The following is a 57,671-nucleotide window of genomic DNA, read 5'->3' as shown; positions in this document are numbered from 1 at the left end:
GTTTTCGTCTGACCGGACTGTTGGCTGGTTCGAATAGCTGAGCCGTAACCGACAGCGCGCGGTCTTGCAGGCGGCTAAAAAATCGTTTCTCCAGATAAAGCCGACTGAACCCGTACACCCCCAGCGAAAACAGCAGGAGCACCACCGTTACCAGCCCCATAAACTGTACCGTCAGGCGGGTGCGGATATTCCCCATCAGGCCATCAGTTTAAGCACGTACCCCATCCCGATCTGCGTGTGCAGCAGTTTCGGCTCGAAGTCGCGGTCGATTTTCTTACGCAGGAAGTTGACGTACACCTCAATCACGTTGGTACCGGTATCAAACGTAACGTCCCAGATTTTTTCGCCCAGCTCCGCCTTCGACACCACCCGCCCCTGGTTACGCAGCAGGTAATCGAGCAGTTGAAATTCTTTAGCCGTCAGTGTGATTTCCTGCCCGGCCCGTGTGACAAGCTTGGTGTCGGGGTTGAGCGTCAGGTCGGCGAGGGTGAGCGTACTACCGGTGTAGGTGGGCTGCGCGGCACTGCGCCGGGTCAGGGCCCGCACCCGCGCCAGCAATTCGCGCAGTTCAAAGGGCTTAGCCAAGTAATCGTCGGCTCCGGCATCCAGCCCGTCGATTTTATCATCGGTTGTCCCCAGCGCGGTCAGCAGCAGGATGGGCGTTGTCACGTCGGCCGCGCGCAATTTCCGGCACAGGTCCAACCCGTTGATGCCGGGCAAAATAATGTCGGAGATGATGAGCGCGTAGTCGTTGCGGGTAGCCAGTTGAAAGCCCATGGCCCCGTCGTAGGCAATGTCGACAGCCCACTGCTCTTCCTCCAGCCCCTGTTTCAGGCTGAGCAGCGTCTTAACTTCATCCTCAATCAACAATAACTTCATAAAAACCACAAACCAGCACGTTGACGGTGCAATTCATTTAGTAAACGGTCTCCGGCGACAAGTTCGCTGCAAAAAGGCAGGATAAGCCGAAAATGGGGTATCGCCATCCGCAAATTCTAACTTAGATTTGACTTTTTCAGCCTTTTGTCCAATTCAAATGAGACAACTCTCCACACTCGTTTGCATCTGTCTATGTTTCGGTGTCTGGATCGCGACAGCTACGGCACAGACCGTGCCTTTCTGCGGGGTCGACGATCGGGTATTGCCCGACAGCGTCATACGGCTTATGGCCCGACTTCCGCAGCTGCGGGCGGGTCAGCAGGCACGCCGGGCGGCTGGTGAGCAACGGGTCTGCCGAATCGCCGTCGATATCGATTCCGATACGTATCTGGCCTACGCTAAAGATACCAACCAAATCCGCAGTTACGTGCTGGCACAGATCGGGCAGGTGTCGACCATCTTCGAACGCGAAATCAATACCAAACTGACCGTGGTGTCTATTCACATCTGGAAAGACACGGAGCCGGACCCGTACCGGGGCGAAACCAACCCACTTACCTTGTTCAATCGAATTCAGACGGCCTGGCCCCAACTACCCAACCGGATCGCGCTGGACAAACGTGTTTACCTGCTGACCAAACAAACCTCCACCGCAGTTCTCGGCGTTGGTGGTGGTGGCTACGTCGTTGCCCGGCTCGATATACCCGTCCTGGCGCACGAATTGGGTCATGCTTTCGACTCCCCCCACACACATAACTGCGCATGGCCGGGTGGCCCCATCGACTACTGCTCGGACATAGAAGGGGGTTGTTATACCGGATCGCTCGAATACGCCCGGGGCACCCTGATGAGTTACTGCGAAATTCGCCAGCAATCGTTTCATCCGTTTTGCCAGACGCTGATGACCAACTATGCGATTACAAACCTGCCGGTATTAAACACACCCGCGCAGGCACCGCTACTGCCCGCACAGCTTACTCTGACTAATACGCCATTTCTTTACTGGGACGGGCAACCAACAGCCAGCCGGTATGACATCGAAGTAAGCCAGACCGCCGATTTCGCGCGCAAACAGCTTAGCGATACAACGGCCACAAACGGCTACAGCCTGACGCAGCTAGTACCGGGGCAGCCGTATTTTATTCGGGTGCGGTCGGTCAATCGGCTGGGCGCGTCGGACTGGTCGGGCGTTTGCCAGCTTCAACTGGCGGGTTCGACAGCCGATGTACCCGTCCTGCTCTCGCCCACCAACGATCAGACAATGGTGCCCTACAGCGACAACAAACTCTTTACGGTGCGACCCGTTGCGGGGGCCGTGTCCTACCAGTTTCAGCTGACGTTCGACAACGATCTGGCGTTTGCGACTCCGCTGACAACGACGATGGTGACGACGCCAACGCTCAGCCTGACCGATTACAACTCGGGAGCCTTCCGGTGGCGGGTGCGGGCACTATTCAGCAACCGGACTGGGCCCTGGTCGACACCGAACCGTTTTTTTTGCAACCCACCCAACTATCGTTTTAACCGGCCATTTGATGAAGTCGCTCCGTTGACTTTCCCATATCTCTACCTCCCAGCCATTCAGTCGGCAGTGGTTCGTGTGGTCGTCAGTACAGATCCGCAGTTTACCAAACCCGTCTATTCCAAGACGTTCCGCGACGCGACGCAGTACACCGACATTCTCCAGGACCTGACGCCCTTCACCACGTACTACGTCCGCTCCGAGGAAATAAATACCCGGCCCGACTACCCGGCGGGTACCCTGGCCGGAATCACCAGTTCGTTTCGCACCGGCGACGAGGCCATCTCATCGGCCTGGACTTTTATCAACGGCGGCACCCGACCCGACTTGCCTCAGGGATACGTGTTTGGATCGTCCAAAGCAGGCAATGGGGCCATGTGGGCGATAAACGACAACGGCCTGGCCCGCCTGGCGGAGGATAGCATACGGACGTTTAGCCGGCAATCGACCCGTGGTAAAATCGGAAATCAACGGGCAGTTATCAGTACCGATGACGACGGGGCCATCTGGCTGATGAACCGGATCAGTGCCAACGTCTTCAAGAACGGAATTCCCGTTCCCTACTTCCAGATGGGCAAGCTGGACGAGGCTACCGGCACCCTCACCAACCGGGTCACGTTTACGTACAGCGGAGCCGACGGCCTTAGTGGATTCGACGCCCGGCAACGGCTGGTTTTTACCAGCTATGCCGTCTATCGCGTGTCGGGCGATAGCCTGACGACGCTGTACAAACTACCCGTCGGCGCTGCGTTGACCCGTTGGGCTACCCGGGCCGGGCTACTCTGGCTGATCCAGGCTAATTACGCCAACACAGCCGTACCCACGTCGCTGGTTCGCATCAACACCGCTACCGGGGCTACGACCCTGTTCAACATGACCAACACCCCCTCGCTGGATAAGTACCTGAATCTGCTGGTCGTCGACAGACGGGGAACGGTGTGGGTGTCGCATTCGGGCGGGACGGCTACTACCGCACCTCTGGTCAGATTCGACGGACAAACCTGGACGAGCTTCCTCCGGAGCAGTACGATGCCAATCTCGTCTCCAATCGATATGACCGTCGACGCAGCAGACAATTTGCTGGTAAACGATTACGGCACGCCATACACGATATACCGCTACGACGGCACGGCCTGGCGTCAGGTGACGAAAGTGACTCCCGGTGCGCTACAGTCAATCAACGTCGACAGCAGGGGGGCCATCTGGCTGAGCGGTCAGTTTCAGCTCGCTCGCTTCAACCCCTGCTCAGATCTAAAGGCCCCCACGCTGACCGTCGACAAACCTACCGTCGAAGCGGGTGGAATCATCACCCTACAGGCGGCCGGTTGCCAGGATGTGCTATGGTCGTGGGCGGCCGGGGCAGATACAGTATCCAACCGCCTGATCCGCTATTCTAATCTGCACGCTATCAAATCCGAAGCCAACACGGTTTATCAGGCCAGTTGCTACCGGGATGGCTGCGTGGGGAAAGCCGCCAGCCTGAGCGTTACGGTAGTGCCCGTACTTGCGCTGACGGCGTCGGCGCAACGGTCGTACTGCCCGGGCGATTCAGTGGGGGTATCCATCACACAGCAGGGGCAGTTCGCAACGGGTAATCAGTTTACACTCAGGCTACGCAATCAGGCGCAGACAACCACCCTCACTACCCGCCAGCAGGGGCAATTGCTGACTACTACGCTCCCCGCCGATTTGACGCCGGGTTCCTACGTGCTGTATGCCCAGAGCACCCAGCCAGTCGTACGTACCCGCGACTCGGTGCAGGTTACGCTAGCGCCCCTGCCAACGGCTGAACTCAGCACCAACAAACAGTTATTTCCCGTCGGCGACAGCAGCCGCGTTACCGTTAGTCTGACCGGAACGCCCCCGTGGCAGCTACTCGACGCGGTAAATCGCCCGGTAACCGTATCGACATCACCTTACACGTTCTATATTAGAGCCACGCAGCCCGCCAACTTTACCGTCGCGCTGAATGATCTGCGCGATGCCAATTGCAAACGGGGAATCATCAAAAACAACCTGGTCGTAAGTTCACTGATTCTGGCCGACGAACCTGCCGCCAGCAGTCAAATTGCAGTATTCCCCAATCCAGTCGCCCGGCAGGTGATTGTCGACGCGGCCATTCCCATCGCCGAACTTAGCTTACGCGATATGCAGGGACGCGAAGTAGCGCGCCAGTCGGTCACGGGCCGACACACGCGATTCGACTGGGCGTTGCCGGATTTGCCAGTCGGACAATACACGCTGCTCGTCCTGACCACCGACGGTAACCGTAGCCACTGGAAGATTATTCGCCACTAAAAAAAGCGGGGTTGCCACAATTGGCAACCCCGGTCAATTTCAGTCCTCACCTTTTACTTCGCCAGTTCCAGCACCAGCGCAGTTTTGGCGGGGGCTTCGATCAGGTTCAGGTCGGTAATCGTCTGGTCGGTCAGGACGTTGCGGGCCGACTTCATTCCGGTCATTCGCTCGGCAAACCGCTTCGTATCGACTTTGATCGCTTTGTCGCTCAGGTTGGTCAGCACCATCACTGTTTTGTCGGCGTCGTAGCGGAAGAAAGTGTAGACGTTGTCCTGCGGCAGAAATTGCATGAGCTTGCCGTGGTGCATCACGGGCGTGTCACGCCGGTAGGTGGCCAGCTTACGGACGAACTGCCACGCGTCGTTTTCGCGGTCGGTGCGACCGGCGGCTTCAAACTTGTTTTCCTTATCACCGTCGAAGCCACCCGGAAAATCACGCCGGACTTCAGCATCCGACGGGTCCCTGACGTTTTTCATCAGAATTTCGGTGCCGTAGTACATACACGGAATCCCGCGCGTGGTCAGCAGCCAGGTCAGGCCGATTTTGTAACGGTCGTAGTCTTCACCAATCACTGAGAGATACCGGTCGGTGTCGTGGTTATCCAGAAACGTCACCAGTTTGGTCGGGTCGACGTAGACGGCATCCTGCGCGAGTGCGGTGTAAAAGCGGTTGGCCCCGTTACTTTCTTTGGGTTTCAGCGCGTCAACGGCAGCACCGAACAGTACAAAATCGAGCGCGCCCGGCTGATTCGACTTGAACGGAAAATCGATCTTGTTCTGCACGTAGTAGGCCTGGTCGATGGCGTTGTTGACAAACGATTCGCCGAAGATGTGAATGGCCGGGTACTCGTCCATGAGCGCCTTATTGCAGCGGTTCATAAACGGCATATCGTTGTAGAGATACGTATCGACCCGCCACGCATCGACGCCGAAGTTTTCGACCGTCCAGAGGGCGTGCTGAATCAGGTAGTTAGCCACGTACGGGTTGTTCTGGTTCAGGTCGGGCAGGAAGGGCACAAACCAGCCGTCGGTCGTGACGCGCCGGTCGGCTTCCGAGCCGTGCGGGTCGGTGATCGACTCGTAGCGGTATGAGGTGTTGGTGTAGGTGGGCCACTGGTGGAGCCAGCTTTTCATCGGCAGGTCTTTCACAAACCAGTGGTTAATACCGACATGGTTATACACGGCGTCCTGCACGACCCGCATCCCTTTGGCGTGGGCCCGCTCGACAAACGTTTTATAAGCCGCGTTACCACCCAGCCGCCGGTCGACGTTATACTGATCGGTGAAGCCGTAGCCGTGATAGGCCGACCGCTGCGATCCACCTTCGTTGGTCATCGGCTGGTCGTTTTCGATGACGGGCGTAAACCAGATAGCCGTTACGCCGAGGTCTTTCAGGTAATCGAGCCGCCGTTGTGCGCCCATCAGATCACCCCCGTGCCGGGCAAACGGATTACTCCGGTCGGCGGTCTGATCGGCCATGTCAGCGAATTTATCGTTAGCCGGGTCGCCGTTGGCGAAGCGGTCGGGCATGGCGAGGTAGATGAAATCAGCGTCGGTTACGCCCTGCCCTTTCGGCGACTTGTCACGGGCTTTCAGCTCGAACGGCTGGGTAACGGTCTGCGCGCCTTTCTTCCCAATCAGCTTTACCGTCCCGGCTTTGGCCGTGGGCGCAATGGTCAGATCAAGGAAAGCGTAGTTGGGGTTCTCGACGGTGTGGGTTTTGGTAAGCGTCACGCCGGGGTAGCTGACCGTGTAAGCCAGCGTTCCGGCGTTCGGGCCGTGAAGCATCAGCTGAATGGTGCGGTACTTCATGCCAACCCACCAGTTGGTCGGGTTCACCCGGTCGATGCTGGGTGCGGTCTGGGCCTGCACGGCGAACGTACCGGTCGTCAGAATAGCCGTCAGCAACAGGCACGACAGCCGATTTATTCGGTTCATCATAGGTTTAGGAAACTAACAGTAACGGGTATTCGATCGGGTTATCCGATCCATCAAAGGACATTATAATCGCTGCGTGATGCAATTGTTCAGGTAAAAATAAGGCGTCGTTTGCGGTGAAAGGCCCTAGTTTTGTAACGGGCTCACTTCGGAATACAACCAGCCTCTTTCCCGTCTACCCGCCATGAATACCAATTTCGCCCTGCCGGTCAACGACAAGCTCATTATTTACCAGGCGTTTACCCGTCTGTTTGGCAATAGCAACACCACCAACCAACCCAACGGCAGCCGCGACGAAAATGGCGTCGGTACGTTCCGCGACATCAACGACGCGGCCCTGAGAGCCATCCGGCAGTTCGGCGCAACGCACGTCTGGTACACGGGTATTCTCGAACACGCAACCCAAACTGACTATTCGGCCCACGGCATCACGCCAGACGACCCGGACGTGGTAAAGGGCCGGGCCGGGTCGCCCTACGCAGTAAAAGATTACTACGACGTCGACCCCGATCTGGCAACCGACGTACCGAACCGGATGGCTGAGTTCGACGCGCTGGTGCAGCGGACCCACGCCCACGGCCTGAAAGTAATTATCGATTTTATCCCCAACCACGTGGCCCGGCAATACCACTCCGACGTCAGGCCAGCGGGGGTTGTCGATCTGGGGCAGCAGGACGACACGTCGGTGGGTTTTTCGCCCGGCAACAATTTTTATTACCTGCCCGGTCAGGCGTTTGTGTCGCCCGAAAGGTCAGAGGGTCGGCCCAACGAAGGCACATTACACGAGTTTCCGGCGAAAGTAACGGGTTCGGGATCGATCACAGCCCGGCCCGACATCAACGACTGGTACGAAACGGTGAAGCTTAACTACGGCTACAACGTCTTCGAGAACCGCCTGCAACTCGACCCGCAGCCCGCTACCTGGCAGCAGATGCTGGATATTCTGCTGTTCTGGGCCGATAAGGGCATCGACGGGTTCCGCTGCGACATGGCCCAGCTCGTGCCGGTTGAGTTCTGGCAGTGGGCCATCGGCCGGGTCAAGCAGCGGTACCCGCGCCTGCTTTTCATCGCCGAAATCTACGAGACACACCTCTACCGGCCCTTTATTTTTCAGGGTGGTTTTGACTATCTCTACGACAAAGTCGGGCTGTACGACGCGCTCCGGCGGCTGATCGAAGGGCACGGCTCCTGCTACGAACTAACGCAGGTCTGGCAGCAGCAGGGCGACTACCCCAGCCACATGCTGCGCTTTCTGGAAACCCACGACGAACAGCGGATTGCCTCCCGCTTTTTTGCCGGAGATCCGTGGGCAGCTATCCCGGCCATGACGCTGGCGGCTACCATGCATACAGGGCCGTACCTGCTGTATTTCGGGCAGGAAGTGGGCGAACCCGCCAATGGGGCCGAAGGGTTCAGTGGCGATGACGGCCGCACAACAATCTTCGATTACTGGGGTGTGCCGGGCTGGCAGGGCTGGCTCAACAGGGGGCAGTACGACGGCGGAGGGCTAACCGACGATCAGCGGAATCTGCGCGGGGTGTACCAGCAGCTAAACTACCTCGTCAACGGCTCCGACGCCATCCAGAACGGCCATTTCTACGACCTGCAATGGGCAAACGACAACGGCCAAAGCCCCGGCTACGACGCCCATCAGGTGTACAGCTTCCTGCGCTACACCGACCGGCAGAAGCTGCTGATCGTCTGCAATTTCTCGGCCCAGACTACCGTCGACACAACCGTCCGGCTGCCGCGCCACGCCCTCGACACGCTGCAACTCGACCCACAACATACCTACCAGCTGACCGACATTTTCCTGCATCACGTCCAGCTCGACGTGGTCGGGCAGGCGGGGGTTCCCGTTACGATTCCGCCCCGCAGCGTGTGGGTGCTCGAAATAAAATCGTAAGTCGGCAGGTACTTTCGGCACATTTTTTCGTCACAGGCATGATTACTTCGGTAGCGCAATCATGCCCGTGACGACTCATACTCACCCGTTTATGAAAAATTGGTTTACCTACGTTCTTTTCATACTATCTCCCCTGCTCGGTACGGCCCAGCTCATACCCGCATCCACCGACGATCAACTCGGTCAACTGATCTCGCAAACGGGCCGGACGGCTCCCGAAACGGCGGTGCTGGTTGGTAAAAATCTGCTGGGGTTGCCCTATGTGCCGCATACCCTCGATCAGCAGCCCACTGAACAACTCGTTGTTAACCTGCGTGAGTTCGACTGCACAACCTACCTGGAAACGGTGCTGGCCCTGACACTGGCGTGGCACGACAACCGGGACCGCGCCATTGGTAGCCGGGCCGTAACACCCGCTGCCTGCTCGGCACTGTTCAGGCAGTATCTGACCCGCCTGCGCTACCGCGACGGGCGCATCGATGGGTACGTGAGCCGCCTGCACTACTTCTCCGACTGGCTCCGCGACAACGAACGCAAGGGATTTCTGGCCGACGTTACCGCTACGCTGCCCGGCCGGGTGATGGTGTCGAAACCCGTCAATTACATGACATCGGCCGTGTACAAATACCCGCCCCTAAGCGATCCGGCGGTGCTCGACCAAATGATTCGTGTCGAGTCGGCGCTCAATGGGCAACCGTTTGCCTTTGTTCCCAAAAAGAACGTCCGGCTCGCCGAAACGGCCCTGCACGATGGCGACATCGTAATGCTGACAGCCGCCCGGCCGGGGCTGGACATGAAACACGTCGGCCTGGCCGTGCGACAGCCCAGCGGACGGATGCACCTGCTCCACGCGTCGTCGGATGCCGGTCGGGTCGTTGTTTCGTCGACGCCAATCGCCGATTACGTACTGAATCACCCCCGGCTGTCGGGGCTGCGCGTTGCCCGGCTCCGCCCCGACCAGGTGCTGACCGCCGACCGGTACCACACGGGTTTTAGTCGGTAAGCATACTCAGTGTTTTGGAGTCGGGTTTGCCGCCGAAAAATTTATCAAGTACCGCCTGAAACACAGGATCGGGTGCCGCTGGATTATCCTGATCGGCCCGACTGAACAGCGTCATGCTCGACCGCAGCTTCATATCGTCGGGACTACCCATTACCTGAGTGGCCGACGACTCGTTGACGCTGATCAACGCCCGGCTGATCGCCACCAGCCGGGGACCCAACACCGGATGGGCCAGGTATGCTTTGGCTTCGGCCAGGTCGCGGATACCGTAGAACTGGGCCATTTCGCTGAAGCCCAACCCCCTGAGCTGCGGAAAAATATACCACATCCAATGGCCGCGTTTACGGCCGCTTTTGATTTCGGCTAATGCCTGTTCGTAATCGTTGACCTGCGCGTCGACAAAACGGATTAAGGTGATTTCCATGCGTTGAATCTGTTGCTTGTATAGACAACACAAATTGCGCTGAACTGGCGGTTCTTCGTTCACAACCGGTACTGCCATGTACTCTACACGCCGTTAGTCCATACCCATTCATACATAATACTGGCACAGATAACCCGCATCGGAAACACGAAGCATCTATTTTCGACAAAACGTATTGTACATATTAACCAACAGCACTGTTTTGAGCCATAAAGTATCCGTTCAGAAAGTATGGTCTAGCTAACATAGGACAGCTTTATTTAAAGGTATTTTTGCACGACGCAACAGATATTAGTTTTGGCTAACTAATTCTGTTATTTATGCAATCCACACTACTTCCTTCCGCCGTTGCTGAAACGTTGTCGTTCAATCAGCAGCAGATATGGAGTGAAACTGATAGCTTCGCCGTGGAGCGATATGCACAATTCATGCGTCACTTCGCTCCCGATGCCATCCATGTACTCGACGTAGGCTGCAATACCGGGCGGGGCGGGCAGCTTCTCAAACAGCAACGGTCACATCTCCGGCTGTGCGGCATTGATTTGCTGGAAGACCGTATCCGGCGCGTCCCACCGGGCATATACGAACGGCTGATTGCCGACTCCGCAACAGCCCTGCCCTTCGACGACAATACCTTCGATACCATCGTGGCGGGTGAACTGGTCGAACACATTCCCGCTTCCGAATTGCCGGGTATGCTGCGCGAATTTCACCGCGTACTCACGCCCGGTGGCCGGGTGCTACTCACCACCCCCAACCCGCACTCGTACCTGGTCAATATCCGTCGGCACGACGTGTTTGCCGATCCGTCCCACGTTAATATCATGGCGGTTCCGGTGCTGCTCGACCACCTATGCCAGTCAGGTTTCAGCTCGAACCGGGTAACGGGGAGCGGTAAAGTCACGCGGCACCTAGGCGAGCGGTTCCCCCTCTTCAACGTGTACGGCAGTTACCTGACTATCTCGCAGAAAAACTAACGGGCGTTCCGCAAAGCAGGCTGTTTCCCGGCTCCGAACCACTGCGGTCTGGAGCCGCGAGACGGCCTGCTTTTTTACGCGGGAATTTCGCTGTACCGCTCAAAGGCCCGCTTCAGCTTGCGGTCGTACTGATTGGTGCGGTAGGTGGCCCCGTTGTACAGCTTCGCAAACCCAGCCCAGTTGCGCGCCCGCAGCGTGTCGTCGAGGTTCATCGACAGAATAAACTCGCAGAACAGAGCCAACTGCTCGCCTTCGGACTCTTCCATCTTTTCCACAAACTCAGTCAGGGTTTCGCAGCCGCAGGTGCCGTAGTGGAAGCCCATAATCTGAAACAGCCCCCAGCTCGTGGCCATCACAGCCGCCTTCGGGCTGAGTGATGCCGCCGTCTTGAACAACGCCCACGACTGATCGACGCTGGTGGGATACCCCATCCGACGCATGGGAAACGAGCAGTCGCTGTGCAACGTGTTAAAGATGCCCCCGGTTCGGCGGCAGAAGACGTGCGGCTCGAAGCGAATCACACAGCGATCGTCCCGGAGGAAGCCCGTCCCCCCCGATTCGACTTCGGTAACGGCGCGAATGGTCGGTACGGGTACGTTGAGCAGACCCGCAGCCCGCTCGTAATCAGCCATTGTCAGTTTTCCTTTCGACATGACAGTAGTTCGTTATTAGTGCAAAAAGAGGTTATCTCACTGAAGATAAACCGGTTACACCCACCCTGCTCTACTGACTGATTCACCGGTACATAGTTGAGTATCCGGCTTGCTATGTATCTATATGGTGCCGGTTGTTTGCTATTCAGATCTGGCAAATCGGGTGACACATACGTATATCCGTCTAAATACACCGTCCATCAGCTCGGCTGTTGCGATCAATGGTAGGTCGTTGTGTACCAAAAACAACTATCTTACTACGACGTTACTCAACCAACCTGCTTACCACTGACCCCCATTACGCGATTATGCCCGCTTTTACACTCGGAATTGAGGAAGAATTTCAGACCATTGACCCCGAAACCCGCGATCTGCGGTCGCACATCGGGCAGATTGTTGAAGATGGTAAAGTTACGCTCCACGAACAGGTAAAGGCCGAGATGCACCAGGCCGTCGTGGAGGTCGGTACCATCGTCTGCAACAACATTCAGGAAGCCCGGCGGGAAGTGACCCACCTGCGCAAACAGATTATCGAACTGGCTGCTAATCAGGGGTTAAAAATTGCATCGTCGGGTACGCACCCCTTCTCGCGCTGGCAGGATCAGCAGATCACCGCAGACGCCCGCTACGACAAAATCGTGGAGGAAATGCAGGATGCGGCCCGCTCAAACCTGATCTTCGGGATGCACGTTCACGTCGGAATGGAGAGCCGGGATATGGGCGTACACATCATGAATACGATGCGGTATTTTCTGCCGCACATCTACGCCCTGAGTACCAACTCGCCCTTCTGGCAGGGTCGCAACACAGGATTTAAATCGTACCGCTCGAAAGTATTCGACAAGTTTCCCCGGACGGGTATTCCCGATTATTTTTCCAGCGCGGCCGAATACGACGAGTACATCAACCTGCTCATCAAAACGGGCTGTATCGACAACGGCAAGAAAATTTACTGGGACATCCGGGTCCATCCGTTCTTCGACACCATCGAGTTCCGCATCTGCGACGTGCCGATGCGAGTCGATGAAACGATCTGCCTGGCTGCGCTGCTACAGGCGCTGGTCGCCAAGATTTACAAGCTGATGTCGAGCAACCTCAACTTCCGGCTGTATCGCAAAAACCTCATCAGCGAAAACAAGTGGCGGGCGGCCCGCTACGGTATCGAAGGCAAGCTGATCGATTTTGGCAAGCAGGCGGAAGTACCGACGCATCAGCTTATTCATGAACTACTCGATTTTGTCGATGACGTGGTCGATGAACTGGGTAGCCGGCAGGAATGCGAATACGCGCTGAAAATCCTTGAAATGGGTACGGGTGCTGACCGGCAGCTCGCGGTTTTCAACCAGACGAACGACCTGAAACGCGTTGTCGATTACATCGTTGACGAAACTTCTTTCGGGCTGAGCTAGTTGACAAACGAATAGACGGGGCTGCAATCAGGTCAAAAATTCAGCCCGAAAGGCGTAACCATACGCCCGGTCGGCGGTCCAATTGTTAGTATAAGATGGGGGCTGCGGCTCCCGTCCAAAAGACAATCGTAGCTAGTATGAGTCAGTTGAAAATAGCCGTGTTGGACATGAACAACAACCAGCCCAACCAGGGTATGCGTTGTATTCTCCAAATTATCCAAACCATGCAGGAGCGGGAGAACGTCGATCTGGTATACGACGTTTTCAACGTGCGGGGCAACGACGAACTCCCCGGCCTGGAGTACGACGTGTATATCTCGTCGGGTGGACCGGGTAGCCCGCTGGAATCCGACGACGCCTGGGAGCCGCGCTTTTTTCAACTGATTGACAACCTGTTCGACTGGAACGACCGGAACAAGCAGAAGAAGTTTGTTTTTCTGATCTGCCATTCGTTCCAACTCGTTGTTCGGCATCTGGAACTGGGCCTGCTGAGCAAACGCCGGTCGACCTCGTTCGGTATTTTCCCGATGCACAAGGAAGGCGATGGCCTGACCGACCCGATACTAAAAGGACTTCCCGACCCCTTCTACGCTGTCGACTCCCGCGATTACCAGATTACAAAACCCAACAAGTCGCGCTTCCGTACGTTTGGCGCGTCGATCCTGTGCCGCGAGAAAATTCGCCCGCACGTTCCCCTCGACCGGGCGATCATGGCGATTCGCTTTTCCGACGAAGTAGTCGGGACGCAGTTTCACCCCGAAGCCGATAACAAAGGCATGCTGATGCACCTGCAAACCGACGACCGGCGGAAGCAGATCGTCAAACTGTTTGGTCAGCGTAAGTACGACGAGATGGTAAACTACCTGCAAGACCCCGACAAGATTGCGTTGACCGAGTCGGCCATCCTGCCCGGTTTTCTGCGCCGGGCCGTTCGGGGACAGAAAATCACAAAACCGCAACTGGTCTGATCGTTCAGACGAAAGAAGGGAGACGACAGCAGAAACACTGTCGTCTCCTTTCTTTTTAACGATATTCCATCTGAAACGCCGGGCTGATCTGCCCCTGCTTACCCGACGTTACGTCGTGAAGAAAGACGCAGGATAAAGGCAGTGCAACCAAACTGTCTTTTATCTTGCGTCTTTTCTCGTTCTTCTCACTCTCGCATGATTCAGTCCGTCCGTCACGAGTATAATGCGGCTTTTTCGCCCGAACGCTACCAGGCTTTTCTCGACGCTATCGAGCACGACCTGCCCGGTCAGCTGGATTTCCGCGTTGCCGAAACCCCCGTCTTTGTCCCTAAACAGCTAACCGACAAGCTGCGCCGGGCCTGCGACGACATCGTCGACGTGATTACGCGGGATGACTTTAAAGCCCTGACGGACAAGGCCATTCCCACTGGTCAGCTGGTGCCAAACGAAGGAGACGATCACACGCAATTTCTGGCCGTTGATTTTGCCGTCTGCCGCGACGAAGCCGGTGAACTGACGCCACAACTCATCGAATTGCAGGGCTTCCCGTCGCTCTATTGCTTTCAGCCGTATCTGGCCGGTCAGTTTCGGGCGCACTTTCCTATCCCCGACAACCTGTCGCACCTGTTCAATGTCGATACCAATGAGCAGTACATCGATCGGCTGCGCGAGATGATCGTCGGCGACCTGAACCCGGAGGAGGTCATTCTGCTGGAAATTTACCCGGAGAAACAGAAAACCCGCATCGACTTCGCCCTGACGGAGCAGTATCTGGGCGTTAAGGCGGTATGCCTGACTAAAATTCAGAAGCAGGGGCGGCAGCTCGTCTACGAACGCGACGGGCGCACAGTGCCCATCAAACGCATCTACAACCGGCTGATCTTCGACGATCTGCAAAACTTCCCGGACCTAACCACCGAATTTCACCTGACCGACGCCGACGTCGATGTGGAGTGGGTTGGGCACCCAAACTGGTTTTTCCGGATCAGCAAATACATGCTGCCTTTGCTCGACAGCCCGTTTGTCCCGGCCAGCCATTACCTGTCTGACCTGACCGAGTACCCCGCCGACCTGAACAATTACGTGCTGAAGCCCCTATTCTCTTTTGCAGGCAGCGGGGTAAATCTGCACGTAACCCCCGCCGACCTCGACGCGATCCCCGAATCGCAGCGGCACGGCTACCTGCTTCAGCGCAAGGTGCAATACGACCCCGTCATTCAGTCGCCGGATGGGCAGGTCAAGTGCGAAATCCGGATGCTGTTTATCTGGCCCAAAACCGACCCCCGCCCCACCCTCTTGACCAACCTGAGCCGCCTGAGCCGGGGCGAAATGATCGGCGTCCGGTTCAACAAAGACTTCGACTGGGTGGGCGGCACGGTCTGCTTTTTCGAGCAGTAACAGCTAAACCCGCCCACGGGTTTCTCTACTCACCGGTAGCCACTGATGCTGAACAGAGCCAAACAAAAACGCCGACGGAATACCCTTTGGAAAGAGACTCCGTCGGCGCAATCGGCCCGCTCACCTGAATTTTACAAATTGTCCGGAACAGCTGGCATCAGCAGAATGCAAATCAAGGCGTTGACCGTGGCTGTAGTCGTACAGGTACGGGGTTAGAACGCATACCGCAGCGTTACGCCGTAGGTGCGTGGGTCGCCCAGCACCGCTCCGTACTGACCCGAGTTGCCGGGTGCGGGCAGTAGCTGCTCAAAATAGTTCTGATTCAGCAGGTTGCGGCTCCAGATAAAGATCGACGTACCGTTGGATGCCCGGAACCCGACGCGGGCATTGGCCAGGGCATACCCGTCGATGTTGAGATACTGCGAGGGCGACGGGCTCGACGAGAACGACGAGCGGTAGTACCCATCGGCAGCGAAGAAGTACCGGCCGTCCTGCGCCAGAAACTTACCGGCTCCGCTAAGTTCGCCACCCAGCGAACCGGCCCATTTGGAGATACCGGGCAACGCCCCCCCGAGATATCCTTGAACGCCTGCTCACCACCCGTTTCTTCGAGCGGCACCGGCGCATTGGTAAACGTGATGTACTTCCCATCGGTGTACGCCACCGACCCGTACAACGACAGCCGACTGCCGAACCGAACATTTCCGTCGACTTCAACACCCCGCACCCGCACCTTCTCGGCATTGGCCAGGTACCCCCGGTTTACGCCCGGTTCAGGTGTCTGCACCTGCGTCTGGTAATCGCGGATATCGCTGTTATGGAACACCACGTTCAGGGTCGTATTGGGGGTAGGTCGGGTTTTAATGCCCACTTCGTAATGCCGCACCGCTTCCGGCTTTACCCGCGCCAGCTCGGTCAGTACGCGGCCGTTGGCGGTGGGCAGGCCCCCGATGTTGATACCCACCGGCTTGTAACTCACCGAATAGGTAGCGAACGTGTTCAGTCGGTTGCTGGCTTTGTACTGAAGTGTCAGCTGACCGGAGAAGTTGGTTTCGTCGACGTTGGTATCGAACGCCTGATTGGTGTAAACCAGGTTTTTGAGCGCCAGCAGGGCCGGGTCGGTGGTTTGCAGCCCGCCGTACGTTACCCGGTTGTAGTTAGCCACCTTCTTGTCGTAATTGTAGCGCAGACCGGGCAACACGTGCAGCTTGTCGCTGAGCGCCCAGTCGATCTGACCGAACACAGCGGCCGAGGTACTGCGCAGCCGGTTGGTGGTGCGGATACCGAAGCCGTCGAATAGGCCCGGCGTTTTCCAGAGGGCACTCGTGGTACTTTGCGCAAACCGCCACTGCGCAGCGCCCGCTTCTTCGGTCTGCACCGGGTCCGACTGTAGATCCTGGTAGAGATAGTAGAGCCCGGCTACCCCACTCACCCGTTCAGAGAAGGTACCGGCGTACCGGATTTCCTGCGAGTACTGGTCGTGTTTGGAGTTGCCCGCCGAAACGGTGAAGACCGGCAGCCCGATGTAATCACGGTCATTGAGCGGATCCCACTTCCAGTACCGCCAGGCCGTCGTGCTGGTCAGCGTGCCCGGCCCGAGTTTGATGTCGGCGTTGAGCGATACACCACCCAGCTGGTTGTTGGCCTTCGAGGGCGTATCCTGATCGATGATCCGGTCGAACGGGTTTTGCGACGGCACGGTATAGCCCAGATCGGCGATGATGTTGTTGAACTGACGGTAAGCGGCCCGTTTGGTTGTCACAGCACCGGCATACACCACGGCGTAGCCAACGGGTTTCTGGTCGGTAACGTCGCCGGTCAGCGTCAGGCGTACCTTATCAGAGGGCGTGTACAGCAGCTGCCCCCGAAAGCCGAGGTTATTGAGTGAATTGACCAGCTGATTCGTCCGGATGTTGGTCAGCGTTCCGTTGCGCTGCGTACCGGAAAACGACGCCCGGGCGGCAAATTTACGACCCAACGGCCCCGTGATAGACGCTTTCGCCTGCACGTAGTTGTAGTTGCCGTAGCTAACCTCGAAGGTAGCGCCCGGCGTAAAGCTGGCCCCCCGCGTAGTGATGTTGAAGGCCCCGGCGGTGGTGTTTTTGCCGAACAGGGTACCCTGCGGTCCGCGTAGTACTTCGATCTGGTCGATGTCCACAAAGTCGAGCGCAGTCACGGCCGGACGGGCGTAGTACACCCCGTCTACGTAGAACCCAACCCCCGGATCGATACCGTCGTTGGTCAGCCCGAAGGTCGAGCCGAGGCCCCGGATGTTGAGCGTCGTGTTGCGCGGGTTCGACGAATACAGCTGCACCGAAGGCACCAGTTCCTTGACCCGGTTGACGTTGAACGCCCCGGCATCGTCGACCAGTGGGCCGCGCAACACCGAAATCGGGATGGGTACGTTCTGCGACGATTCCTGCCGACGCCGGGAGGTGATCGTCACGTCGGCGAGCTGACTAGCCGTTTCTTCCAGTTTGATCTCGGCACCGTCCTGACTCAGCACCGTTTCCTGGGTCTGGTAGCCGATGTAGGAAACGATGATGGTGAATGGTAGCTTTTGCCCCGTAATGAGGGTAAACTGGCCGTTCTGGTTTGTTGATCCGCCGTTCGTTGTTCCTTTGATGGTTACGGTAGCGCCGATCAGGTGATTACTCGTGCGGGCATCGATCACCGTTCCCGTCACGGTGGCATTGATAACAGGGGCATTCTGGGCGGTCAGCCAGTGCGGCACGACCAGTAGAGCGGCCAGGACGACCGTCGTAAAGAATTGATTCATAACAGGTTGTATTGGTAAATTTATGCGTAGTGAATGCTATGTAGTGGCCGCCCGCTGCGTGACCTGTATCACCCCCCTGGCAAGCTGCAACCGCTGGTCGATCTGCGCCAGCTGCCGACAGTCGGTTACCTGCACGGTAAACTGCCCCGTCGAGCGCACACCATCCGCTTCGAATGATGCCTGCGCAATACGGGTCTGCTCCGCCCCTACAGCCGCCAGCACATCACTGACGAACTGCACCCGGTCGAAGCCAACTACGGTGAAAACGGTATGCCCGTGGGGGGAAACAAGTGCGGTAGGTACCATAGCTAGAGCGCGTTGCAAAGTCCGGTATGGTCGGTAAAGCCCTCGAAATTCTCGTCCAGAAAATGATAGCGGATTTGCTGGCTGGCGTCGATCACATAGAGCGCCGGGATGTAAACCTCCTCCGAAATCCCCGAAATACGGTCCCAGATCGGGTCGGTTTCGGCGTACACGCCAAACTGCTGGGCCACGGCTTTATCGGCGTCGTACACAACCGTCATCGGGGCTTGCAGGGCCACCGGGGGCAGGTACCGGGGGTGTTCATTGGCAAACACGAGCAGTTGTCCGCCCGCCCGCTCGACCTGATCGGCCAGCTGGATCAGCGTAGCCAGAAACGGGTCGGCGTAGCGGCCCCAGCATGGGCAGTAGAACCCCACCACCACCGGCCGCTGCTTTACCAGCTGGCGCAGCGTCAGCAGGTGCGCCTGCCCGGCGGTCTGGGGGTTGGCCGTGGCCCAGTACCCGGCGGTGTTGGCAATAGAAATCAGGGGGGCGCTGTCGCCCGTGTGCAGGGGTTGTACGCGTTCAACTGGCTGGCGGTCTTTTACCACCCGTACCTGAATATCGCCCAGCTCATTGACTAATTCCAGTGTCATATTCCAAGTCGTTTTAATGCTCTATCGGTTGTCGTTTACTGCCTGTTTTGATAAATCCCAGTACTCCCGGTACTAGATAGATTAGTAGTACTTTTAATCTATTGAAGTGGTAGGGTTTGCAAATAAAGTGCTAGATTGCCCACGCTTCCAAACAATGGACTATAATTTTTCTGTGAACGATGATCTCAAAACGAGCGAAATACGCCATGAAGGCGCTAATCAGACTGACCGAAGAATACGGCAAAGGACCACTGATGATCAGTGAGTTGGCGAAGCAGGCACAGATTCCGCAACGCTTCCTGGAGGCCATTTTACTCGATATGCGCAACCACGGATTATTGCACAGCCAGAAAGGAAAAGGCGGAGGCTACATGCTGCGGGTCGAGCCGGAGCGGGTTAATCTGGCGCAGGTATTACGGATTATCGACGGCCCGATTGCCCCGACACCCTGTGTCTCCAAAAATTTTTACGTGCGCTGCGATGATTGTACCGACGAAGAAACCTGCCGTATCCGATCGGTGATGATACAGGTGCGGGATGCCAACCTGGCGGTTTACGAAACCATTTCATTGAAAGCACTGACGACCCTGACACCGCTTACCTCCGCGTTGACGGATAGCGAAACAGCCCCCGCCTGATTTTATTCGTCGGATTACCTGTAGCAGTAACGGCTGTTGGCAGTTCGCTACAGCGTGCTGCCCTGTTTGCGAAACTGGGCGGGCGATATACCTTTCTCGCGCCGGAACAGCTTCATAAAATAAGTCAGGTTGTTGAAACCACAGTTCAGGCTAATGTCGGCCAGGCAGCGGTTGGTTGTGCGGAGTAGCTTCGACGCCAGATCGATACGCTGCTGATTGATGTAGTCGACGGGCGTCAGGCCGAAGGTTTGCTTGAAGGTGCGGTAAAAGTTGGGCTCGCTCATGCAGGCTTCGTCGGCCAGCTCGCGAATGTGCAGGCTCCGGCTCAGGTGCTGGTTGATGTATTGGGCGACGTGGGCCAGCCGGTTCACGCTCGCCACCGCAGCGCCCTCCGTCAGCAGCAGGGCGCGGGCCTGCGTCTGCATCAGCCGCACGACCAGTTCCTGCAAGACCAGATTGGCGAAGACGTCTTTGGCTTTGTTGTTTTCCGTGAATATGTACACCAGCCGGGCGATAAGCTGATGGATCGGTTCGTCGTTGGTCAGGAAAAAATTGGTTTGCCCAAACTGCCAGCCCTGCGCATTATCGACCAGCGGAGCCCGGTCGTTGAGCAGATCCGTTACCTGTTTCACCTTGTCGGCGTCGATGGCGAGGGCCAGGCACTGCGTCGGGTTCTGGGTCTGCGCTTCCGGAAAATCGATCCGCATCATTTCCTGACTCGGCACGATGACCGACTCACCGGGCAGCAGATCGAAGGCGGGGGTGTTGGGCAGGTGCATCACTTTCTTGCCCCGAATCATACTCGCCAGTACCGGACTGGCAAACGTCAACTCGACTTTTTCGGCGATGTGCTGCGTCTCGTAGATGTTCAGCTCAGCCGCATCGATGGTGTAGGCCGTACGATTTTCGACTTCCTGCTCCAGCCGCCGGGAATGGAGATGCCGGTTGATGTCGAACGGGGACGACTGTATACGATTCATAAACAGATTAGGTCAGCAACGTACACGCGTAAAAGGTAAACCGGGACTCTAATCTAACCGTTTCTCACTGATTATCAAGCCACAAATAGTACAAAATAAATGTCGGGTATAATCTTTATGAGCCTGGCTGGTTCCTTACGCCCGCTATTCTTTGATAGAATCGTATAATCAAACGATACAATCGCTCAACCGAAACTGGTACAATTCAAGCAAAATTTGTGCTGATTTAACGAATAACCCCTTTTCTTAATCGCATGGAAACGCTCGAACTAGTTGAGACACACGTCAACCGGCCCAAGTTCAAATCGCACTACGACAATTATATCGGGGGTAAATGGGTACCGCCCCTCGATGGTGAATACTTCGACAACGAGTCGCCGGTCGATGGTAGTCTGATCGCCAAAATGCCGCGCTCCAAAGCTGCCGATATCGACATGGCCGTTGATGCGGCACATAAGGCGTTTGCCACCTGGTCAAAAACCTCAGCAACGGAGCGGAGCAACATTCTGCTCAAAATTGCCGACGTGATCGAGAAGAATCTGGAGTTTCTGGCCCGCGTCGAAACGGTCGAAAACGGCAAGGCGCTACGCGAGACGATGGCGGCCGACCTGCCCCTCTGCGTCGACCATTTCCGGTACTTCGCCGGGGTAATCCGGGCGGAGGAAGGCACCGCCACCGAGCTTAACGAAACGACGCTGTCGCTGATTATCAAGGAGCCCATCGGCGTTGTCGGGCAGATTATTCCGTGGAATTTTCCGCTGCTTATGGCGACCTGGAAGCTGGCACCCGCCCTGGCGGCTGGCTGCTGCGTGGTCATCAAACCCGCCGAGCAAACGCCTACCTCGCTGGCCGTGCTGTTTGAACTGCTGGAAGGCATTGTGCCGCCGGGGGTCGTCAACATCGTGCAGGGTTTCGGCGTGGAAGCGGGCAAGCCGCTGGCGCAGCACAAGCGCATCAACAAAGTAGCCTTCACGGGCGAAACCACGACGGGTCGACTCATCATGCAGTACGCGTCGGACAACCTGATTCCGGTGACGATGGAGCTGGGCGGTAAATCGCCGAACATCTTCATGAAATCGGTCGCCGATGCCGACGACGAGTTTTTTGATAAGTGCGTGGAAGGAGCCGTGATGTTTGCGCTCAATCAGGGCGAAATCTGCACCTGCCCTTCCCGGCTACTCGTCCACGAAGATATTTATGACAAGTTCATGGAGCGGGTTATTCAGCGCACGGAAGCCATCAAACTCGGCCACCCGCTCGACCCCGACACGATGATGGGTGCGCAGGCCAGCAACGATCAGTACGAGAAGATCCTGTCGTACATCGACATTGGCAAGCAGGAAGGGGCCGAAGTGCTGACGGGTGGTGAAGCGGGCCGATCCGTCGAAGGCGGCTACTACATCAAGCCAACGATTTTCCGGGGCAACAACAAGATGCGCATTTTCCAGGAAGAGATTTTCGGACCGGTGCTGTCGGTAACGACGTTTAAAGACGCCGACGAAGCCGTAGCCATTGCCAACGACACGCTCTACGGGCTGGGTGCGGGCTTCTGGTCGCGGGATGCGCATGAGCTGTACACCATCCCCCGGCAGATTCAGGCGGGTCGCGTGTGGGTCAACTGCTACCACGACTACCCGGCCCACGCGCCGTTTGGTGGCTACAAGAAGTCGGGCTTCGGGCGGGAAAACCACCTGATGATGCTCAACCACTACCGCCAGACCAAAAACATGCTGATCTCCTACAGCAAAAACAAATTAGGATTCTTTTGATTAAAGAGTGAAAGAGCGAAAGAATGAAAGAGCGAATGCTCTTGAGCCAACCTTTCGCTCTTTCACTCATTCATTCTTTCGCTCTTTACTTATGGTTCGCCTGACTGTACTTTACCCCAAGACTGCTGATAGTACGTTTGATATGGATTACTATCTCGATACGCACATTCCACTTGTGAAGGAGCGGCTAACCCATCACGGGCTGGTGGGCGTCGATCTACAGGAGGGGCTGTCGGGTGGTGGACCCGGTGATCTGCCGACTTACGCCATGATTACGGGTTTGATTTTCAACACAACCGATGAGCTATCGGCGGGGATGGGCGTACACGGCCCCGAACTGCTGGGCGACATTCCCAACTTCACCGATCAGCAGCCGCTCACGCAGGTCTGCCGGTCGATCTGATTAGCCGCAGTTTCCGCCAATGACCACGCAAACGACTTCCCGTATTGACATTACGCCCGCAGCTTCGGCTGTGATCGACACGCTGCGCCAGCGCAACGGACCGCTGATGTTTCACCAGAGTGGGGGATGTTGCGATGGCTCGTCGCCGATGTGCTTTGCCGAGGGCGACTTCCGTATCGGCCCGTCGGACGTGCGGCTGGGGCAGATCGACGGCTGCGACTTCTGGATGTCGGACGATCAGTTTGAGTACTGGAAACACACGCACCTGACCATCGACGTGACGCCGGGCCGGGGAGCCAGTTTTTCGCTGGAAATCCCGATGGGGGTCCGGTTTATGATTCGCTCCCGGCTATTCACCGAAGCCGAATACGCCAGCCTGCCGCCAGTGGAGCGGGGGGTTTAAGGTTTAAAGTTGGCTGACGCACATAACCTTAAACATTAGACTTTAGACCTTAAACGTCGATTTCACTGAAAACGCAGAAGGCCCAATCGTCTGATTGGGCCTTCTGCGTTTTCAGTGAAATCGACTAACTATACACTTCCAGTTCGCGCTGCTGCGCTTCGTGGGCGGCTTTGATCTTCAGGTTGTATACCGTGATCGGGCTACCGAAGGTGTACATCCAGGCTTCCTTCAGGTTCTTCGACTGCCGAACGTCGCTGACGATGTCGTTCAGTTCGTGAAAGTTGATGTGCAGCGGATTAGCCTTCTTGTCGATATTGGTCGTGATACCGTAGATAACCTGCTCTTCTTCCGGCGTATAAGTGTTGAAAATACGGTCCCAGAAGATGAACGTAGCACCGAAGTTTTTGTCGATGTATTTCTCCTGCGAGCCGTGGTGAACGCGGTGGTTCGAGGGCGTCGCGAAGATGTATTCGAGTACCGGGTGCAAGCGCCGGATGTACTCGGTATGCTGCAAAAACTGGAACAGCGTGGCCAGTTGGTTCGTCACGAAGAAGATGACCGGGTGGAAGCCGAACAGCATCACCGGCATAAAGAAAATGACTTTGATGTGCTGAATCCAGCTCAAGCGGTACGACACCGTTAGGTTGTAGTGCTCGGCCGAGTGGTGCACGACGTGCGTAGCCCAGAACAGCCGCGACTCGTGCGACACGCGGTGCGCCCAATAGCTGGCCAGGTCGTAGATGATGTAGCACGGAATAAGCGTCCACCAGTTGAGTTCCATCCGCCAGGGCACCAGGTTATAGACCAGAACCGTCAGGTAAATCAGGCCGAACTTGAGCGCGGCCGATACAACCAGACTGCCCAGCCCCACCAGTGTTGAGCCGATGGTTTCGTCTTTACTATAATGATCGTGGTCGTTGTGGTGCGAGAACCACATCTCCAGACCCGTCAGCAAAAGCATCACGGGTACTGCCCAAACAATGAGGTTGGGGGCCGTTTTGCTGAGTTCAACGATCTGTTCGTTCGAGATTTCCGGAGCGCCAAAGATCGTTCCTTCGGGCAAAAGATTCTTGATAAAATCCATACAACTAATTGAGTAATAAAGGGGAACGCATCAATCACAGGCTACCGCACAACCGCTCCCTCAACAAATATAGGTCAGGAACCTAACCTATCCGACACATTTGTTTTAACTAATTGACAGTCAATAGCTTTAATAAGAGTATGTGTCCGGTCTGGATTAAAACGTTTTAATGAGTACTGCTTAAACCAGTGCCCTAGTCGGCCGGTTCTATGCAATGACCTTACTTCTAGTACGTTGTCGCACCCTGATTTGTTTCATCCGGCCGCTTATGCCCGGCTTAGCATTAGGCGGGTTCGGCGTACAAAAATGGGCATTCGGACAGATCAGTTTTCCACCTTATTAAATACGTTTCAGCTTTGACTCGACAACGCTACCCGGTATGAAAAACCCATTATTTACCTTACTCATCGTTAGCTCAACCCTCTGCGCCACCGCCACACTGGCTCAGTATCCGGGTAGCAACCCCGCCGGGCGGCCCGCCGGGACCCGTCCGGGCGGGGCCAATCCAGGCGGGGCACCCTCCGATTCGTTGCCAGCGGGTCGCCCCGCCCCTGCCGGTCCGACGCAGGAAGCAGCTCCGCGCGGCAATGCCAAAGTCACGGGTGTCCTGATCGATTCGGTCAGCAACAAACCCGTTGAGTTTGCGACCGTCGCGCTGCTCAGCCCCCCATCGACCAAGCCTATCGACGGTACGACGACCGATGATAAGGGGCGATTCACCATTACCAAGCTAGCCCCCGGTCGTTACCGGCTGCAACTGTCGTTTATCGGTTACCGTGACCGCTTTACGGCCCCGTTCACCGTAGACCGGGGCGGTACGGCAGATCTGGGTAGTCTGAAACTATCCCCCGACACCCGAACGCTGGCCGAAGTAAACGTGGTGGGGCAGGCCGCACAGATCGAGGAGAAAGTCGACCGGCTGATCTACAATGCCGACCGCGACATCACTGCCAAAGGGGGCGATGCCAGCGACATTCTCCGCAAAGTACCGATGCTGTCGGTCGATATGGACGGCAACGTGACGCTGCGGGGTAGCAGCAACATCCGGGTGCTCATCAACAACAAGCCCAGCACGATCGTGGCCAGTAGCGTAGCCGACGCGCTGAAGCAGATTCCGGCCGATCAGATCAAAACAGTTGAGGTGATTACCAGCCCATCGGCCAAGTACGACGCCGAAGGATCAGGCGGTATCATCAACATCGTGCTGAAGAAAAACAACTTGCAGGGTACGACGCTGAACATCGACGGTGGTGTGGGTAACCGGGGGACCAACCTGAGCCTGAACGGTAACCTGCGCACCGGCAAGATGGGCTTTTCGATTGGCGGCTTCGGCCGGGCCGAATACAACGTACGGGGCTCTTTCCTGAACGATCAGACGACACGCAACTACAATCTGGCCACCAATACCTTCTCGGACCCAACCCGGACCCTGCAATCGGCCAACACGCTTAGCCAACGGCTGTTTGGCAACTACCAGCTGGGCTGGGACTGGGACATCGACAAAACATCGTCGATCACGGCCAGCCTGCGCTACGGTGCCCGCAACGGCATTCAGAATCAGTACAACCTGCTGACCGAAACCTACCAGCCCAATGGCTATTTCCCCACGCGCAGTGATCGTAACGTAGAGACGAAAGATCTGTCGGGGACGGTCGACGCCAACATCACGTACACCAAGACCTACAAGCCGCAGAAAGAACTCAGTGTGCTGGCGCTGTTTAGCCGCAACAACCGGACGAACAACTTCGTAGCCGATATCTTGAGCAATACTGACTTCCAGACGATTACGTCGCGGCAGCGCAACGACAACCTGAGCTACAACCAGGAATCGAACCTGCAAGTTGATTACCAAACACCGATCAAAGACAACCAGTTGTTTGAAATTGGGGCGAAGGGCGTGTTCCGGGACGTCAACAGTCAGTACCAGTATTTTATCGCGACCGGTGCCGACGGCGGTTATCAGGTCGATGGCACCCGCCCCGACAATACGCTGATTTACACGCAAAACATTGCCGCTTCGTATCTGTCGTACACGTATACCAGCAAAACGAAGTACACGATCAAGGCGGGTATGCGCTATGAGTACACCTTTGTCAACGCCCGCTTCAGCCGGGAAGCCAGCAACACGGCGGATTCCATTCCAAACTACGGTACGCTGGTGCCCAGCATCAACATCTCGAAGGCGCTGAAAGGTGGCAAGATCATCAAACTGGCGTATAACCGACGGATTCAGCGGCCGGGTATTCAGTTCCTGAACCCCAACCTCAACACGTCGAACCCGACTAACATCACGCAGGGTAACCCGTATCTGTCGCCCGAATTCACCGACAACATCGAGTTCGGAACAAGCACCAACATCAAAGGTCTGTACGTAAACGCGACACTGTTTGCCCGCCGGACAACCGGTGAAATCACGGCGGTACGTGAAGTAACGGCCGTAACGGGCCAAACCTTCGGAGACGTCGTGAACCCGGTGTTTCAGCAGGCCATCAAAACCACTTACCAGAACATCGGCTATCAGGACGCCTACGGGCTGAACCTGTTCCTCAACGGAACGCTCTTCTCGAAACTACAAATCGGTGGCGGGGTCGATTTTTACCACGTCAGCCTGACCAACAACAGCGCCAGCCCGATCTACAACGCGACGAACTCCGGCTGGGTATTGGGTGGCCGTGCCAACGCCAGCCTGTCGCTGCCCAACGGGTTTGCGTTCCAGATCTTCGCCGGTGGCCGGGGTCGGCAGGTGCAGTTGCAGGGCTACCAGGGCGGTATGTATTTCTACAGCATCGGTGCCCGGAAGGAATTCAACGATAAGAAAAGCAGCATAGGGCTGGCGGCAGAAAACATCTTTAACCACCCGTTCACCCAGCGCACCGAACTATCGTCGCCCATTCTGACGCAGAATTCCAGCAACAATTTCTACAACGCGGGTGTCCGGCTGACGTTTAGCCACCGCCTTGGGAAGATGAGCGTCGATGGCGGTAACCGACGCCGTCGGCGGGGTAATGGCGACGACAGCGACCAGAAAGAAGGCGAAGGCGAACAGGGCGGTGGTCAGCAGGGAGGTGCTCCACAGGGCGGAAACGGCGGGGGCGCTCCTCGTGCTCCCCGTAGCGGTAAGTAATGAATGCAACCCTATAAGATGGCCCAAACCAGTAGGTTTGGGCCATCTTTATACGTTATAGTCTCACGTACCAGCAGCTATCTGTTTGTAACGGCCATGCCGAAGAAAGCCCGACGCCGAATCGCTCGTTCTGTCTTTTTCTCGTTACTGATTCTGATTGTGACGGGCCTGTTGTTCTTTGTCAAAACAGGGTTACCACTCGTCAATAAACTACTGTGCAACCTGTCTCACGCCCGTCAGCATACGGCAACTGACCGCCCTGCCGACTAGTCATGTAGCCGTCAATAGTGTCGGGAGTAGTACCGGCACAAACCTACCGCTTAATCAACAGCGGTTATTTTTTGACCACATAGTAAACTCTGTTGACTAAATAACGGTTGCTTACGGAGAATACAACTACTGAATACGACCATGACTGTTTATCTGCGGACCACGCTGATACTGGCCTTCCTGCTCGCGGGACTGACCGGTATCGGCCTGGCCCAGACTACGTACACCATCTCGGGCCGCGTCACCGATGCGGCTACCGGCGAGGGTGTTCCGTTCGCCAGCCTCGCTTTAAAAGGCAGTACCAGCGGCACTACATCCGACGTCGACGGGCGCTACAGCCTCCGCGTTGGCAAACTGACCGACTCGCTGCTGGTGCAGAGTCTGGGCTACCGAACCCGCGCCTATGCCCTCCTCCCCCAGCCCGCCCAGACCATCGACGCGCAGCTAACGGCAGCAGCTAACCGGCTGGAGGAAGTGAAAGTATACGCCAAAGGGGGCGACCCGGCCTACCGGGTGCTGCGTGAAGTAGTGCGCCGACGCGATCAGTTCAATCCGGCCCGGCTGGCGGGGTTTGAGTTCGACAGCTACACCAAGATTGAAGGCTACATCAACAACTTCGGCACGAAACGAAAGAACAACCGGCGGCCCGGCCCGGTCAGTCGGTTGCTGGGTAAGTTGCCCGCCGTCACCGACGACAATGGCCAACCCGCCGTGCCGGTGTTTATTTCGGAAACGGTGTCTAACGTCTACACTCGCTCGAACCCCGACCGCACAAAGGAGCACATCCGCAAATCGCGGGTGTCGGGCGTGGGGGTCAGTGATGGGAGCCTGATTGCCCAGCTGACGGGCGCGTCGTTTCAGCAGTACAATTTCTACCGCAACTCGCTCAACATTTTCCGCAAAGACCTCCCCTCGCCAATCGGCAGTCAGTGGGAAACGGTCTACACCTTCCGGCTGAAAGACACGGTACAGATCGACGGAGCGCCCTGTTACGAGATTGAGTTTACGCCCAAGCGCGCCACCGATCTGGCCTTTACCGGTACCGTCTGGATCGACACACTACAACTGGCCCTGACGCAGGTCGACGCGCTGGTCGACAAGCGGGCCAACATCAACTTCGTCGACGAACTGCACATCGAGCAAAGCTGGGAAACCACCGCATCCGGCACCCGCTTCCCGACCCAGACCCACCTCACCATCGACACCGACGAGCCGACCCCGCGCGCGCCGGGTGCGCTGATCCGGTTTCTGACCACGGCCCGCAACGTGAGCCTGACAGAGCCGCACGACGCGGCTTTCTACAACCCATCCATCGAACTGGCCGACGACTACAAACAGACCGACGCGGCCTACTGGCAGAATGCCCGGCCGGAATCGCTGTCGCCCGACGAGTTCAAAGCCATCCGGGTCGTCGATTCGGTGCGCAACGTACCGCTGATTAAACTAGCCGGAGAGGTTATCAAGCTGGGTGTGCTGGGCTATAAACCCATTGAGAAATGGAACATCGACATCGGCCCGTTGCTGTATTCCTACGCGAACAATAGTGTCGAAGGCAACCGGTTTCGGCTGGGCATGCGTACCAACACCGGGTTCAGCCGCAAATGGCTGCTGAGCGGCTATCTGGCATACGGCACCCTCGATCAGCAGGTTAAGTACAGCGCGCAGGCCGAGTACATCGTCAGCCGCAAGCCCTGGACGGTGATTGGTGCCCGGCGTACTTACGATCTGGAACGCGTGGGCATTTCCGCCGACAACATCGGGGGTAACTCCCTGTTTGCGGCTTACTCCCGCTTTGGTACTATCCGCCGACCATACTTCCAAGAGGATAATCTGGTATACGCCCGGCGCGAGCTGGGCGCGGGATTCACGCAGACGCTGGCCCTGCGCAACCGCACGTTTGAACCGCTGTTCCCCTTCGCCTTCCAGCCCCAGACCCGCGACAACGATCAGTCGGTGCGGAGCAGCTACCGAACCACCGAGATCGTTTCCGAAACGCGCTTCGCCCCCGACGAGGTACTACTCCAGAACGACAACGTGCGGGTCAGTGCCGGGGCTATTCGTAAGCCAATTTTTACGCTGCGCTACACCCTCGGCCTGCGCGACGTACTGGGCAGCGACTTCGCCTATCAACGCGTATCGCTGACGATGAAGCACTCGTTTCGCATGGGCGTGCTGGGCCGGACGTACTACACCGTCGGCGCGGGGCTGATTCCGTCGACGGTACCGTATCCGCTGCTATACACGCCACTGGGCAACGAATCGTCGTTCTACGTCAGCAACGCCTACAACCTGATGAACTACTTCGAGTTTGTCTGCGATCGCTGGGCAAGCGTACAGTTCGAGCACAACTTTGGCGGGCTGCTGTTCAACCGATTGCCGGTGCTGCGGCAGTTGAAATGGCGCGAAGTCATAACGGCCAACGTGCTGGTGGGTGGCGTATCATCAGCCAACCTGTCGGCCATTCCCGCCACCGACGCACAGGGCAATACCGTCGAGGGCTTTAGTTCGTTTGGCCGCACGCCCTACGTTGAGGTTGGCTACGGCATCGACAATATTTTCAAAGTCCTGCGCGTCGACTTCCTCCACCGGCTCACATACCGCGACAACCTGACCCGCACCGGCATTCCCGTTACGCCCTTTGCCGTCAAATTCTCCGGCTGGCTGGCGTTCTGATGGTTTAACGTTTTTAGTTCAACGTTTAAGGTTTGACCGCCTTCGCTGGTAATGAAGTGTTGACAAACAACAAAGCCCGCCTGAAAACCAGACGGGCTTTGTGGTGATTGACCTAGTGGCTTATTTAGCCGCCAGCTTCTGGGCAATCTCAGCGGTGTGTTTACCCTGGAAACGTGCGCCTTCCAGCTCGTTTTCGCTGGGCTGGCGCTCACCCTGACCACCTGCCACCGTGCTTGCTCCGTAGGGTGTACCGCCGGTTACTTCCGTGTGGCCCATCTGCCCCTGCCAGGCGTAGGGTAGCCCCACGATCACAAAGCCGTGGTGCAGCATCTCGGTATGGAAGGCGCGAAGGGTTTCTTCCTGGCCCCCGTGCTGGGTGGCCGTGCTGACAAACGCCCCACCTACTTTACCAACCAGCGCGCCCTTGGCCCACAAACCGCCCGTGCTGTCCATGAAGGACTGCATCTGACCGCAAAGGTTACCATAACGGGTGGGTGTACCGAACAGGATAGCGTCGTACTCAACCAGTTCGTCGGGTGTGACGACCGGCAGGTGAGCGAACGCTTTCTGAGCAGCCGTTGCTCCGGTTTTTTCGAGTATGTCGGCGGGTAGCGTTTCGGGTACGCGTTTGACAACTACTTCATTGCCTTCGACCTGACGGGCACCTTCTGCAATAGCTTCTGCCAGCGTCCAGACGTGGCCATAGGTGGAATAAAATACGACAAGCGTTTTCATAATTCGGAGTAATGCGTTACTTGAAAGAAACAGCAATGTCAACAACCCGATAAATGGCTTTGTTAGAGCCAATGCATAAATAGACCCACTTATGAACGTAACGTCTGTCACAGGTGGGTCTATTTGTTGGCATTCTATCTCGCCATTACCCGTTACTGACAGTGCAGTCTGAACGCAGCAGTGGCCATTCAGGAAACCAAAAACACTACTCCGACCGGAGCGATTTGACGGGGTTGGCCAGCGCAGCCCGGATACTTTGTACGCTGATGGTTAGCAGCGCAATGAGTACCGCCACCAGTCCCGCCAGTGCGAAGATCCACCACGACACCTCGACCCGGTAGGCAAAGCTCTGGAGCCACCGATTCATGCCGTAGTACGCCAGTGGGCTGGCAACAACGATAGCCACGAGCACCAGTTTCAGGAAGTCTTTCGAGAGCAATGCTACCACGCTCACGACCGATGCACCCAGCACTTTCCGAACGCCGATTTCTTTGGTGCGCTGCCGGGCCAGAAACGACGCCAGACCGAACAGCCCCAGACAGGCGATGAAGATCGCCAGCCCGGCAAAGACGCCCAGAATGGTTTGTTGACGCAGATCGGCCTGGTACGTCTGATCGAACTGCTCATCCAGAAACCGATAGTCAAACGGATAGGCAGGCTTCGTTTTGGCGTACAGGGCGGTGACCGCTTCTACGCCCGCCTGTACGTCGCCGGGTTTCAGCCGAACCAGCCCTACCCGCTGATCGTCGCTAGGCTCAATAACCAGCGGCTCGATATGCTCGCGGAGCGACAGGAAGTTGAAATCCTCAACCACGCCAATAACGGTCTGACGTGTGCTGTCGCGCAGGGTGTTCTTCAGCCATTTGCCGATGGCTTGTTGCGGTGTCCAGCCCAGTTTAGCCGCTGCCGTGCGATTTAACAGAAGTGCTTGTGTGCTGTCGGTGGCGAATGCCGGCGACAAATCCCGCCCGGCGATAATCTTCAGGTTCAGCGTTTTTACGTAGTCGAAATCGACGAACTCGGTACGGCCCCGCCACCGCTCGTCATGCCCCTCTACGTCGAACATCTGCGCGTCGAAATACCCGCCCGGCTCGCCCGACATCAGCGACACGTTCGACACCTGGCTCTGGCCCAACAGGTCGCCTTTGCGCTGGGTAAGAAAGTTGTAGATGTCTTCGTTCTCGATGGGAATGACCATCGTCTGGGCGCTGTTGTAGCCCAGTTCCTTGTGTTTGAGGTAGTGCAGTTGCCGCGTTACGATGGCCATACCCAGCATCAGCACGATCGAAATGCTGAACTGAATCACGACCAGCACCTGCCGGAACGACGTGCTGCCCCGGCCCAGGCGAAGCTTTCCTTTCAGTGCCTGTATGGGCGAAAAAGCGGCCAGCACAAATGCCGGGTAGCTACCCGCCAGGAAACCGGTTACGACGATGATACCAATCAGAAACAGGGTGATCGGCAACGCGTAGGCCGTCAGTTGAATCGGTTGCCCCAGCAATTGGACATAGGCCGGTAGCGCCAACGCCACCAGTCCGACGGCCAGGCCGCAGGAAAGCGTAGTCAGCAGCACCGATTCGCCGATAAACTGCCACACCAGATGCTGTTTGACGGCGCCCAACACCTTACGGACGCCAATCTCGCGCGACCGCTCCATCGCCCGAACCGTCGACAGGTTCATGAAATTGATGCAGGCTACCAGCAGAATGAGTGCGGCAATCGACAGGAAGAGATACACGACTTTTTTATCGCCGTGTTTCAGGTTATCAAACGCGCCCTGTTCAAAGTAAATGTCGTCCAGCGGGGTCAGCGACAGCGAGAAGCGGAAACCGAACTGCTTCATAACGGGTCCCATGTACTTCTGCATGAAGCCCGGCAGGCTGCGTTCGACCTGCGCCAGACTAGCTGACGGAGCCAGCTGCACATAGGTGAACACGGCATTGTTGATCCACTGCGTCATGTACGGGTCGGCCTTGTAGTTGGCCAGTGGCACCACCAGATCGAAGCTCAGGTGCGAGCTGGTCGGTACGTCCTGCGCGATGCCCGTTACTTTCAGCGGCAGGTTCTTATCGAGTTTAACAAGTTGACCGAAGGCTTTATCGATACTACCGAAGTATTTACGCGCCGTCGACTCCGTCAGCACCACACTCCCCGGATTGGTAAGCGCCGTTGCGGCATCGCCCCTGAGCAGCGGAAACGAGAATAGCTGAAAAAAATCAGGGTCGGCATCGATGGCCTTTCGTTCGTAGAACGACTTATTCTGACTCGTCACCAGCGCGTTTGTCTGGCGCACGCGCACGGCCCGGCTGATCTGCCCCTTGAAATCGTTCAGCAGCGCGGGTCCGTACGGCCCCGACAGATAAGCAACGGATATCGACTTGCCTTCTTCGTCAATGTTCCGCATGACGCGATAAATCGACGCCCGGTTCCGGTGAAACTGGTCGACGCTGTACTCGTTCATGATGAACAGAAAAATCAGCAGACAACTGGCAATACCAATCGACAAACCCAGCAGGTTTATGAGTGAAAATACTTTGTTCTGGATCAGGTTGCGCCAGGCGATTTTGAGATAGTTGCGTACCATACGGGTCAGAAAAGAGAAAGCTCGGCCAACATAAGTCAACTCCTGTGCCACCAACGCCATTGGCCCTTTCTGGCCTCTGAAGGCCATTTTCGGTGCGTACGCCTGTCCACTAGCGGACAAGGTCGTTCGTAACTGGACAAGCCGTAGCGTTGCTCCAACCACCATTTCGTTGCCGCGCACCCGCAATCGACAGAAACGTACTACCCAAGTAAAAATGCGTAGATTGGTCGGTACAAACCTTCCCTACCATGAACTTCACCTATCGTCTGGCTACGCAGGACGACCTGGCCGACATCGTTGCCCTGCTGGCCGACGACGCGCTGGGCGCCAGTCGGGAACAGTACCAGCTTCCTCTCCCCACGGCCTATCTACAGGCATTCGACGCCATCAGCCGCGACGGCAATCAGGAATTGACTGTAGTCGAATACAAGGGCGAACTCATCGCTACCTTCCAGCTAACGTTTATTCCGTATCTGACCTATCAGGGCGGTATCCGGGCGCAGATCGAAGCCGTGCGCGTCAAATCGACTTACCGGGGGCAGGGCGTCGGTACCGCGCTATTTCAGTATGCCATCCAGCGGGCCACGGAGCGAGGTGCCCACGTGCTGCAACTAACGACGGATAAAAAACGACCCGACGCGAAACGCTTTTACGAATCGCTCGGCTTTGTCGACTCGCACGAAGGCATGAAGCTTCACTTAGCCCGGTAACCTCTTTTCTCCCAACCAACTCACTCACTAGTGATGAGCCGACTCATCGACCTCTCCAAGCCCATTCGCTATAATGCGCAGGACCCGTGGTTTATGCGGGTTAAGATCAAACACAAGCCGCACCAGAAAGCCCGTTGGCTGATCCGGCTGCTGGGCCTGCCTTTCCGACTGTTTCCGCCCCGCTTCATCGGCTGGGCCGACGATACGATTCAGTCGATGGGTGTTCACGCGACGACTCACCTCGACGCCCCCTGGCATTACGCGCCGGAAGTAGCCGGGCAACCGGCCAAAACCATCGATCAGATTCCGCTGGACTGGTGCTATGGCGACGGCGTTGTTGTCGACATGAGCCACAAAGCCGATTTCGATCCCATCACAGCTGCCGATGTGCAACAGGCATTGCAACAGACAAACGTCAGCCTGAAACCGGGCATGATCGTGCTGATTCGGACGGGTCGGGCGCGCTTTAACGGGCAGAAAAACTTTGCCGAAGTCGGGACCGGCATGAGCGCGGAAGCCACGCGCTGGCTCATTGAGCAGGGCATCAAGGTGATGGGGATCGACCAATGGGGCTGGGACCTGCCCCTGCCGTACATGATCAAACAGGCCAAACTACGGGGCGACCAAAACCTGTTCTGGGAAGGGCATCTGGTCGGTCAGGAGCACGAGTACTGCCACATGGAGCAACTCGTAAACCTGGAATCGCTACCCACAACCGGCTTTAAAGTCTGCGTATTTCCGCTGAAAATCGTCGGCGCATCGGCCGCACCCGCCCGCGTCGTAGCGATTCTGGATGACCCCACGGTAACCGAATAGCCGGGTCGGTCATCTAGCTAAACCACTCTGGCAGTGCTCTTACGCAAATGGAAGTAGCGTTACTGATTGGAGGCCTTTTTACCCCTAAAGTCCCCTGAAGGGGACTTTACTCGCCAGTGAGCAAAGTCCCCTTCAGGGGATTTAGGGGTAAAGAGGCCCCCACAAAAAGCCAGTCAAATAAATACATACAAAGCCCTTGCAAGGGCGGTACAAGCCAGCCTACCCCTGAAACCGCTCCAGTACCTGATCGACCGTCAGGTGTTCCAGCGACGGGGCTACCATATCGGCTTGCGTCAGTACGTCGGGCGAGCCCAGTCCGACGGTGTGCATACCACCCCGTTTCCCGGCTTCGATACCAGCTACGGCATCTTCAAACACGACGCATTCGTCGGGTTGCACCTCCAGTTCGGCGGCTCCTTTGGTAAACACTTCCGGATCGGGTTTTCCCTTGCTGATCTTGTTGCCGTCGATGATCGCATCGAACACTTCGCCCATACCGATGCGCTCCAGGATCAGGGGCGCATTCTTGCTGACGGAACCAAGTGCCGTCTTTAGTCCTGCCTTACGTACTTGCGAGAAAAACGGCGCGACACCCGGCAGAATATCGTCCGGCGTCATCCGGCTGACCAATTCCAGATACCACTCGTTTTTCTGGGTGGCCAGTTCCTGCTTCCGCTCGTCAGATAGTGTTTGTCCACCTTCAGCCAGAATCAGGTCGAGCGATTCCATGCGGCTGACACCTTTCAGCCGTTCGTTAAACTCTTCCGAAATATCGAATCCCAGTTCGTTGGCCAATCGGCGCCATGCCTGGTAGTGGTAAATCGCGGTGTCGACGATAACGCCGTCGAGATCAAATAAGAATGCCTTGATGGCCATGTAGTGCAAACGGTTTGTCGGGCAAAAGTAACCGATCGAGTTGCATGTACAGTTATCGCAGACTCGCTCGCTGTTTGTCAACGTCTATTATTCCCCGGATGTTCGCATTCCATGTGATAGCGGCTACCGTAGTCTGTCTGCTCCGTTACGATGCCGTTCATCAATCAGCGAACAGGTGGCGCCCCGTTTTTTATGTCGCCCATTTGGCACGAAAGCCAACGATTGGGCCATAGACTGGAATTGCGAACAACATGCCAACCTAGTATGTATATTGGTTACGTAAAGTAATTGCTTACTCAATTTGCCACTCGACGTTATGTTTATCAAAGTTGAAACGAAAGACAAAGAACCGATAGCCTTGAATGTTTACAACATCGTAGCTATCGTCCCGAGCGAACAAGGAAGTATAATCTGTTGTAACGGCCCCGTCTGCGGCCAAAGTGGCACGATGTCGATGGAAGTACCCCACTTGCTGGCAGATCTCATGTGGGCCGTCGAGCAGGGGCGGAATTACCCGATTGTTACGGTTCCGTGAGAATCCATAAACGATCGTATCAGACGCTTCGATTCTAAACACTTCCTATGAAGTTTCCCTAGCTGTGCTCTACCCTCTTTACAGCTTGTTTACCCCCAGCCCCCTGAGAGGTTGTTTGGGGAAGCATAATCCGGCTCAAAATAGCCTTTTTTGTCATCCTGAGCCTGCGAAGGATCTTCGGTAGCAGGCGGTTTATTTGCTTTTATCGAAGATCCCTCTTGTCGTCGGGATGACAAAAAAGACATTTTTGAGCCGGATTATGCTTCCCCAAACAACCTCTCAGGGGCTGGGGGTAGATCAGCCGGAGAAAATTAATAGCTACCAGAGCCAGTTCGAGAACTCAACAAAATAGAATACAATCTTCAACCCCTACCGCAGTTGCACATTACCGGTTCGGTAGGGCGTTAGCTGGGGCGACTCAGCGGGTAATTCAGTAATGAGATAGTCGATCTGTTGCAGGTCGGCTATTTTCATGCGCATTACGCTGTTCAGCTTCTCGGAGATCGCCAAAACCGCAACTTTTGCAGACGCCTGGATCATGGCTTTCTTGGCCTGCACGGTTTCCCAGTCAGAGTCGGTCAGGCCACTACGGGCGTCGATGGCGTTGGTACCGATAATGCACAGGTCGGCCCGGAACTCCGACAACCGCTGATACACTTCGCCCCCCACGCTCATCTGACTGTAGCGCGAAATCTGTCCGCCGATCATGATGATCTCCAGATTCGGCTTGTCCATCAGCTCAACCGCCGTCAGTGGGTTGACCGTTACGAACGTTGCCCGTAGGTCCGCCGGAATGAGCTTGATCAGTTCCCGAATCGTGGTGCCCCCACCGATCAGAATCAACATGCCATTCTGTAGCAGAGGAAGGCATTTTTCGGCGATCGTGCGCTTGTCCTGATGCCCGTATGTTTCCTGTACGGCTGATGTATGGTGGTAGGCTTTCGACATCGCCCCACCCCGAATTTTGATCAGCTTTCCTTCGTCGGCCAGCTCATTAATATCGCGCCGGATGGTGTCTTCGGATACATTGAGCGTACTGGCCAGGTCACCCAAATAAACACGGGTGTGCAGATTAATCTGTTTGAGCAGCATCTCCTTGCGCTCCTCTTTCACTAAGACAATAGACGGATCGGTCGCCAGCATGGAATAACTACGGGTAATAGATCAGATGTAGGGGCAAAGATCAACTATTTACCAGCCTACTGCCACTTGTTGCGAAGTAAGCTGCCAACATTCGAACAATTGCAAATCTAAACTAGCATATATTGTAATAATTGCAAACAAAAGTAGGCATTTAACCTTTTTGACCAATTATTATTCGTATTAATCTTGATTTAAAATTTTATTTGGCAATATTTGCAATCAACGATCGCAAGTTCTGCAATTCGTATTCCTTACGTAATACCTACCTGCATGTATCTATGAATAAACTATCCCTGATTTCCCAACGGGCCGGTTCACCTGTATTGCTGCTATTGGGCTGGCTACTGAGTTTGCCCGCGCTGGCGCAAACGCTGACAGGCAAAGTGACCAACGGTGCCGATAACACGACACTGCCCGGCGTAACCATTGTCGAGAAAGGCTCGACCAAAGGCACCGTCACCGACAGCGACGGTAATTATTCACTCCGGCTGTCGAGCCCACAGGCAACGGTCGTTCTGTCGTACATCGGCTTTGTCGGGCAGGAGATTGCCGTCGGGGGCCGCTCGGTGTTGAATGTGGCGCTGAAAGAAGATCAGACGCAACTCAACGAAGTCGTTGTGACGGCGCTTGGTATCACGAAAGACAAGAAAGCCCTCGCCTATTCGGTAACGGAAGTAAAGGGTAGCGACTTTACGCAAGCCCGCGAAACCAACGTCGCCAACGCGCTCAGCGGTAAAATCGCCGGGGTTAACGCGTCGGGTCTGTCGACAGGCGCGGGCGGGTCGAGCCGGGTTATTATCCGGGGTAATGGGTCGCTCAACGGGAATAACCAGCCGTTGTACGTCATCAACGGGATGCCGATCGACAACACGACGCCCGGCGGTAGCCCAACCACCAACGGTAGTGGCCTGAACGTCGACCGGGGCGATGGCATTGGCGGGATTAACCCCGACGATATCGAGTCGATCAGTGTGCTGAAAGGCGGTACGGCAGCGGCACTCTACGGCTCGCGCGCGGCCAACGGCGTTATCCTGATCACGACCAAGAAAGGTCGGGCTCAGAAAGGCATCGGCATCGATTACAATTCGACACTGATGTTCGATACACCCGCTGTGTTTCCTGATTTTCAGTATGAATACGGGCAGGGCGATGGTGGCGTAAAGCCGACGACGCAGGCGCAGGCTACCAACTGGGGCCGTCGGTCGTGGGGTACCCGCATGGACGGACAGCCGTACGTCGCGTTCGACGGGCTGGAGCACCCCTACTCTCCGCAGCGGAACAACATCAAAAACTTCTACCAGACGGGGTCTACCTTTACGAACACGGTGGCGCTGAACGGTGGTAGCGAGAACATCAACTTCCGCTTTTCGCTGGCCAACGTCGACAACAAGAGCATTCTGCCCAATTCGAAGTTCAACCGCAAAATCGCCAACCTGAACGTAAACGCGATCCTGAGCAAGCGGCTGTCGCTCGAAACGGTAGCGCAGTATAACCTCGAACAGGCCACCAACCGACCCAGCGCGGGCGACGCACCGGGTAACCCCAACTGGGCCGTCTACATGGTTGCGAACACGGTCGATATTCGCCAACTGTCGCCGGGCTACGACGCCAACGGACGCGAGACACAGTGGAACGAAACGCCTTACGCGTCGAACTCGTATTTCGTGGTCAACCGCTTCCAGAACAACGACACCAAGAACCGGTTCATCGGGCAGGCCAACCTGAAGTTCAACATTCTGGACAACCTCTACGTGCGGGGTAGTGTCAGCCGCGATTTCTACAATTTCCGTTCGGTGGGCGTCATCCCAACGGGTACGGTTTACACGGCCAACGCAGCGGGCGAATACCACGAGATCAACTCGTCGGTGTCGGAAACGAACTCGCTGCTGACGGTTAACTACGACGCCAAATTCGGCAAAAACCTGAGTCTGAACGCTTTTGTTGGTGGCAACAAGCGGATTTACTCCGTCAACGATACGTACATCGATGGTACGCAGTTTATCATCCCGTTCTTCTACAGCTACACCAACCTGTCGTCGCTGACGACGCGGCCGGTCAACCAGAAAACGGCCACCAACTCGATTTTTGCCTCGGCCGATCTGGACTACAAAGGCATCGCGTTCCTGACTGTTACGGGTCGGCAGGACTGGTTCTCGACACTCAGCCCGCAGAACAACAGCATTTTCTACCCGTCTATCGGTGGTAGCTTCGTCCTGTCGCAGGCGGCTCAGCTGCCGGCCTGGATCAGCTTTGCCAAGGTGCGGGCGTCCGGTGCGCAGGTGGGTGGCGCGACGCCCGATCCGTACATCCTGAACCAGACATACAGCATGGTGCAGGGCGGTCACGACGGTCGGCCCCTTCAGCAGGTAACCCAGTCGAACGGCGTCAACCTGGTGACGAACTCAAGCCTGCGCCCGCTGACATCGACGACCTACGAACTGGGTCTGGACATGAAATTCTTCCGCAACCGGCTCGGCCTCGACCTGACTTACTACAACCGCAAAACCACCGACGATATCGTCCGGACGTCGGTATCGCGGGCGACGGGTTATCAGGACGTACTGCTCAACATCGGGCAGGTTAACAACAGTGGTATCGAAATGCTGATCACGGGCAATCCGGTGAAAACGCGCAACTTCAACTGGAACGTCAGCTACAACCTGGCTTACAACAAGAACGAAGTCGTGAAACTGGCCGATGGACTGAACACCATTGAAGTGGCGAGCAGCGTGGGTAGCTGGGCGTTCATCCACAACGCGGTAGGCCGGCCCTACGGTGTTATCAAAGGCTACACGATGGTGCGCGACGCCAACAACAACGTCGTCTACAACACGTCGACGGGTTACCCGCAGCGCAGCGCACTGACCGAACTGGGACAGGGCGTACCTCCGCTGACGATGGGTCTGAGCAACACGTTCACCTACAAAAACTTCTCGCTCGACGTGCTGATCGACGGTAAGTTCGGCAACAAGATTTTCTCGACGATGGACGTATACGCCACCCGCTTCGGCCTGCAAAAGAGCACGCTGCCGGGCCGCGAAAGTGGTCTGCCGGTATCGGGTGTAACGCCGGAGGGTACCCCCTACTCAGCTACGATTCCAGTATCGGGGCTGCGCCTGTACTACGACAACCTGAAAAACTATACCGACCTGTTTCTGTACGACGGCAGCTTCGTAAAACTGCGTCAGGTGGTGCTGAACTACAACGTCCCGGCGGGTGTGCTGAAGCCCCTGCGGATTCAGGGCGCGTCGATATCGCTTGTCGCGCGTAACCCCCTCATCCTGTTCCGCAATACCGACAATTTCGACCCCGAATCGAGCTATACCAACAGCAACGCGCAGGGCTTCGAAGCGTTCTCGCTCCCCCGTACCCGCAGCATGGGGGTTAACCTGATGGTGAAATTTTAAGGGAGGTTACAACCCACAATAGAAAGCACATATGACATTCCTTTCTTCCCATACATTCCTGCGCCGGTCGCTGCTGATGGCCGGACTGCTGGCGGGCCTGACGGCCTGCGACAAGGGCTTCGAGCAGATGAACATCAACCCCGATGCGTCGTCGACCATTACGCCCGCTTACGTGTTCACCAAAGCGCAGCTCGACGCGCTGAACAACAGCTACTACTCGACCGGGGTACTGGCCAGTGGCGGCTCGATTCAGCACTTCGCCACCTACAAAGACGTACCGGCCATTGGCGACAAGTATTACTTCCAGCAGGGCACCTACCCCTACGATTTCTTCCAGAATGGCTACCCCAACGCCGTCAATGAAATCAGCGAGGTAATCCGGGCGGTATCGACCGATGCCAGTCAGGTCAATCTGTTGTCGGCGGCCCGCATCTGGCGCGTTTACACCATGCACCGCATCACAGATCTGTACGGCGATATCCCGTACAGCGACGCGGCTAAGGGTTACACGCAGAACCTGTTTACGCCCAAATACGATACGCAGCAGGCCATTTACGCCGATATGCTGAACGAACTCGACCAATCGGTGCAGGCATTCGACGCGACCAAAACAACCTTCGGCACGGCTGACCTGATCTACGGCGGCAACATTGACCGGTGGAAGAAGTTCGCGAATTCGCTGATGCTACGGCTGGCGATGCGGATGACTAAGGCCGACCCAACCAGTGCACAGACCTGGGCGAAGAAAGCCATCGCCGGGGGCGTTATCACGCAGGATAGCGACCTGGCGAAGATCAACTACCTGGCGTCGGGGCAGGACATCAACAAGAACCCTTACGCGCTGTCGATGCGTAACAGCGACTATAGCCCAGGCAACGGTAACGACAACATTGAAGGCGGCAAGCTGGCCCGGACGTTTATCGACGTACTGAAAAACTCGGCCGACCCGCGCCTGAACGTTATCGCTGTCGTCTGGAACGGCTCTACTGCCGACACCACGACATCCCTGCAACGGGGGATGCCCAACGGCCTGCTCGTCAAGCCCGCCGACTTCAAGACTTATTCGGAGCCCAACCCCGTTACGGTGCTGAAACTCGACGCGCCGGTACTGGTGATGACAGCTGCCGAAGTCAACCTCCTGCTGGCCGAAGCGGCCGTACGGGGCTGGTATTCGGGCGACGCAGCCACGGCTTACAACACGGGCGTTCGCTCGGCGATGGCCAACTGGGCACAGATCAACGCGACGGCGGGCAGCATTTCAACGGCGAAAGTCAATGCGTATCTGACGAAGAATCCGTTCCCAACCAGCGGCTCAACCGACGCCAAACTGGCGCAGATCGGCTCGCAGTTGTGGGTAACCCTCTTCCCTGATGAGCAGGAAGCCTTCGCAAGCTGGCGCCGGACGGGCTACCCCGCCCTGACGCCCGTCAACGTTACGGGCAACATTACGGGAGGAGTTATTCCGCGCCGACTGCTTTACCCACCAACCGAAGAGAGCGTTAACAACACCCAGTACAGCGCGGCCGTTGCCCGGCAGGGTGCCAACCTGCTGACAACCCGCATCTGGTGGGACAAGCAGTAACCGCTTTTCGCTCTCTCTTCCCTCACAACAGTGCGCATCATAGGTTTATTAGTGATAATCGGGTTTGGCTGGGCGTCGTGTTTCGCCCAGCCAACTTTCTCTGACTCGACGGCCCTGATTCCCCGTCCGGTGTCGGTCCGACCAGCGTCGGGTTCGTTTTTGCTGACCCGGCAAACCCGCCTGTTGGCTGGTAAATCTGTTCCGGCAGCTACCCTGACAATGGCCCGGCAACTCCTTGGCTTTCCGCTTTCCGCAACCACATCCGCCACATCCACCGCGTCAACCCTTCAACTTCGCATTGACTCAACGGCTATTCCTAAACCCGAAGGGTATCGACTGCTCATTCGCACGACGGCTATCGACCTGACCGCGCACGACGATGCAGGCCTGTTCTTCGGCCTGCAATCGCTGCGTCAACTGCTCGAACTGGCCGCGCCAATGGGACGCATTCGCTGTCAACAGATCGACGACTACCCGCGCTTCCCATACCGGGGCATGCAACTCGACGTTAGCCGCCATATGTTCCCGGTGTCGTTCATCAAGAAATACATCGACGGGCTGGCCCGCTACAAACTCAACACCTTCCACTGGCACCTGACCGACGATCAGGGCTGGCGCGTCGAGATCAAACGCTATCCGCAATTGCAGCGAACGGCCGCCTATCGCGCCCAGACGATGATCGGCCATAAGAAAGAACTACCCCACCGATTCGATGGCAAACGCTACGGCGGTTTCTACACGCAGGACGAGGTGCGCGCGATTGTCCGGTATGCCGCCGAACGCCATATCACGGTCATCCCCGAAATCGAAATGCCGGGCCATGCGCTGGCGGCACTGAGTGCCTTCCCGAATCTAGGTTGTCTGAAACCCGACGGGTCGCCGGGTGGTCCCTACGCAGCCGCTACGTTCTGGGGCATCTTCGACGATGTGTTCTGTGCAGGCAACGACAGCACCTTCACCATGCTGACCAACGTACTCGACGAAGTAATCGACCTGTTTCCGTCGCGCTATATCCACATCGGGGGCGACGAATGCCCTAAGGTCCGGTGGCAAACCTGCGCCCGCTGTCAGGCGCGTATCCGGTCGGAGAAGCTGGCGAACGAAAACGAGTTACAGCGGTACTTTATCCGGCGCATCGAAAAACACCTCAACCGGCGGGGTCGGCAACTGATCGGCTGGGACGAGATTCTGGAGGGGCATAACCCCAGTCTGCGCCTGTCGGACAGCGCGGCCGTGATGAGCTGGCGCGGCATCGAGGGTGGTATTCAGGCGATGCGGCAACACCATTACGCGATCATGACGCCCGAAAGTCACGTCTATTTCGATTACTACCAGTCGCTCCACCCCGATGAGCCGCTGGCAGCTGCGGGCTACACGCCGTTGCGAAAAACGTACAGCTACGAACCCCTGCCCGACAGCCTAGACGCCGACGAAGCCCGTTACCTGCTGGGTGTGCAGGGCAACGTCTGGACCGAATACATGCCTACACCCGACAAAGCGGAGTACATGGTATTCCCGCGCCTGCTGGCTCTGGCCGAAACCGGCTGGACACCCCGCCCCCAACGCGACTTCCCTGATTTTCTGCGTCGGCTCCGGCAGCAACGCCCCCTCCTCGACCGCCAAAACGTTCACTACGATCCACACTTCGACGAACCCACCGACACCGTCAGTGTATCGCCCGCCGGTCAGGTTCTGTACGCGCTGACAACGACCAAACCCGGTGCGCAGCTTCGCTACACCACCGACGGCAGCGCCCCAACCAAACGCAGCACGTTGTACACCCAGCCAATAGCCGTTACGCAGACTAGCACCATCCGGTCAGCCCTGTTTGTCAACGGACAGCAGCAGGATCGAGTCATAAGTCAGGCGTTCACGATCAGCAAGGCGACGGGTAAGCCGGTTACGGTCAGCCCGCAGCCGTCGGGTGCGTATCGACCGGCGAGTATGCAGGTGCTGGTCAACGGACGAACAGGCACGACGCGCTACAACACCGGCGAGTGGGTCGGCTTCTCCGGCACCGATCCTGATATTGTGGTCGACCTCGACAGTCTGCAAACCATTTCGCAGGTCAGCACGCACATACTGGCCTACCGCTGGCAGCGCATGTGGCCCCCGAAACAGCTCCGTATCTCTGTCTCCACCGATGGCAACACGTATCGACCCGTCTATGAACAGACCCAGTTTCCCACCAACGGCATCAACCCCGTCGACGGAAAATTCACCCCCACACAAGCCCGCTATATCCGCATTCAGGCAACCGGGCAGGGCCTCATCCCAGCCGGTGAATACGGCGCCGGTGGCAAAGCGTGGCTGCTACTGGACGAGGTGATTGTTCGGTGATTCCCCTCCGGTTGTGTACCCCCAACCCCCTGAAGGGGGAGCATTCCGCAAATGAGCCGCTCCCCCTTCAGGCCGGGCCGACGCTTCGGGGCTGGGGGGTACACAACCGGAAGGCCACATTCAGTAAAAAACTAGTCATTTTTCCTTTTTCTAACTCATGCGTCATTTGATTCGCTTTGCCTGTCTGTTGCTGTTGCTGACAACCCACCGGGGTTGGGCGCAGGAGCAGTTGGGCGTCAATCACAACAAACCCGAACGGGAAGCCTGGCTCAAAGACGCCGGTTTCGGCATGTTTATTCACTGGAACGTCGACACCCAACTGGGCGTCGTCATCAGTCACTCGATGGTCGGTGCGTCACCCGATTACGTCGACCGCTATATCCGCGAACTCCCCAAGACATTCTACCCCAAAGACTGGGACCCCGAGCGGCTGGTGATTCTGGCCAAGAACGCGGGCATGAAATACATCATGTTCACGACCAAGCACCACGCAGGTTTCTGTATGTGGGACACCAAAACCACCGACTTCGGCGTGATGAATACGCCCTACAAAAAGGACATTGTCCGGCAGTTTGTCGATGCGTGTCGCAAGTGGGGGCTGGCTGTCGGTTTTTATTATTCGCCCGAAGATTTTTCCTTTGCCTACCGCAACGGTATGAAAGACATCACCCGCGACGGGCACTGGGAGAAAGCAAGGCCATTTCAGGCGAAATACAAAACGTTCGTGGAAGCGCAGTGCCGCGAGCTGATGACCAATTACGGCCCCGTCGACCTGTTTTTTATCGACAGCGACGTGCTGCGGGAGGAAGTCAAAGCGACGGTCTGGAAATACCAGCCCAACTGCCTGATTACACGGGGTGCGCTGCAAACGCCCGAGCAATACATGCCCGGCGAAACCCTCGAACGCCCGTGGGAGAGCAACATGACCATGGGTACGGCCTGGAACTACAAACCCACTAACGACCACTATAAGTCGGGTACGGAACTGATTAACTTCCTGATCGAAGCGCGGGCAAAAGGCGGCTCGTACCTGCTCAACGTCGGCCCGACGCAGTGGGGTGACCTGAACGAAGGGCAGATGGGTCGGCTGATGGAAATTGGCGCGTGGCACTTCATCAACCATGAATCCGTCCACGACGTGCGCCCCTGGATCGTTCGCAATGAAGGCGACATCTGGTTCACCAAACACAAAACCGACAACACCGTTTTTGCGTACCTGACGGGTATGCCCAACTGGCCACGCGGCCAACGTCGTGAGTTTCTGATCCGGTCGGTGAAGGCCACGGGCAAAACGGAAGTCAGTGTCCTGGGGCAAACGGGTAACGTGGTCGAATACCAGCCAACCAACGACGGACAGACGCGATTCGAGCAGACGGCAGACGAGTTGAAAGTGTCGGTGGTGCGGGCGCAGCGCATCTACAACAACCACAAATGGCCCAACCCGATTGTGCTCAAACTGACCAACGTGACACCCGCCGTCGAGCCGGTACAGTTCCGCACGATGCCCGCCGAGAAACTGCCCAACGGCAACCTGAAACTCACCGCCGACGTGCTGAAACTCGGCGACGGCAAACAGTATCGGCTGGGCTTTGCCTACCGCCCGGTGCAGAGTTCGCTTAACGAAGACTTTAACCAGCCCTGGACTCTGACGGACGTGTATCCGGTTTCGCAAACCGGCAAGCAAAGTCTGGAACTGGTGGCCGGTACACTGAAAACCTACGACGAAATCGAATACCGCGCTGTACTGATTCAGGATGGTCTGTCTATCGACGGCAATACCCTGAGCATCAGCAAGCTGAGATTAGAGTAGTTCACGGTTTGTGGTTCGTGGTTTGTGGTTCCTCCGGCGGAAATTGCTTGCGCCAGCAACTACAAACCACAAACTACGAACCACAAACCCCAAAAAAAACTATGCCCCTGCTAACCGTTGGCCTGTGTGTGTTGCTGCTGATCCTGCTGATTTCATGGGGAAAAGTCAGCCCGTTTCTGTCGTTTCTGGTCGTGTCGCTGCTGGCGGGTGCGTTGCTGGGTATGCCCCTCGTCGACGTGGCCAAATCCGTGCAGAAAGGCATCGGCGACACGCTGGGCGGGCTGGTGGTAGTGATCGCACTGGGGGCCATGCTGGGCAAACTAGTGGCCGAAAGTGGCGCGGCACAGACAATCGCCGGGGTGATGATGAACCTGTTCGGGCAACGCTACATCCAATGGGGGCTGATGTGTACGGGCTTCATCATCGGTATTCCACTGTTCTACAATGTCGGTTTCGTACTGATGATCCCGCTGATCTTTTCGGTCGTGTACCGCTACAAGCTGCCAGCGGTGTACATCGGCCTGCCCATGCTGGCATCGCTGTCGGTGGCCCACGGTTTTCTGCCGCCCCACCCCTCCCCGGCCGCGCTGGTATCGCAATTTGGGGCCAACATGGGCCTAACGCTATTGCTCGGTATCGCCATCGCCATTCCAACGATTATCCTGGCCGGACCGATCTTCGCACAGACGCTGAAAGGTATCCACGCCGAACCACTCGACACCTTCGCTACCAAGCCCGTTCCGACCGACAACCGCCCCGGCACGCTCAACAGCTTCCTCTCAGCCCTGCTGCCCGTCGTGCTCCTGGCAATCACAACGATATTACGCGTCGCCTTCCCAACCAACGACGCGCTAATGACATCGACGGCATTTATCGGCGACCCGGCGGTGGTAATGCTGATTTCGGTCCTCGTCGCAACGGTCAGTCTGGGCTTGTCCAACGGCAAGACGATGCCGCAGGTGATGAAGATCTACGAGGAAGCGGCTAAAGACGTGGCCATGATTCTGCTCATCATCGCCGGAGCGGGTGCGCTGAAGCAGGTACTGTCCGACAGCGGGCTGAGTCTGGAGCTGGCCACGCGCCTGCAAACGCTGACCTTACCCCCGCTGGTACTGGGCTGGCTGATTGCCGCTATCATCCGCATCTGTCTGGGTTCAGCGACCGTTGCCGGACTCACAGCTGCGGGCATCATCGCGCCTATCGTCGCCCAGCAGCACGTCAACCCCAGCCTGATGGTCATAGCCGTTGGGGCGGGCAGCCTGATGTTCTCGCACGTCAACGACCCCGGCTTCTGGTTATTCAAGGAATACTTTAACCTCAGCCTGAAAGACACGATCCGGTCGTGGTCTCTCATGGAAACCATTGTCGCCTTCGCCGGCCTGGCGGGCGTACTGCTTTTTAATTTAATTCTTTAGTTCAAGGGTTAAGGTTCAACGTTTAACGTTGATGCTAATCTCCCGGTGATCACCGTGGCGCGTCCGAACCTTAAACATTAGACATTAAACGTCAAACTAGAATGTCCATCGACACACTCTCGCCCGAAGCGGCTTTCGCTCAACTGAATCTGAATCTTCCCCCGGCTCCCCGGCCACTGGGCGTTTACAAACCGTACCTGATCGACGGCAAATACCTGTACGTATCGGGACATGGACCCGTGCAGGACGACAAAAGCCTGATCATCGGTCGCATCGGCACCGACGCTAATCCGGCCGACATGAACATGGAGGAGGGCAAACTGGCCGCCCGGCAAGTGGGCCTGACCATCCTGTCGACCATCCAAACCCACCTCGGCAGCCTCGACCGGGTGAAGCGGGTGATCAAAGTACTCGGCATGGTCAACTGCACACCCGACTTCGAACGGCATCCGTTCATCATCAACGGATGCAGCGAACTGTTTGCGCAGGTGTGGGGCGAAGAAAACGGCATCGGCGTCCGTTCGGCCGTCGGCTTCGGCTCCCTGCCAGACAACATCCCCGTCGAAATCGAAGCCCTATTTGAACTGGTGTAATCTTTTTTTAAACACAGCTTTTCAACACAGAGGCACGGAGTATCGCTGTCATTTAGAGCTTTTTTGTCATTCCGAGCGTGCGAGGAATCTTCGGACAAGGAGGATTTGTTTGCTTCACCCGAAGATTCCTCGCACGCTCGGAATGACAAAATCACAAAAGAACACTTTGTATTCTCTGTGCCTCTGTGTTAAAAACACTATGATTAATTCCGACTGGTACACGATCACCGATGTCGATGCGCTCGATACGCCCGCGCTGGTGATTTACCCCGACCGCGTCCGGCAGAACATCGACCGGCTGCTGGCTTACGTCGACGATGTATCCCGGCTGCGGCCGCATGTCAAGACGCACAAGTCGCCCGACGCGAGCCGGTTGCTGCTCGACGCAGGCATTCGTAAGTTCAAGTGCGCGACCATTGCCGAAGCCGAGATGCTCGCGGAAGCCGGTGCATCCGACGTCCTGCTGGCATATCAGCCGGTGGGTGCCAAACAGCAGCGCCTGATCGATCTGATCCGGGCGTACCCGAACACACGCTTCGCCTGCCTGATCGACAACCTCGACACCGCCAAACAGCTCTCGGAACGAGCGACCGCTGCCGGACTGACCGTGCCGGTGTACATCGACCTGAACGTCGGTATGAACCGCACGGGTATCCTGCCCGACGACCAGGCCGCGCTGTTGTACGAACAACTGGCGACGCTACCCGGCATTCGGCCCGTGGGCCTACACGCGTACGACGGACACCTCCGCGACACCGATATGAGCGTACGGACAGCCCGTTGCGACGCAGCGTTTGCCCCCGTCGCCCAGTTACGCGAACAGCTACGGACGCGCGGCTTCGATCCGATCATCGTGGCTGGCGGCAGCCCGACGTTCCCGATTCATGCGCAACGCCCGGATGTCGAGTGCAGCCCCGGCACGTTTATTTACTGGGACGAGGGGTACGGGACAATCCTGCCCGAACAACCCTTTGAACCGGCCGCGCTGGTTGTCGGTCGGGTGATTTCGTTGCCAACACCGACCACGCTTTGCATCGACATCGGTCATAAATCGGTAGCGGCCGAGGGAGAATTGACCCAGCGCCTGACCTTCCTCAACGCGCCAAACCTACGGGCCACCGGACAGAGCGAAGAGCACCTGACCGTCGACGCGGGCGACAACCACCCCTACCGCGTTGGCGACGTGCTGTACGCCCTCCCGCACCACATCTGCCCAACCGTCGCCCTGTTCGACCGCGCCCGCACCATCGAGCAAGGCCACCTGTTCGGCACATGGAAAACCACCGCCCGCGACCGGGTTCTGACAGTGTAAAAAGAGTATTCCGTTTTCGGTTTACAGTGGCTGACGTAGGCGTGTAGCCCAGACGCATCACTTTTAATGACGTTCGATGGCGTTGTAGAAACGCGACCCTTCGCGTCTCAGCGTGCGTCAGCCAAAACCATCCGGCGGTGAGACGCGAAGGATCGCGTCTCTACAAAAAACACCAATCATATGTTTACAATCGACGCCCATTTAGACCTGAGTATGAACGCGATGGAGTGGAACCGCGACCTGCGGCAAACCGCCCATCAAATTCGGCAGCGCGAGCAGGGCATGACCGACAAACCCGACCGCGCCAAAGGTACCGTGTCGCTCCCCGATTTGCGCCGGGGCAAGGTGGGGCTGGTCGTAGCCACGCAGATCGCCCGCTATGTTGCCCCCGACAATCCGCTACCCGGCTGGCAGTCGCCCGAACAGGCGTGGGCTCAGACGCAGGGGCAGCGCACGTGGTACGAAGCCATGGCCGAGGAAGGGCAGATGACCCCAATTCGCAACCTGGACGAACTGGAAGACCACCTAGTGCTGTGGAGCGACGACGAACCCGTCGACGACAAACCGATTGGCTACATTCTGAGTCTGGAAGGAGCCGACTCACTTACCACGGTCGACTATGTACAGCGGGCCTACGACTACGGTTTGCGGGCGATTGGTCCGGCCCACTACGGTCCCGGCCGGTACGCGCAGGGTACCGACGCTACCGGTCCGATGGGACCAATGGGCCACGACCTGCTCCGCGAAATGGAACGGCTCAACATCATCCTCGACGCGACCCACCTCTCCGACGATAGTTTCCGCGACGCACTCGACCACTTCAACGGTACCGTCTGGGCTAGCCACCACAATTGCCGCGCCCTGGTCGACCACAACCGGCAGTTTTCCGACGATCAGCTGCGCGAACTTATCGCCCGCGACGCCGTCATCGGCGGTCCGCTAGACGCGTGGATGATGGTACCGGGCTGGGTACGGGGTACGTCGACGCCCGAATCAACGAACTGTTCGCTGTCGGTGATGATCGACCACCTCGACCATATCTGCCAACTGGCGGGCAACGCCAACCACATCGGTATCGGCTCCGACCTCGACGGTGCGTTTGGGAAAGAACAGTGCCCCTACGACCTCGATACCATCGCCGACCTGCAAAAAATCCCGGACCTCCTTCGGCAGCGCGGCTATTCCGAAGCCGACGTCGCCAACGTCATGCACGGCAACTGGCTCCGCTTCCTCCGCCGGGCGTGGGCGTAACCAAATAACCCGTTTTCACCGGCTTCCTGTTGCTGAACCGGTGAAAACGGGTTACCACTGTACCGGCAACGCGGACATGTAACAGCGTATGTATGTAAAGTTATTACGTTGTCCCCGGCAGCTTCCAGCCGCTCGGCGGTCCGATGTCGGAGCCGCGTCAGCGGCTAATCAGGCAATCGCACTTAGCCTATGGCTCCGACATCGGACCGCCGAGCGGCTGGAAGCTGCCGGGGACAACACGGCCACCTAACGGCCTATGCGCTGATCGGTTCGGTAAAATTGGTTGACATTGACATGGCCTTCCATTGGTCCATGTCTGCCTGCAACGCCTTGATTTTAGTCTCCGCCATCCCGAAAGCATCCGGCCCGAGCAGCAGGTGAAGCGGTGGGTTGGGCTCAGCGGCAATCTGAATCATCGCGGCAGCCGCTTTTACCGGATCGCCCGGCTGATTCCCCCTGATCTGCTGCTGATGTATCGCTTCAGACTCCCGCACCAGCCTGTACGCATCTAGCGGATGACGGGCAACCTGCATCGAGCCGGACGACAGAAAATCCGTCCGAAAATAACCCGGCTCAACCAGCGTTACGTTGATCCCGAATGGAGCAGCCTCGGCCGCTAATGACTCCGACAACCCCTCCACGGCAAATTTGGTAGCACAGTAAATACCCCATCCCGGAAACGCACCGGTAATACCAGCAATCGACGACAGGTTAAGAATATGTCCGCTCCCCTGCTTTCGTAGCTCGGGCATCACCTGCCGGATTACGTGCAGCATCCCAAACACATTGACATCGAAGTTATTTCTGGCTTCTTCGTCGGTCAGTTCTTCCAGACTGCCCAATTGGCCATAGCCTGCGTTGTTGACGACTACGTCGATTCGGCCAAACACCTCAATTGTAGTCTGAATGGCTTTTCTCACACTGTCTTCGGCCGTCAGGTCCACCGTCATGGGCAAGTAGTCGACTGACTCGGTACCGACGACCCGCTGCAACTCGCCCACATCGCGGGATGTAGCCGCTACCCGGTGCCCCGCCTGTAGCAGTTGTTTCACTAACTCGAGACCGAGTCCTTTGGACGCGCCGGTAATAAACCACACTTGTTGATTTTGCATGATGCTGTTTGTTTGACAACAGCAAAAGTAGCTGGCTCAACAGGGGGTGCGGTTACCAGATTCAAGCCGATACTTACCTAATTCAAACATGCCGAAATGCGGATGGCGTCAGGCCTGTTCGTTTCTTGAAGAAGTAGTTGAAATGCGCCGGTTCGTCGAAGCCAAGGCTATAGCCAATCTCGGCGATGTTCCAGTCGCTGTGTCGGAGCAGGGCCTTTGCTTCACTCGCCAGGCGTTCGGCAATATGCTCGGTCGTCGCTTTCCCCGTCGTCTCGCGCACGCAACGGTTTAGGTGGTTGACATGTATGGAAAGCTGGTGGGCAAAGTCGCCTGCCGAACGAAGCGTAAGCCGCCGGGTTCCCAACTCAACGGGAAACTGTCGTTCGAGCAGTTCAATAAATACGGCCGTCAGTCGCGCCCCGGCATCGGGGTGCTGGTACAGCGTCTCGGCAGGGCGCAGCTTCAGCGCGTAGTGAATCAGTTCCGACACATAAGTGCGAATCAGATCATATTTAAAGGTATAGTCCGAATTGAGTTCAGCCAGCATCTTCTCGTAGAGTGCCCCAACCTCACCGCTCTGGGCGTCGTTTAACCTATAGGCGGGTTGGCTACCGGGCCGGAACATGGGCAGTTCGGCCAGACCAGCGTCAAACCACCCCCGGAAAAATGCTTCACGGAAAATGCAGAAAAAACCGGTCGTGTCGTCGGCTACAGGCTGCCACGTATACGGTACCTGCGGGTTAAAAAACAACAGAGTCGGTCCGTCGACTTCGATGCTTTTATCAGCGTAATGGTAAACATTACGGCCTCTAACGAGTGAAATCTTATAGAAATCGCGTCGGCTATATCGTACCGGACTCGCAGTGGGAACCAGGCAATCTTCCAGTCGAAACACGTTGACCTGACCGATATTGGCTTGCTGATCGCCGGGCATCGTTTTAAGTTTATGCCGGTAAAATTCTTCGAGGCTCTCCGTTGGTTGCATAGTCCAAACTTACCAAATTCAATTAGGAGAAAAAACAGGCAGTAACTTTCTGCCCCGTTGCGGATTGCTCTGTGATCCGTCCGTTTCGTCTCTACCCACCTACGCAATCAATTATTCGCTATTCAGCACGAATATTCTGGCATTCCGCCCATCACGCTCCTGTACCAACCGTGTAAATTTGGCATTCCGCGTATTTTTGTTCCAACAAATTTTGCTAACTATACAATCCGGTTCACTGTAAATCGCTGTGCAACCAATTATTCCTAACTTCTCAACAAATAATGACAACCCTACTCACGGAGGCTGAGGCAAAGCGAATTATCGACAAAGTACTGTCCTATTCGAAGGCAGATGAAATGAGCGTTAACATGTCGGGTGGCCGACGGGGCAACATTCGCTACGCCCGCAACGCCGTCTCCACCAGTGGCGAAAGCACCAACCTCTCCCTCGCCGTCACAGCGGCTTTCGGCAAAAAAACCGGTACGGCGACAATTAACGAGTTCGATGATGCGTCACTGGAAAAGACCGTCCGGCGGGCCGAGGAAATCGCCCGGCTGGCCCCCGAGAACCCCGAATACATGCCCATGCTGGGGCCGCAGCAGTACCTGAAAACCAACCCGTACGCGCAGTCGACCGCCGACATGACGCCCGACTTCCGGGCGCAGGCCACTTTCGACAGCATCGACCCCTGCCGCAAAAAGAACCTCACGGCCGCCGGGTACATGGAAGACTCCACCCGCTTCAACGCCATCGGCAACACGAAAGGGCTGTCGGCCTACAACCGCGACACATCGGTGGAATTCTCGGTTACGGTTCGTACGGCCGATGGGATGGGGTCCGGCTACGCCACCCGCGACGTCACCGACGTCAGCAAGCTGAACACGAAAGACGCGACCGAAATCGCCATGCAGAAGGCACTGGCATCGAGCAGCGCCCGCGCTCTCGAACCCGGCAAATACACCGTTATTCTCGAACCGGCGGCTTTGGTGGCCAATGTCGACGCGTCGCTGATGACGGCCATGTTCCGGTCGATGGATGCCCGCGCTGCCGATGAAGGCCGGTCGTTTCTGAGCAAGAAAGGGGGCGGCACCCGCTTAGGTGAAAAACTCTTCGATGAGCGCGTCACGATCTACTCCGACCCGACAAACCCAGAGGTGCCGAACGGAGCGTTCAGTGGCGACGGTCGGCCGCAGGAGAAGGTGACGTGGATTGAGAAAGGTGTGGTCAAGAATATGCCGTATTCGCGCTATTGGGCCGAAAAGAAAGGCGTTCATGCTACCCCACCGGGCGGCAACTTCATCATGGAAGGCGGCACACAATCGCTGGCCGACATGATTAAGAGCACCGAAAAAGGCATCCTCGTCACGCGCTTCTGGTACATCCGCCCCGTCGATCCGCAAACGCTGCTGTACACGGGTCTGACCCGCGACGGGACGTTCTACATCGAAAACGGGCAAATCAAATTCCCCGTCAAAAACTTCCGTTTCAACGAAAGTCCGGTCATCATGCTCAACAACCTCGAAGCGCTGGGCAAACCTGTCCGCATGGGTGGCAACCTCGTCCCGCCGATGAAAATCCGCGACTTCACCTTCACCAGCCTTTCGGACGCAGTCTAGTTTCAGGTTCAAGGTCTAAGGTTTAAAGTTGGCTTATCATTCGAGTTAGTGCTCTGATACCGCCATCACATCCTCCGTAGACCTGACTTGAACATTAAACTTTAAACATCAAACGTTAAACTCCTTCAGAAGTGAAACGACGCGATTTTAACCAACTCATGAGTATGGGGGCGCTGGGCATGATGATGCCGGCGGTCCCCTCGTTTGCCCGTACCGTATCCCCCGAAGCCCTGCTGGAGCCGGGTCTGGATGTCTCGGTGAAGAAACGGCTGGCCGATGCCGCCCTCAATGCCGCCAAAAGCAAGGGGGCTACCTACGCCGACGTGCGTATCGGCCGCTACCTTAATCAATCTGTGCTGACGCGCGAGAATAAAGTGCAGGGCGTCATCAACTCCGAATCGTTCGGGGTGGGTGTCCGGGTCATTGCCAACGGCTGCTGGGGCTTTGCATCGGTGGGCGACGCCCGCGACGAAGCCGTAGTCGCGAAAGCGGCTGAGACAGCCGTTGCCATCGCCAAAGCAAACGCCCGCCTGCTGACCGAGCCGGTGCAGCTGGCTCCACAGCAGGGCTTCGGCGAGGTAAGCTGGAAAGCGCCCATCAAGAAAAACGCCTTTGAAGTGCCCGTCAAAGAGAAGGTCGAACTGCTGCTGGCCTGTAACGCGGCTGCCATGCAGAACGGGGCCAACTTCGTCAACAACGTGCTGCTGCAAATCAACGAGCAGAAGTACTTTGCTTCCACCGACGGCACCTACGCCGATCAGGACATTCACCGGATTGGCCCCAACTTCACCGTTACGGCCGTCGACCCGCAGAACGGTCGGTTTGCCACCCGCGATTCGCTGAGCGCGCCGATGGGCATGGGTTACGAATATTTGCAGGTGAACCCATCCGACAAGGTAGGGGGCATCACGACCCGCTACAACATGGGGTACGACATGCTTGAAGACATCACCGCTGCCGCAAAGCAGGCCAAGGAAAAGTTGTCGGCCAAGTCGGTTGAAGCGGGCAAGTATGACCTGGTGCTCGACCCCTCGCACACCTGGCTGACCATCCACGAATCGGTGGGCCACCCGCTGGAACTCGACCGCGTACTGGGCTACGAAGCCAACTATGCCGGTACGTCGTTCGTCACGCTCGACAAGTGGAAATCGAAGAACTTCAACTACGGCAGTCCGGTGGTCAACTTCTTCGCCGACAAGGTGCAGCCGGGTTCGCTGGGTGCTGTCGGCTGGGACGATGAGGGCGTCAAAACCAAGAAGTGGGATCTGGTGAAAGACGGTATTCTTGTCAACTACCAGGCTATCCGCGATCAGGTCCATATCATCGGCGAAAAAGAGTCGCAGGGCTGCTGCTACGCCGACAACTGGAGTTCGGTGCAGTTCCAGCGGATGCCGAACGTGTCGCTGGCACCGGGCAAAACACCACTGTCGGTGCAGGACATGATCAAGGGCGTCGAGAAGGGGATATACATCATCGGCGACGGCTCGTTCTCCATCGATCAGCAGCGTTATAACTTCCAGTTTGGCGGTCAGTTATTCTACGAGATTAAGAACGGACAGATCGTCGGCATGCTCAAAGACGTAGCGTATCAGGCCAACACGCGCGAGTTCTGGAATTCCTGCGTGGCCGTCTGCGACGAAAGCGACTACCGGCTGGGCGGTGCGTTCAGCGACGGTAAAGGGCAACCCTCGCAAAGCAGCGCCGTCTCCCACGGCAGCGCAACCGCCCGTTTCAAAGGCGTCAACGTCATTAATACTGCAAGGAAGATATAATGTGTTCAAGGTTTAAAGTCTAAGGTTCAAGGTTGTCTCTGCACAACAGTAAACATTAGACTTTAAACCTTAAACGTTAAACCCGCCCTCATGCCCATACTCTCAAAAGACGAAGCGAAGCAGATTATCGACAAGGTGCTGTCGTATGCGAAGGCCGACGAGACGAGTGCCAACCTGTCGGGGAGCCGCCGGGGTAACATCCGCTACGCCCGCAACGCCGTTTCGACCAGTGGCGAATCGGATAACCTGAGCCTGTCGGTGACGGCTGTTTTCGGTAAGAAAGCCGGTACGGCGACAATCAACGAGTTCGACGACGCGTCGCTGGAAAAGACCGTCCGGCGGGCCGAGGAAATCGCCCGACTAGCTCCCGAGAACCCCGAATACATGCCCATGCTGGGGCAACAATCGTATCTGGATACGAAGACATTTGCTGACAGCACCGCGAAGATCGACCCGGAGTTTCGGGCGCAGGCCACCTTCGACAGCATCGATCCCTGCCGCAAAAAGAACCTCACGGCCGCCGGATATATGGAAGACACGACCGGTTTTTCGTCCATCGGTAACAGCAAAGGACTATTTGGGTACAACAAAGCCACCAACGTTAATTTCTCGGTCACGGTCCGCACGGCCGACGGTACCGGATCCGGTTACGCCAGCCCCGACTTTACCGACGTTAGCAAG

Annotated in this window: 42 protein-coding genes and 1 pseudogene (2 of these 43 running past the window's edge); 27 read left to right on the top strand and 16 right to left on the bottom strand. The window is 56.8% G+C overall.

The genetic code is table 11. From position 1 onward, the window contains the following. Positions 1–196: the start of an ATP-binding protein gene (locus tag HH216_RS27055; RefSeq protein WP_456300609.1), read on the bottom strand. 1,190 nt of this gene lie to the left of the window's left edge; 196 of the gene's 1,386 nt are visible here — the first part of the coding sequence; the start codon lies at positions 194–196; its stop codon lies beyond the left edge, outside the window. Beyond that, the gene (locus tag HH216_RS16625) at positions 196–879 is read right to left on the bottom strand and encodes a response regulator transcription factor (RefSeq protein WP_169551822.1); all 684 of its coding nucleotides are present in this window, start codon (positions 877–879) and stop codon (positions 196–198) included. The genes HH216_RS27055 and HH216_RS16625 overlap by 1 nt, the downstream gene beginning before the upstream one ends. 157 nt (positions 880–1,036) lie before the next feature. Here HH216_RS16625 and HH216_RS16620 point away from each other — a divergent pair, with 157 nt between their 5' ends. After that, on the top strand, positions 1,037–4,699 hold the full coding sequence (locus HH216_RS16620; protein ID WP_169551821.1) for a M12 family metallo-peptidase: 3,663 nt from the start codon (positions 1,037–1,039) through the stop codon (positions 4,697–4,699). Positions 4,700–4,752: 53 nt separating this feature from the next. Here HH216_RS16620 and HH216_RS16615 read toward each other — a convergent pair whose 3' ends face one another. Next, entirely contained in the window at positions 4,753–6,636 is a 1,884-nt protein-coding gene (locus HH216_RS16615) for a glycoside hydrolase family 13 protein (RefSeq protein ID WP_169553414.1), read from the bottom strand. 184 nt (positions 6,637–6,820) lie between these two features. Between HH216_RS16615 and HH216_RS16610 the strand changes: the two genes are divergently transcribed. Both HH216_RS16610 and HH216_RS16605 read left to right on the top strand, forming a co-directional pair. Then, complete coding sequence (locus tag HH216_RS16610; protein WP_169551820.1) at positions 6,821–8,542, top strand: alpha-amylase family protein; 1,722 nt, start codon at positions 6,821–6,823, stop codon at positions 8,540–8,542. A 91-nt stretch (positions 8,543–8,633) separates the two neighbouring features. Next, complete coding sequence (locus HH216_RS16605; protein ID WP_169551819.1) at positions 8,634–9,545, top strand: N-acetylmuramoyl-L-alanine amidase-like domain-containing protein; 912 nt, start codon at positions 8,634–8,636, stop codon at positions 9,543–9,545. Here the strand turns inward: HH216_RS16605 and HH216_RS16600 are convergent. Continuing rightward, positions 9,535–9,969, bottom strand: coding sequence for a DUF1810 domain-containing protein (locus HH216_RS16600; protein WP_169551818.1), 435 nt, complete (start codon positions 9,967–9,969; stop codon positions 9,535–9,537). The genes HH216_RS16605 and HH216_RS16600 overlap by 11 nt on opposite strands. 320 nt (positions 9,970–10,289) lie before the next feature. On the opposite strand from HH216_RS16600, the gene HH216_RS16595 reads away from it, so the two are divergent. Next, positions 10,290–10,946 (top strand): class I SAM-dependent methyltransferase, encoded by a 657-nt coding sequence (locus HH216_RS16595; protein WP_169551817.1) that lies wholly within the window; start codon positions 10,290–10,292, stop codon positions 10,944–10,946. A 74-nt stretch (positions 10,947–11,020) separates the two neighbouring features. Here the strand turns inward: HH216_RS16595 and HH216_RS16590 are convergent, their stop codons facing one another. Further along, positions 11,021–11,599: an N-acetylmuramidase family protein gene (locus tag HH216_RS16590; protein ID WP_169551816.1), complete on the bottom strand. Its 579-nt coding sequence runs from the start codon at positions 11,597–11,599 to the stop codon at positions 11,021–11,023. 308 nt (positions 11,600–11,907) lie between these two features. Here HH216_RS16590 and HH216_RS16585 point away from each other — a divergent pair, with 308 nt between their 5' ends. The 3 genes from HH216_RS16585 (at position 11,908) to HH216_RS16575 (ending at position 15,374) form a co-directional block, all read left to right on the top strand. After that, a complete protein-coding gene (locus tag HH216_RS16585; protein ID WP_169551815.1) occupies positions 11,908–13,008 on the top strand; it encodes a carboxylate-amine ligase in 1,101 nt (366 codons plus the stop codon). 137 nt (positions 13,009–13,145) lie between these two features. Next, the gene (locus HH216_RS16580) at positions 13,146–13,976 is read left to right on the top strand and encodes a type 1 glutamine amidotransferase (RefSeq protein ID WP_169551814.1); all 831 of its coding nucleotides are present in this window, start codon (positions 13,146–13,148) and stop codon (positions 13,974–13,976) included. Positions 13,977–14,171: 195 nt separating this feature from the next. Continuing rightward, positions 14,172–15,374 (top strand): hypothetical protein, encoded by a 1,203-nt coding sequence (locus HH216_RS16575; protein ID WP_169551813.1) that lies wholly within the window; start codon positions 14,172–14,174, stop codon positions 15,372–15,374. Positions 15,375–15,586: 212 nt separating this feature from the next. Here the strand turns inward: HH216_RS16575 and HH216_RS16570 are convergent. From HH216_RS16570 to HH216_RS16560, 3 genes and pseudogenes are all read right to left on the bottom strand, one after another. Beyond that, positions 15,587–18,153 (bottom strand): annotated as a pseudogene (locus HH216_RS16570) (TonB-dependent receptor). A 36-nt stretch (positions 18,154–18,189) separates the two neighbouring features. Next, complete coding sequence (locus HH216_RS16565) at positions 18,190–18,459, bottom strand: ACT domain-containing protein (RefSeq protein WP_169551812.1); 270 nt, start codon at positions 18,457–18,459, stop codon at positions 18,190–18,192. Between the two features lie 2 nt (positions 18,460–18,461). Continuing rightward, positions 18,462–19,052 carry a redoxin domain-containing protein gene (locus tag HH216_RS16560; RefSeq protein WP_169551811.1) on the bottom strand — a complete coding sequence of 197 codons (591 nt, stop codon included), beginning with the start codon at positions 19,050–19,052 and terminating at the stop codon, positions 18,462–18,464. Between the two features lie 179 nt (positions 19,053–19,231). Here HH216_RS16560 and HH216_RS16555 point away from each other — a divergent pair, with 179 nt between their 5' ends. After that, entirely contained in the window at positions 19,232–19,690 is a 459-nt protein-coding gene (locus HH216_RS16555; RefSeq protein WP_169551810.1) for an RrF2 family transcriptional regulator, read from the top strand. A 47-nt stretch (positions 19,691–19,737) separates the two neighbouring features. Here HH216_RS16555 and HH216_RS16550 read toward each other — a convergent pair whose 3' ends face one another. Then, complete coding sequence (locus HH216_RS16550) at positions 19,738–20,670, bottom strand: AraC family transcriptional regulator (RefSeq protein WP_169551809.1); 933 nt, start codon at positions 20,668–20,670, stop codon at positions 19,738–19,740. Positions 20,671–20,924: 254 nt separating this feature from the next. On the opposite strand from HH216_RS16550, the gene HH216_RS16545 reads away from it, so the two are divergent. The 3 genes from HH216_RS16545 (at position 20,925) to HH216_RS16535 (ending at position 23,245) form a co-directional block, all read left to right on the top strand. Further along, positions 20,925–22,439 (top strand): aldehyde dehydrogenase family protein, encoded by a 1,515-nt coding sequence (locus HH216_RS16545; RefSeq protein WP_169551808.1) that lies wholly within the window; start codon positions 20,925–20,927, stop codon positions 22,437–22,439. Between the two features lie 91 nt (positions 22,440–22,530). Next, entirely contained in the window at positions 22,531–22,842 is a 312-nt protein-coding gene (locus tag HH216_RS16540; RefSeq protein ID WP_169551807.1) for an EthD family reductase, read from the top strand. A 19-nt stretch (positions 22,843–22,861) separates the two neighbouring features. Further along, entirely contained in the window at positions 22,862–23,245 is a 384-nt protein-coding gene (locus HH216_RS16535) for a DUF779 domain-containing protein (RefSeq protein WP_169551806.1), read from the top strand. Positions 23,246–23,369: 124 nt separating this feature from the next. Here the strand turns inward: HH216_RS16535 and HH216_RS16530 are convergent, their stop codons facing one another. Next, positions 23,370–24,329, bottom strand: coding sequence for a sterol desaturase family protein (locus HH216_RS16530; RefSeq protein ID WP_254448468.1), 960 nt, complete (start codon positions 24,327–24,329; stop codon positions 23,370–23,372). 379 nt (positions 24,330–24,708) lie between these two features. Here HH216_RS16530 and HH216_RS16525 point away from each other — a divergent pair, with 379 nt between their 5' ends. From HH216_RS16525 to HH216_RS16515, 3 genes are all read left to right on the top strand, one after another. Further along, positions 24,709–27,453 (top strand): TonB-dependent receptor domain-containing protein, encoded by a 2,745-nt coding sequence (locus tag HH216_RS16525; protein ID WP_169551805.1) that lies wholly within the window; start codon positions 24,709–24,711, stop codon positions 27,451–27,453. 96 nt (positions 27,454–27,549) lie between these two features. Beyond that, on the top strand, positions 27,550–27,723 hold the full coding sequence (locus HH216_RS16520) for a hypothetical protein (RefSeq protein ID WP_169551804.1): 174 nt from the start codon (positions 27,550–27,552) through the stop codon (positions 27,721–27,723). A gap of 141 nt (positions 27,724–27,864) precedes the next feature. Next, a complete protein-coding gene (locus HH216_RS16515; protein ID WP_169551803.1) occupies positions 27,865–30,396 on the top strand; it encodes a DUF5686 and carboxypeptidase-like regulatory domain-containing protein in 2,532 nt (843 codons plus the stop codon). Positions 30,397–30,516: 120 nt separating this feature from the next. On the opposite strand, the gene wrbA is transcribed toward HH216_RS16515, so the two are convergent. Further along, on the bottom strand, positions 30,517–31,131 hold the full coding sequence (wrbA, locus tag HH216_RS16510) for an NAD(P)H:quinone oxidoreductase (protein WP_169551802.1): 615 nt from the start codon (positions 31,129–31,131) through the stop codon (positions 30,517–30,519). 205 nt (positions 31,132–31,336) lie between these two features. After that, positions 31,337–33,715, bottom strand: coding sequence for an ABC transporter permease (locus tag HH216_RS16505; RefSeq protein ID WP_169551801.1), 2,379 nt, complete (start codon positions 33,713–33,715; stop codon positions 31,337–31,339). Between the two features lie 248 nt (positions 33,716–33,963). Between HH216_RS16505 and HH216_RS16500 the strand changes: the two genes are divergently transcribed. Both HH216_RS16500 and HH216_RS16495 read left to right on the top strand, forming a co-directional pair. Beyond that, positions 33,964–34,425 (top strand): GNAT family N-acetyltransferase, encoded by a 462-nt coding sequence (locus tag HH216_RS16500; protein WP_169551800.1) that lies wholly within the window; start codon positions 33,964–33,966, stop codon positions 34,423–34,425. 33 nt (positions 34,426–34,458) lie between these two features. Further along, positions 34,459–35,241: a cyclase family protein gene (locus tag HH216_RS16495; protein WP_169551799.1), complete on the top strand. Its 783-nt coding sequence runs from the start codon at positions 34,459–34,461 to the stop codon at positions 35,239–35,241. 219 nt (positions 35,242–35,460) lie between these two features. Here HH216_RS16495 and pgmB read toward each other — a convergent pair whose 3' ends face one another. Both pgmB and HH216_RS16485 read right to left on the bottom strand, forming a co-directional pair. After that, entirely contained in the window at positions 35,461–36,117 is a 657-nt protein-coding gene (pgmB, locus tag HH216_RS16490; protein ID WP_169551798.1) for a beta-phosphoglucomutase, read from the bottom strand. Between the two features lie 904 nt (positions 36,118–37,021). Beyond that, positions 37,022–37,795, bottom strand: coding sequence for a DeoR/GlpR family DNA-binding transcription regulator (locus tag HH216_RS16485; RefSeq protein WP_169551797.1), 774 nt, complete (start codon positions 37,793–37,795; stop codon positions 37,022–37,024). 278 nt (positions 37,796–38,073) lie between these two features. Here HH216_RS16485 and HH216_RS16480 point away from each other — a divergent pair, with 278 nt between their 5' ends. The 8 genes from HH216_RS16480 (at position 38,074) to HH216_RS16445 (ending at position 51,505) form a co-directional block, all read left to right on the top strand. Further along, entirely contained in the window at positions 38,074–41,202 is a 3,129-nt protein-coding gene (locus HH216_RS16480) for a SusC/RagA family TonB-linked outer membrane protein (protein ID WP_169551796.1), read from the top strand. Between the two features lie 31 nt (positions 41,203–41,233). Continuing rightward, positions 41,234–42,784 (top strand): SusD/RagB family nutrient-binding outer membrane lipoprotein, encoded by a 1,551-nt coding sequence (locus HH216_RS16475; RefSeq protein ID WP_169551795.1) that lies wholly within the window; start codon positions 41,234–41,236, stop codon positions 42,782–42,784. Between the two features lie 30 nt (positions 42,785–42,814). Next, positions 42,815–45,124 (top strand): glycoside hydrolase family 20 protein, encoded by a 2,310-nt coding sequence (locus HH216_RS16470; protein ID WP_169551794.1) that lies wholly within the window; start codon positions 42,815–42,817, stop codon positions 45,122–45,124. A 157-nt stretch (positions 45,125–45,281) separates the two neighbouring features. Continuing rightward, the gene (locus tag HH216_RS16465) at positions 45,282–46,934 is read left to right on the top strand and encodes an alpha-L-fucosidase (protein ID WP_169551793.1); all 1,653 of its coding nucleotides are present in this window, start codon (positions 45,282–45,284) and stop codon (positions 46,932–46,934) included. Positions 46,935–47,035: 101 nt separating this feature from the next. Then, complete coding sequence (locus HH216_RS16460) at positions 47,036–48,349, top strand: gluconate:H+ symporter (protein ID WP_169551792.1); 1,314 nt, start codon at positions 47,036–47,038, stop codon at positions 48,347–48,349. A gap of 101 nt (positions 48,350–48,450) precedes the next feature. Further along, positions 48,451–48,942, top strand: a complete 492-nt coding sequence (locus tag HH216_RS16455) for a RidA family protein (RefSeq protein WP_169551791.1) — start codon at positions 48,451–48,453, stop codon at positions 48,940–48,942. 199 nt (positions 48,943–49,141) lie between these two features. Then, complete coding sequence (locus HH216_RS16450) at positions 49,142–50,254, top strand: D-TA family PLP-dependent enzyme (protein ID WP_169551790.1); 1,113 nt, start codon at positions 49,142–49,144, stop codon at positions 50,252–50,254. A 180-nt stretch (positions 50,255–50,434) separates the two neighbouring features. Continuing rightward, positions 50,435–51,505: a dipeptidase gene (locus HH216_RS16445; RefSeq protein ID WP_169551789.1), complete on the top strand. Its 1,071-nt coding sequence runs from the start codon at positions 50,435–50,437 to the stop codon at positions 51,503–51,505. Positions 51,506–51,759: 254 nt separating this feature from the next. Here the strand turns inward: HH216_RS16445 and HH216_RS16440 are convergent, their stop codons facing one another. After that, positions 51,760–52,617: an oxidoreductase gene (locus HH216_RS16440; RefSeq protein WP_169551788.1), complete on the bottom strand. Its 858-nt coding sequence runs from the start codon at positions 52,615–52,617 to the stop codon at positions 51,760–51,762. A gap of 82 nt (positions 52,618–52,699) precedes the next feature. Then, entirely contained in the window at positions 52,700–53,602 is a 903-nt protein-coding gene (locus HH216_RS16435) for a helix-turn-helix domain-containing protein (RefSeq protein WP_169551787.1), read from the bottom strand. 281 nt (positions 53,603–53,883) lie between these two features. Here HH216_RS16435 and HH216_RS16430 point away from each other — a divergent pair, with 281 nt between their 5' ends. The 3 genes from HH216_RS16430 to HH216_RS16420 all read left to right on the top strand — a co-directional run. After that, positions 53,884–55,218: a TldD/PmbA family protein gene (locus HH216_RS16430; protein ID WP_169551786.1), complete on the top strand. Its 1,335-nt coding sequence runs from the start codon at positions 53,884–53,886 to the stop codon at positions 55,216–55,218. Between the two features lie 131 nt (positions 55,219–55,349). Further along, positions 55,350–56,990 carry a TldD/PmbA family protein gene (locus tag HH216_RS16425; RefSeq protein ID WP_169551785.1) on the top strand — a complete coding sequence of 547 codons (1,641 nt, stop codon included), beginning with the start codon at positions 55,350–55,352 and terminating at the stop codon, positions 56,988–56,990. A 90-nt stretch (positions 56,991–57,080) separates the two neighbouring features. Further along, positions 57,081–57,671 carry the 5' end (the start) of a TldD/PmbA family protein gene (locus HH216_RS16420; RefSeq protein WP_169551784.1) on the top strand. Its footprint extends 771 nt past the window's final position, so the window shows 591 of its 1,362 coding nt (coding positions 1–591); it begins with the start codon at positions 57,081–57,083; the stop codon falls past the right edge of the window.

The organism is Spirosoma rhododendri, assembly GCF_012849055.1.
Taxonomy (GTDB): Bacteria; Bacteroidota; Bacteroidia; order Cytophagales; family Spirosomataceae; genus Spirosoma; species Spirosoma rhododendri.
The sequence above is the reverse complement of the archived record's forward strand: the minus strand, read 5'-3'. Positions and strand labels throughout refer to the sequence as shown.

Excerpts from the sequence above, each read along its gene's own strand:
- HH216_RS16625 (WP_169551822.1), bottom strand. The coding sequence starts at position 879 with ATGAAGTTATTGTTGATTGAGGATGAAGTTAAGACGCTGCTCAGCCTG.
- HH216_RS16620 (WP_169551821.1), top strand. The coding sequence starts at position 1,037 with ATGAGACAACTCTCCACACTCGTTTGCATCTGTCTATGTTTCGGTGTC.
- HH216_RS16615 (WP_169553414.1), bottom strand. The coding sequence starts at position 6,636 with ATGAACCGAATAAATCGGCTGTCGTGCCTGTTGCTGACGGCTATTCTG.
- HH216_RS16610 (WP_169551820.1), top strand. The coding sequence starts at position 6,821 with ATGAATACCAATTTCGCCCTGCCGGTCAACGACAAGCTCATTATTTAC.
- HH216_RS16605 (WP_169551819.1), top strand. The coding sequence starts at position 8,634 with ATGAAAAATTGGTTTACCTACGTTCTTTTCATACTATCTCCCCTGCTC.
- HH216_RS16600 (WP_169551818.1), bottom strand. The coding sequence starts at position 9,969 with ATGGAAATCACCTTAATCCGTTTTGTCGACGCGCAGGTCAACGATTAC.
- HH216_RS16595 (WP_169551817.1), top strand. The coding sequence starts at position 10,290 with ATGCAATCCACACTACTTCCTTCCGCCGTTGCTGAAACGTTGTCGTTC.
- HH216_RS16590 (WP_169551816.1), bottom strand. The coding sequence starts at position 11,599 with ATGTCGAAAGGAAAACTGACAATGGCTGATTACGAGCGGGCTGCGGGT.
- HH216_RS16585 (WP_169551815.1), top strand. The coding sequence starts at position 11,908 with ATGCCCGCTTTTACACTCGGAATTGAGGAAGAATTTCAGACCATTGAC.
- HH216_RS16580 (WP_169551814.1), top strand. The coding sequence starts at position 13,146 with ATGAGTCAGTTGAAAATAGCCGTGTTGGACATGAACAACAACCAGCCC.
- HH216_RS16575 (WP_169551813.1), top strand. The coding sequence starts at position 14,172 with ATGATTCAGTCCGTCCGTCACGAGTATAATGCGGCTTTTTCGCCCGAA.
- HH216_RS16565 (WP_169551812.1), bottom strand. The coding sequence starts at position 18,459 with ATGGTACCTACCGCACTTGTTTCCCCCCACGGGCATACCGTTTTCACC.
- HH216_RS16560 (WP_169551811.1), bottom strand. The coding sequence starts at position 19,052 with ATGACACTGGAATTAGTCAATGAGCTGGGCGATATTCAGGTACGGGTG.
- HH216_RS16555 (WP_169551810.1), top strand. The coding sequence starts at position 19,232 with ATGATCTCAAAACGAGCGAAATACGCCATGAAGGCGCTAATCAGACTG.
- HH216_RS16550 (WP_169551809.1), bottom strand. The coding sequence starts at position 20,670 with ATGAATCGTATACAGTCGTCCCCGTTCGACATCAACCGGCATCTCCAT.
- HH216_RS16545 (WP_169551808.1), top strand. The coding sequence starts at position 20,925 with ATGGAAACGCTCGAACTAGTTGAGACACACGTCAACCGGCCCAAGTTC.
- HH216_RS16540 (WP_169551807.1), top strand. The coding sequence starts at position 22,531 with ATGGTTCGCCTGACTGTACTTTACCCCAAGACTGCTGATAGTACGTTT.
- HH216_RS16535 (WP_169551806.1), top strand. The coding sequence starts at position 22,862 with ATGACCACGCAAACGACTTCCCGTATTGACATTACGCCCGCAGCTTCG.
- HH216_RS16530 (WP_254448468.1), bottom strand. The coding sequence starts at position 24,329 with ATGGATTTTATCAAGAATCTTTTGCCCGAAGGAACGATCTTTGGCGCT.
- HH216_RS16525 (WP_169551805.1), top strand. The coding sequence starts at position 24,709 with ATGAAAAACCCATTATTTACCTTACTCATCGTTAGCTCAACCCTCTGC.
- HH216_RS16520 (WP_169551804.1), top strand. The coding sequence starts at position 27,550 with ATGCCGAAGAAAGCCCGACGCCGAATCGCTCGTTCTGTCTTTTTCTCG.
- HH216_RS16515 (WP_169551803.1), top strand. The coding sequence starts at position 27,865 with ATGACTGTTTATCTGCGGACCACGCTGATACTGGCCTTCCTGCTCGCG.
- wrbA (WP_169551802.1), bottom strand. The coding sequence starts at position 31,131 with ATGAAAACGCTTGTCGTATTTTATTCCACCTATGGCCACGTCTGGACG.
- HH216_RS16505 (WP_169551801.1), bottom strand. The coding sequence starts at position 33,715 with ATGGTACGCAACTATCTCAAAATCGCCTGGCGCAACCTGATCCAGAAC.
- HH216_RS16500 (WP_169551800.1), top strand. The coding sequence starts at position 33,964 with ATGAACTTCACCTATCGTCTGGCTACGCAGGACGACCTGGCCGACATC.
- HH216_RS16495 (WP_169551799.1), top strand. The coding sequence starts at position 34,459 with ATGAGCCGACTCATCGACCTCTCCAAGCCCATTCGCTATAATGCGCAG.
- pgmB (WP_169551798.1), bottom strand. The coding sequence starts at position 36,117 with ATGGCCATCAAGGCATTCTTATTTGATCTCGACGGCGTTATCGTCGAC.
- HH216_RS16485 (WP_169551797.1), bottom strand. The coding sequence starts at position 37,795 with ATGCTGGCGACCGATCCGTCTATTGTCTTAGTGAAAGAGGAGCGCAAG.
- HH216_RS16480 (WP_169551796.1), top strand. The coding sequence starts at position 38,074 with ATGAATAAACTATCCCTGATTTCCCAACGGGCCGGTTCACCTGTATTG.
- HH216_RS16475 (WP_169551795.1), top strand. The coding sequence starts at position 41,234 with ATGACATTCCTTTCTTCCCATACATTCCTGCGCCGGTCGCTGCTGATG.
- HH216_RS16465 (WP_169551793.1), top strand. The coding sequence starts at position 45,282 with ATGCGTCATTTGATTCGCTTTGCCTGTCTGTTGCTGTTGCTGACAACC.
- HH216_RS16460 (WP_169551792.1), top strand. The coding sequence starts at position 47,036 with ATGCCCCTGCTAACCGTTGGCCTGTGTGTGTTGCTGCTGATCCTGCTG.
- HH216_RS16455 (WP_169551791.1), top strand. The coding sequence starts at position 48,451 with ATGTCCATCGACACACTCTCGCCCGAAGCGGCTTTCGCTCAACTGAAT.
- HH216_RS16450 (WP_169551790.1), top strand. The coding sequence starts at position 49,142 with ATGATTAATTCCGACTGGTACACGATCACCGATGTCGATGCGCTCGAT.
- HH216_RS16445 (WP_169551789.1), top strand. The coding sequence starts at position 50,435 with ATGTTTACAATCGACGCCCATTTAGACCTGAGTATGAACGCGATGGAG.
- HH216_RS16440 (WP_169551788.1), bottom strand. The coding sequence starts at position 52,617 with ATGCAAAATCAACAAGTGTGGTTTATTACCGGCGCGTCCAAAGGACTC.
- HH216_RS16435 (WP_169551787.1), bottom strand. The coding sequence starts at position 53,602 with ATGCAACCAACGGAGAGCCTCGAAGAATTTTACCGGCATAAACTTAAA.
- HH216_RS16430 (WP_169551786.1), top strand. The coding sequence starts at position 53,884 with ATGACAACCCTACTCACGGAGGCTGAGGCAAAGCGAATTATCGACAAA.